40 protein-coding genes and 1 pseudogene are annotated in these 44,392 nt (G+C 63.3%); 32 read left to right on the top strand and 9 right to left on the bottom strand.

What is annotated here, in order from left to right; genetic code table 11:
• Window positions 1-177: 177 nt before the first annotated feature.
• Complete coding sequence (locus J2S96_RS19300; RefSeq protein ID WP_370873169.1) at window positions 178-1,176, bottom strand: polyprenyl synthetase family protein; 999 nt, start codon at window positions 1,174-1,176, stop codon at window positions 178-180.
• Window positions 1,177-1,265: 89 nt separating this feature from the next.
• Window positions 1,266-1,799: a hypothetical protein gene (locus tag J2S96_RS19295; RefSeq protein ID WP_306867200.1), complete on the bottom strand. Its 534-nt coding sequence runs from the start codon at window positions 1,797-1,799 to the stop codon at window positions 1,266-1,268.
• 162 nt (window positions 1,800-1,961) lie between these two features.
• Between J2S96_RS19295 and dinB the strand changes: the two genes are divergently transcribed.
• From dinB to dnaE, 23 genes are all read left to right on the top strand, one after another.
• The gene (dinB, locus tag J2S96_RS19290) at window positions 1,962-3,164 is read left to right on the top strand and encodes a DNA polymerase IV (protein WP_306867214.1); all 1,203 of its coding nucleotides are present in this window, start codon (window positions 1,962-1,964) and stop codon (window positions 3,162-3,164) included.
• A gap of 244 nt (window positions 3,165-3,408) precedes the next feature.
• Window positions 3,409-3,771, top strand: coding sequence for a DUF3040 domain-containing protein (locus tag J2S96_RS19285; RefSeq protein WP_306867196.1), 363 nt, complete (start codon window positions 3,409-3,411; stop codon window positions 3,769-3,771).
• A gap of 379 nt (window positions 3,772-4,150) precedes the next feature.
• Window positions 4,151-4,582 (top strand): division/cell wall cluster transcriptional repressor MraZ, encoded by a 432-nt coding sequence (gene mraZ, locus J2S96_RS19280; RefSeq protein ID WP_059389147.1) that lies wholly within the window; start codon window positions 4,151-4,153, stop codon window positions 4,580-4,582.
• Window positions 4,583-4,775: 193 nt separating this feature from the next.
• Complete coding sequence (gene rsmH, locus J2S96_RS19275) at window positions 4,776-5,774, top strand: 16S rRNA (cytosine(1402)-N(4))-methyltransferase RsmH (protein WP_306867192.1); 999 nt, start codon at window positions 4,776-4,778, stop codon at window positions 5,772-5,774.
• Window positions 5,771-6,436 carry a hypothetical protein gene (locus J2S96_RS19270; RefSeq protein ID WP_306867189.1) on the top strand — a complete coding sequence of 222 codons (666 nt, stop codon included), beginning with the start codon at window positions 5,771-5,773 and terminating at the stop codon, window positions 6,434-6,436. The genes rsmH and J2S96_RS19270 overlap by 4 nt, the downstream gene beginning before the upstream one ends.
• 54 nt (window positions 6,437-6,490) lie before the next feature.
• Entirely contained in the window at window positions 6,491-8,287 is a 1,797-nt protein-coding gene (locus J2S96_RS19265; RefSeq protein WP_306867187.1) for a peptidoglycan D,D-transpeptidase FtsI family protein, read from the top strand.
• A gap of 140 nt (window positions 8,288-8,427) precedes the next feature.
• Window positions 8,428-10,065, top strand: coding sequence for a UDP-N-acetylmuramoyl-L-alanyl-D-glutamate--2,6-diaminopimelate ligase (locus J2S96_RS19260; protein ID WP_370873168.1), 1,638 nt, complete (start codon window positions 8,428-8,430; stop codon window positions 10,063-10,065).
• A 6-nt stretch (window positions 10,066-10,071) separates the two neighbouring features.
• Entirely contained in the window at window positions 10,072-11,574 is a 1,503-nt protein-coding gene (locus tag J2S96_RS19255; protein ID WP_306867184.1) for a UDP-N-acetylmuramoyl-tripeptide--D-alanyl-D-alanine ligase, read from the top strand.
• Window positions 11,571-12,680: a phospho-N-acetylmuramoyl-pentapeptide-transferase gene (gene mraY / locus J2S96_RS19250; RefSeq protein ID WP_306867181.1), complete on the top strand. Its 1,110-nt coding sequence runs from the start codon at window positions 11,571-11,573 to the stop codon at window positions 12,678-12,680. The genes J2S96_RS19255 and mraY overlap by 4 nt, the downstream gene beginning before the upstream one ends.
• The gene (gene murD / locus J2S96_RS19245; RefSeq protein ID WP_306867178.1) at window positions 12,662-14,263 is read left to right on the top strand and encodes a UDP-N-acetylmuramoyl-L-alanine--D-glutamate ligase; all 1,602 of its coding nucleotides are present in this window, start codon (window positions 12,662-12,664) and stop codon (window positions 14,261-14,263) included. Before mraY ends, murD begins: the two co-directional genes overlap by 19 nt.
• 2 nt (window positions 14,264-14,265) lie before the next feature.
• Window positions 14,266-15,570, top strand: coding sequence for a putative lipid II flippase FtsW (ftsW, locus tag J2S96_RS19240; RefSeq protein WP_306867173.1), 1,305 nt, complete (start codon window positions 14,266-14,268; stop codon window positions 15,568-15,570).
• Between the two features lie 6 nt (window positions 15,571-15,576).
• On the top strand, window positions 15,577-16,683 hold the full coding sequence (gene murG / locus J2S96_RS19235; protein WP_306867170.1) for an undecaprenyldiphospho-muramoylpentapeptide beta-N-acetylglucosaminyltransferase: 1,107 nt from the start codon (window positions 15,577-15,579) through the stop codon (window positions 16,681-16,683).
• Complete coding sequence (gene murC, locus J2S96_RS19230; protein ID WP_306867167.1) at window positions 16,680-18,053, top strand: UDP-N-acetylmuramate--L-alanine ligase; 1,374 nt, start codon at window positions 16,680-16,682, stop codon at window positions 18,051-18,053. Before murG ends, murC begins: the two co-directional genes overlap by 4 nt.
• Entirely contained in the window at window positions 18,046-18,885 is an 840-nt protein-coding gene (locus J2S96_RS19225; protein ID WP_306867164.1) for a cell division protein FtsQ/DivIB, read from the top strand. The genes murC and J2S96_RS19225 overlap by 8 nt, the downstream gene beginning before the upstream one ends.
• Window positions 18,886-19,100: 215 nt before the next feature.
• Window positions 19,101-20,333: a cell division protein FtsZ gene (gene ftsZ / locus J2S96_RS19220; protein ID WP_306867162.1), complete on the top strand. Its 1,233-nt coding sequence runs from the start codon at window positions 19,101-19,103 to the stop codon at window positions 20,331-20,333.
• 38 nt (window positions 20,334-20,371) lie between these two features.
• Window positions 20,372-21,076, top strand: coding sequence for a polyphenol oxidase family protein (locus tag J2S96_RS19215; protein WP_306867159.1), 705 nt, complete (start codon window positions 20,372-20,374; stop codon window positions 21,074-21,076).
• Window positions 21,069-21,818 (top strand): YggS family pyridoxal phosphate-dependent enzyme, encoded by a 750-nt coding sequence (locus tag J2S96_RS19210; protein WP_306867156.1) that lies wholly within the window; start codon window positions 21,069-21,071, stop codon window positions 21,816-21,818. The genes J2S96_RS19215 and J2S96_RS19210 overlap by 8 nt, the downstream gene beginning before the upstream one ends.
• A gap of 88 nt (window positions 21,819-21,906) precedes the next feature.
• Window positions 21,907-22,437 carry a cell division protein SepF gene (locus J2S96_RS19205; protein ID WP_306867154.1) on the top strand — a complete coding sequence of 177 codons (531 nt, stop codon included), beginning with the start codon at window positions 21,907-21,909 and terminating at the stop codon, window positions 22,435-22,437.
• A gap of 103 nt (window positions 22,438-22,540) precedes the next feature.
• Window positions 22,541-22,828 carry a YggT family protein gene (locus J2S96_RS19200; RefSeq protein WP_306867152.1) on the top strand — a complete coding sequence of 96 codons (288 nt, stop codon included), beginning with the start codon at window positions 22,541-22,543 and terminating at the stop codon, window positions 22,826-22,828.
• Between the two features lie 163 nt (window positions 22,829-22,991).
• Window positions 22,992-23,666: a DivIVA domain-containing protein gene (locus J2S96_RS19195; protein ID WP_306867149.1), complete on the top strand. Its 675-nt coding sequence runs from the start codon at window positions 22,992-22,994 to the stop codon at window positions 23,664-23,666.
• 93 nt (window positions 23,667-23,759) lie between these two features.
• Window positions 23,760-24,380 carry a signal peptidase II gene (lspA, locus tag J2S96_RS19190; RefSeq protein ID WP_306867147.1) on the top strand — a complete coding sequence of 207 codons (621 nt, stop codon included), beginning with the start codon at window positions 23,760-23,762 and terminating at the stop codon, window positions 24,378-24,380.
• Window positions 24,373-25,299, top strand: coding sequence for an RluA family pseudouridine synthase (locus J2S96_RS19185; protein WP_306867144.1), 927 nt, complete (start codon window positions 24,373-24,375; stop codon window positions 25,297-25,299). Before lspA ends, J2S96_RS19185 begins: the two co-directional genes overlap by 8 nt.
• 61 nt (window positions 25,300-25,360) lie before the next feature.
• On the top strand, window positions 25,361-28,918 hold the full coding sequence (gene dnaE, locus J2S96_RS19180; protein ID WP_306867142.1) for a DNA polymerase III subunit alpha: 3,558 nt from the start codon (window positions 25,361-25,363) through the stop codon (window positions 28,916-28,918).
• Between the two features lie 5 nt (window positions 28,919-28,923).
• On the opposite strand, the gene J2S96_RS19175 is transcribed toward dnaE, so the two are convergent.
• The gene (locus J2S96_RS19175; protein ID WP_370873167.1) at window positions 28,924-29,382 is read right to left on the bottom strand and encodes a flavin reductase family protein; all 459 of its coding nucleotides are present in this window, start codon (window positions 29,380-29,382) and stop codon (window positions 28,924-28,926) included.
• Window positions 29,383-29,539: 157 nt separating this feature from the next.
• On the opposite strand from J2S96_RS19175, the gene J2S96_RS19170 reads away from it, so the two are divergent.
• The 3 genes from J2S96_RS19170 to nrdR all read left to right on the top strand — a co-directional run bounded on the left by J2S96_RS19170 (window position 29,540) and on the right by nrdR (window position 32,163).
• A complete protein-coding gene (locus J2S96_RS19170; protein ID WP_306867136.1) occupies window positions 29,540-30,103 on the top strand; it encodes a hypothetical protein in 564 nt (187 codons plus the stop codon).
• Window positions 30,104-30,112: 9 nt separating this feature from the next.
• Complete coding sequence (hisD, locus tag J2S96_RS19165) at window positions 30,113-31,486, top strand: histidinol dehydrogenase (protein WP_306867134.1); 1,374 nt, start codon at window positions 30,113-30,115, stop codon at window positions 31,484-31,486.
• Between the two features lie 164 nt (window positions 31,487-31,650).
• Entirely contained in the window at window positions 31,651-32,163 is a 513-nt protein-coding gene (gene nrdR / locus J2S96_RS19160; protein WP_306867132.1) for a transcriptional regulator NrdR, read from the top strand.
• A gap of 51 nt (window positions 32,164-32,214) precedes the next feature.
• Here the strand turns inward: nrdR and ppgK are convergent, their stop codons facing one another.
• Together ppgK and map are read right to left on the bottom strand one after the other, a co-directional pair.
• Window positions 32,215-33,018: a polyphosphate--glucose phosphotransferase gene (gene ppgK / locus J2S96_RS19155; RefSeq protein ID WP_306867209.1), complete on the bottom strand. Its 804-nt coding sequence runs from the start codon at window positions 33,016-33,018 to the stop codon at window positions 32,215-32,217.
• 72 nt (window positions 33,019-33,090) lie between these two features.
• Window positions 33,091-33,969 carry a type I methionyl aminopeptidase gene (gene map, locus J2S96_RS19150; RefSeq protein ID WP_306867129.1) on the bottom strand — a complete coding sequence of 293 codons (879 nt, stop codon included), beginning with the start codon at window positions 33,967-33,969 and terminating at the stop codon, window positions 33,091-33,093.
• Window positions 33,970-34,119: 150 nt separating this feature from the next.
• Here map and J2S96_RS19145 point away from each other — a divergent pair, with 150 nt between their 5' ends.
• Window positions 34,120-34,284 carry an SPOR domain-containing protein gene (locus J2S96_RS19145; protein WP_234753867.1) on the top strand — a complete coding sequence of 55 codons (165 nt, stop codon included), beginning with the start codon at window positions 34,120-34,122 and terminating at the stop codon, window positions 34,282-34,284.
• 24 nt (window positions 34,285-34,308) lie between these two features.
• Here J2S96_RS19145 and panB read toward each other — a convergent pair whose 3' ends face one another.
• Window positions 34,309-35,220 (bottom strand): 3-methyl-2-oxobutanoate hydroxymethyltransferase, encoded by a 912-nt coding sequence (gene panB / locus J2S96_RS19140; RefSeq protein WP_306867125.1) that lies wholly within the window; start codon window positions 35,218-35,220, stop codon window positions 34,309-34,311.
• Between the two features lie 188 nt (window positions 35,221-35,408).
• On the opposite strand from panB, the gene J2S96_RS19135 reads away from it, so the two are divergent.
• The 4 genes from J2S96_RS19135 (at window position 35,409) to J2S96_RS19120 (ending at window position 40,698) form a co-directional block, all read left to right on the top strand.
• Window positions 35,409-36,749, top strand: a complete 1,341-nt coding sequence (locus J2S96_RS19135) for a glutamine synthetase family protein (RefSeq protein ID WP_306867123.1) — start codon at window positions 35,409-35,411, stop codon at window positions 36,747-36,749.
• A gap of 9 nt (window positions 36,750-36,758) precedes the next feature.
• Window positions 36,759-39,770, top strand: coding sequence for a bifunctional [glutamine synthetase] adenylyltransferase/[glutamine synthetase]-adenylyl-L-tyrosine phosphorylase (locus J2S96_RS19130; protein WP_306867206.1), 3,012 nt, complete (start codon window positions 36,759-36,761; stop codon window positions 39,768-39,770).
• A gap of 41 nt (window positions 39,771-39,811) precedes the next feature.
• Window positions 39,812-40,333: a GNAT family N-acetyltransferase gene (locus tag J2S96_RS19125; RefSeq protein ID WP_306867121.1), complete on the top strand. Its 522-nt coding sequence runs from the start codon at window positions 39,812-39,814 to the stop codon at window positions 40,331-40,333.
• A gap of 200 nt (window positions 40,334-40,533) precedes the next feature.
• Entirely contained in the window at window positions 40,534-40,698 is a 165-nt protein-coding gene (locus J2S96_RS19120; protein ID WP_306867119.1) for a hypothetical protein, read from the top strand.
• Window positions 40,699-40,881: 183 nt separating this feature from the next.
• Here the strand turns inward: J2S96_RS19120 and glnA are convergent, their stop codons facing one another.
• The gene (glnA, locus tag J2S96_RS19115; RefSeq protein ID WP_306867114.1) at window positions 40,882-42,306 is read right to left on the bottom strand and encodes a type I glutamate--ammonia ligase; all 1,425 of its coding nucleotides are present in this window, start codon (window positions 42,304-42,306) and stop codon (window positions 40,882-40,884) included.
• A gap of 318 nt (window positions 42,307-42,624) precedes the next feature.
• Here glnA and J2S96_RS19110 point away from each other — a divergent pair, with 318 nt between their 5' ends.
• Window positions 42,625-43,062, top strand: a complete 438-nt coding sequence (locus J2S96_RS19110; RefSeq protein WP_306867112.1) for an RDD family protein — start codon at window positions 42,625-42,627, stop codon at window positions 43,060-43,062.
• Between the two features lie 95 nt (window positions 43,063-43,157).
• Here the strand turns inward: J2S96_RS19110 and J2S96_RS19105 are convergent, their stop codons facing one another.
• Both J2S96_RS19105 and J2S96_RS19100 read right to left on the bottom strand, forming a co-directional pair.
• Complete coding sequence (locus J2S96_RS19105; RefSeq protein ID WP_306867108.1) at window positions 43,158-43,922, bottom strand: DUF4191 domain-containing protein; 765 nt, start codon at window positions 43,920-43,922, stop codon at window positions 43,158-43,160.
• A gap of 89 nt (window positions 43,923-44,011) precedes the next feature.
• A pseudogene (locus J2S96_RS19100) lies at window positions 44,012-44,392 on the bottom strand (lipoyl synthase); the annotation flags it as partial.

Raw genomic sequence — 44,392 nt, 5'->3', positions numbered from 1 at the left:
CCCCGGGCCGCCCCCCCCCGCCACCCCCCCACAACCCCCCCCCGCCGCCGGCACAACCTCCGCCTGGTTTCCTCCCCTCACCAACAACCCCCCCCCCCCCCCCCCCCCCCCCCCCCCCCCACCACTGTATTTAAGGCAGGTATTTAGCCTGAATTTAACCTGGATTTAGGCAAGAGTTCACGCGGCCCGGCTGACAGCGGCTTCAGCCAACTGCCTGAGTGCGGTAAGCGGGAGTTCCGCCAAGGGGAGTCGTTCCAATGCCTCGAAAGCCTCGTTGCTCAGTTCCTCGATCATCGATTCAGTGGCTTCGAGCGCTCCGCAATCCACGATGATCCGCCTGATCTCGGCAACTTCGGCTTCGCCAAGGTCCTGCCTTCCGAGCATGGTATCGATGTAGCTCGAATCGGCAGCTCCGGCCTGGTTGATGGCGAAGCCCACCAGCACGGTCCGTTTGCCTTCGCGGAGGTCATCTCCAGCGGGCTTTCCGGTAGTCCCGGGGTCTCCGAACACTCCCAGGACGTCGTCGCGCAGCTGGAATGCTTCACCAAGCGGCAATGCGAAGTCGGAATAGCCTTGCAGGAGCTCATCACTGGCACCGGCCAAGGCGCCCCCAAGAGCCAAGGGGTGTTCCGTTGAGTACTTGGCTGACTTGTAACGGATGATGGACTGGGCGCGGTGGACTGCACCCGCACGGTCCCGCGCGGGGCCTGCGACTTCCTCCAGGATGTCCAGGTATTGGCCGGCCATGACCTCGGCGCGCATGAGGTTGAAGATCCGCCGTGCAGACGTGCCGGCGGCGGCCCTGGTGCCGATCTCCGTGAACGCCTCCTCGCTGAAGGAGAGGCAGAGGTCCCCGGTGAGAATCGCGGCGGCGTGGCCGAACCGTTCGCTGTCGAGGGCCCAGCCTTCGCCCTCATGGAGCTGGCTGAACCGCTTATGGACGCTTGGACCGCCGCGCCGCGTATCAGAGCGGTCGATGATGTCGTCGTGGATCAGGGCTGCAGCCTGAAAGAGTTCCAAAGCGCAGCCCGCAGTGATGATGTCGGGATGTCCGGACGCACCCCCGGCGCCTCGCCACCCCCAGTAGCACATCAAGGCCCGGAGCCTCTTGCCACCGGTGACAAGGCTGGAGATTGAACCCATGAGGGGAGCGACATCCGGGGAGATGGTGGCCATGGTTTCTTGTTGCACGCCAAGGAAGCCGTGAAGCTTGGCGGCGACATCTGCCACAAAACGGCTCTGTTCCGAACCGAGGCTCTCCGTAGTCACTTGATTGACCCGGCGGCCACATTGGCGCCGATGGTGAATGTGGAGTTGCCAGCGGTTTCGACCACCGAGATATTCACCGTTTCATTGTCGCCGCGGAGGAAATCCTTTGACTTGATGCTCCCCACGGTGCTGCCGGGGACTTCCTTGAAACCCTGCGCCGTGAACGCAGAAGTATAAAAGGCAACTACTGCGTCCGCCGGCGACGCAATGTTGCCGACCAGTGCCACCGACGCCGGGGAGGAGTTCTTGTCGAAACTGCTGGACTCCACTGCTGCCTTGGGCATCAATGGAATAAGCTGCTGCGGAAATCCCGGCACCAGGGCGCCGACGGCCGCCGAAGCTCCCGCGGCCGCCGTTGACGTGTTACCCGGCGCCGGACTAACCGGGGCGGTGACCGCCCCGGACGATGTTGGCGCCGCACCTTGGGATGCCGTGCTTGCAGGGGACGCACCGCAAGCTGAGATGGCCAACGCGACGCCCGTGGCCAACAGGGCCAGACTGACGGGTTGGGGCTTTCCAAAGAGCTTCACAGGGATTTCCTCCTGGGGACGACGCCGGGTGCTGCCTCCAGTTTAGGGCGCCGGGTGCTGCCTCCAGTAACCAGCGCCGCGGCATAGGATTTCCATGTGAGACCACAAGCAGAGAACAACGGGCGGGGCCCCGGACAAGAATTCGCCCCGGATCCCGATGCCCTGCGGGAATTGAGGCGCACCAGCATCCTTCACGTGGACATGGACGCCTTCTTTGTCTCGGTGGAATTGCGCACCCGGCCCGAACTCAGGGGCAAGCCCGTCATTGTGGGTTTCCCGGTGGATCGCTCCGTTGTTCTGTCCGCCTCCTACGAGGCGCGCGCGATGGGCGTGAAGTCTGCCATGCCCATGGCCAACGCGATGCGGATGTGCCCCAACGCGGTCATCATCGAACCCCGCCACAGCCTTTACTACGAGGTGTCCCGGGAACTGATGGGAATATTTGAATCAATAACGGACCTCGTGGAGCCCTTGAGCGTCGACGAAGCTTTCCTGGACGTCGGCGGCGCGATCAGGCGGCTTGGTCCACCCCTCCGGATTGGCCAATTGATCCGGCGCCGTGTTGCCTCCGAGCTGGGAATAACTGCGTCGGTGGGTATTGCCGCCAATAAATTCGTGGCCAAAATAGCCTCCACGCGCTGCAAACCCGACGGGCTGCTACTTATTGAGGCGGGCCAGACCGTGGCCTATTTACATGGCCTGCCCGTGAACGCCTTGTGGGGAGTGGGGGCCAAGACCGCCGATGTCCTCGCCAGGCTGGGGATCCGTACCGTGGCCGATGTCGCGGCGACGCCGCTTTCTTCCTTGAAAAAGATCCTCGGAGCTTCGGGCGAACACGTCCACCGATTGTCCATGGGTTTGGATCCGCGTCCGGTCACGCCCACGCGCCTCGAAAAGAGCATTGGCTCCGAGGAAACGTTCGCTGTTGACACCCCGGATGACGCGCTGCTGCACCGTGAGTTGCTAAGGCTCTCCCATCGAACCGCGGCGCGGCTGCGGGCAGCCGGAATGCTGGCCCGGACCATAGCGCTGAAGCTGCGCTATGCCGATTTTTCGACAATAAGCCGAAGCAAGACGATGCATACCCCGGTGGACAGTGCCCAGTTGATCTATGAGGTGGTGAGCCAGTTGCTCGCGTCCTTGGGGAACCGGCCAATGAGCGTGCGCCTTGTGGGCGTCCGGGCCGAGCAGCTCGAACCGGCGGAACATGCCTCGCTGCAGCTAAGCCTCGACCGAAGGGACGACAACTGGCGGGCGGCCGAGCAGGCGCTTGACCGGGTCGCCCAGCGATTCGGCAGCAAGACAGTCCTTCCAGCAAGGCTTCTGGAACCCCATGCGGAGCCCGAGCGCCCGGGCTCTCCCTAGGCGGCGAAGGCCTCGCGCGCCCTCCTGTGTGCCTACGGCGTGTCTTTCAGAACTGCGGCCAACAAACTATCCTAGAGATACACAGATTTAGACCGTCTGGATAAATTGCTCTGTTGCGTCCGTTCCGTGAGGCCGTGTTCACAAGACCCGGCCCGCGGGAACCCTTTTTTGGGCTCGTCCGTTCAAAAGAGAAGACGCAACGGCCGCGGCGTATCCAGGCGCTGGCCGACTAAAGGAGGTCGCGATGCCCCTCTCGGAGCACGAACAGAAGCTCCTCGAGCAACTCGAGAAGCAACTGCATGAGGACGATCCAAAGTTTGCCAATTCAATGGGCTCTGACCCCATTCGCTCATGGTCGACCAGGCACATCGTTATTGGCGTTCTAGGCACTATCGCCGGGATTCTCCTGTTGCTGGTAGGTGTGTCCTTGCAGAACATCTTCCTTGGGGTGCTGGGCTTTATTGTCATGGGCGCCGGCGTTTACTTCGCCACCCTGAGACGGGCAGCCGGCGGCAAGTCGAAGAGTGCCAAGCCGGGCAAGGCGAGGAACTCGTTCATGAGCAATCTCGAGGAACGCTGGGACGAGCGCCGCCGCGGCGAGGACTAGCTGAGCGCTCCGTTCAGGGGCTTGTCTTCCCCCGACGTCGAGCCCTCCACATTGATCCACCAGGCTGCGGCCTGATTGCGAAAAGACCCGAATTTCGGGTCTTTTCGCATTTAACGCCGCATTAGACGCGCACCGCGAGCCAGCAGACGCGGTCTCAGCGCCGCCGTCGTCCTCCTCCCGGGAGGCCGCCGCGAAGTCCCCTCCACCGGGGACCGCCCCTGAAATCCCCATGTTTTCGGGCCCCCGGACGTGAACGTGGGGCAGAAACACGCCCAATTGCGTTGACTGTGGTGGCTTGTGGAGTAAAGTGGAGCAAGTAAGAGGGTAGTGGCGGCGTGGGGCAGGTACGGGCACCTTTGACAGATGGGGCGGTGGGCCAGTGTTTCTGGGCACTCATTCTCCGCGTCTGGACGAAAAGGGCCGGATCATCCTTCCCGCCAAGTTCCGCGAGGAGCTTGCGGACGGCCTGGTGCTCACGAGGGGCCAGGAACGTTGCATCTACGTCTTCAGCCAGCGGGAATTCGAACGTATTCACGAGTCCATGCGGGAGGCCCCCATCTCCTCCAAGCAGTCACGTGACTACATCCGGGTTTTCCTGTCCGGAGCCTCTGACGAGGTACCTGACAAGCAGGGGCGCGTGACGATTCCGCCGGCGCTCCGGAGCTACGCAGGGCTCGAACGGGAATTGGCGGTGATCGGCGCCGGAACCCGTGCGGAGATCTGGGATGCACAGGCTTGGGACGAGTACCTGGCCGAGAAGGAAGCCGCCTTCTCGGAGACCGACGACGACAACCTTCCCGGATTCATTTAGAAGCCGGACAGGAAGCCACAGGGCTTCTTGGACGGGATCTCCAGCCGCCCATCACATTGTTTTCCTGGCTCAACTTCCCCGGAGCCAGGCAGACGCTGCGATAGGCGCGGATGGGGATCCGGCTCAAGAAGCGACCACTCAGCACGAAACTGACAGCCAGACGCACCGAACAATTCATCTCTGAGGAGGCCGCATGGAGGAGCAAGACGCGCCAAAGCCAACCTCGGAGCGACATGTACCGGTCCTGAAGGACCGGTGCATCAATTTGCTGGCCCCAGGTTTCGAGGCAGCCCGCAGCCGTGGTGAAACGCCCGTGGCCATCGACGCCACGTTGGGAATGGGCGGCCATTCCGAAGCGATGCTGCAACGCTTCCCCGATCTGCACCTTGTCGGGATCGACCGGGACGAAGAGGCCCTCGCCCTCGCCGGAGAGCGATTGCGCCCATTCTCGGCCCGCACTGACCTTGTGCATGCCGTGTATGACGAAATCGAAGCCGTCCTGGCGGACCTTGGAATTTCCGAGGTGCACGGGATCCTGATGGATCTTGGCGTGTCTTCCCTGCAACTGGACGAGCGGGAGCGCGGCTTTGCCTACTCCTACGACGCGCCGCTGGATATGCGGATGGACACCAGCCGCGGCCAGACTGCCGCCGACGTAGTCAACACCTATTCCGAAGAAGACCTGGTGCGGATTATCCGCAAGTGGGGCGAAGAGAAGTTTGCCGGCAGGATCGCCAACCGCATCGTCACGGCGAGGACCACCAAGCCCTTCGCCACCACCGGCGAACTCGTCGAGCAGATCCGGGCCGTTGTTCCTGCGGCCGCTGCAAAGTCGGGTGGCCATCCGGCCAAGCGGACTTTCCAGGCCTTGCGGATCGAAGTGAACGAGGAACTCGACGTCCTGGAGAGGGCAGTGCCTGCCGCCCTCGCAGCCTCAGCGATGGGTGGCCGAGTAGTGGTGATGTCGTACCACTCGCTCGAGGACAAGATCGTCAAGTCCGTCTTCCAGTCCCGGTCCAAGTCATCGGCGCCGCTCGGCTTCCCGGTGGAGCTGGAAGAACATAAGCCGGAATTCAAGACGTTGACCAAGGGCACGGAAGTGCCCACACCAGAAGAAATCGCCGAAAACCCGCGTGCGGCATCTGCCCGCCTCCGGGCCGTGGAGCGCATCAAAGCGAGGAGAACAGCATGAGCACCGCTGCCGCGAAGATCCCGCCGACCACTGTGGGCAACACCGCACGTGCCCTGCCCGCGCGGGGACCGGAGCGGGACACGAGCCGCAAGGCACGGACTCCGCTCTCCCTCGTGCAGAGTGTTCCCGGACGACGGCGAACTCCGTTCGTCGTCTTTTGCTTCGGTGTGTTGGCGGCCGCCTTGTTGACGGTCCTGGTGCTCAACATCTCCGTTTCCACGGCCCAGTACGACCTGGTGAAGCTCAGGAACGACGATGCATCCCTGAACAAACAGAACCAGGATCTGACACAGCAGGTCCAGAACTACCAAGCTCCCCAGAATCTGGCGGCCAAAGCCGCAGAATTGGGAATGGTAGCTTCCACTGCCACGGGTCAGATCGATCTGGACAACCTGACGGTCACAGGAAAAGCCACGCCGGCGGCCAAGGGACAAAATCCCGGTGCCGTCATTGCTGCTCCTTTGGTTGCGGGCCAGTCCAGTGTGCTACCTCCTGCACCCGCCAAGAATGATTCGCTGGACAGCCGTAAACCCAGCGGGACCGCCGACTCGACACCGGCTAAACCGCAGGCCCCCGCGGTGCCTGCGGCGCCCAAGCCGCCGGTTGTGGATCTTCACGGCGGTTCGGTTCCTGCCCCGCAGCAGAAGGTCCCAGGGCAGTAGCGTCCAGCCGGCCTGATCCCAGGTAAACAGCAAGGCAAGCAGCAAGGAATCGACGTGGTGCAGAAAACCGGCAATTCGAAGATCAAGAGAACGCCGGCGGCGAAGAAGCGCCTGCGCATCGGCCTCGGGATCATGCTGACGCTGCTGCTGGTGGTCGGGGGCAAGCTGTTCCTGGTCCAGGGATTGGACGTCGGGGGATTGGCCGAGGCCGCTTACAACAACCGGCTGACAACCACCGTCCTGCCGGCCGAACGCGGCAAGATCCTTGACGCCAACGGCACCGTGCTCGCCAGCAGCGTGATCCGCTACAACATTGTGGTGGACCAAACGGTCAACACCAACACCGATCAGTTTCCTCGATACAACTCCCGGACCCAGGCCATTGACACGATATCCAGGTCCCAGGGCATAGCCGAGCTTGCCACCGCCCTGGGGATGGACGTCAACCAGGTGACCCAAGCGGTGACCGGCACGAAAAAGTACAACATCGTGGCCAAGGAAGTGAAGCCGGACGTCGAAGACCGGATTTCCCAACTTCATATCCCCGGTGTCGTGTCCGAAGGCATCAGCCAACGGGTCTATCCGAACGGGAGCGTCGCCGGGGGAATCATCGGGTTCCTCAAGGACGGCACCACGGGCCAGGCAGGGCTCGAACAGACCCAGGACGAGACCCTCCGCGGCAAAGACGGCAAGCGTGTTTTCGAAATCGGCGCCGACGGTCTTCGTATACCCGTGGCAACGGACCTGCTGACCCCCGCTGTCAACGGCAAAGACGTCAAGCTGACGCTGAACACGGACATCCAGTACTTTGCGCAGCAGGCCATCCAAACGCAGGTCAACCAACTCAATGCCGAGTGGGGATCGATCGTGGTCGAAGACGTCAAGACCGGAAACCTCATCGCGATGGCAGACACGAACGCGCCCGATCCCAATGACCCCGGCAAGGTGGCCGCTGCCGACCGCGGCGTGCGGTCCGTGACGGCGGCCTACGAGCCCGGCTCAGTGGAGAAGATGATCACCGCGTCGGCCGCGATCAATGAAGGTAAGTCCAACCCGCTGGACACCGTCACGATTCCGCCGGCCGTAACCATTGACGGCCAGACTTTCACCGACGCCTTCGTGCACGGCACCGAACAGAGGACCCTCGCAGGCATCCTCGGCTATTCGATGAATACGGGCACTGTCATGATCGGCAGCCGACTGAGCAAGCAACAGCGCTACGACTACCTCACACGCTTCGGCATCGGCGAAGCTCCGGACCTTGGCCTACCCGCTGAATCCACCGGCATCCTGGCGAAGCCGGACCAATGGGACGACCGGCAGCAATACACCGTACTGTTCGGCCAAGGGGTCTCCCAGTCCACTGTCCAAACTGTCAGGGCCTACCAAAGCGTGGCCAACGACGGCGTGATGCTTCAACCACGGCTGATCGACGGCTACGTGGGAGCCGACGGAGTTGAGCAAAAGGTGCCCGCCAAGGACACCCGTCAGGTTGTTACCAAGGAAACGGCCCAGCAGGTCCGCGACATCCTGGAGAGCAACGTCACCATGGGCGAAGTGAAGGATGCAGGCATCGATGGCTACCGGGTAGGTGCCAAGACCGGAACCTCCGAGGCGCCTCGCGAGGACGGCTTGCCCGGCTTCGACGGCTACACTGCTTCCATTATTGGAATGGCTCCCATGGAGAATCCGCGGTTCATCGTCGAGGTAGTTGTCCAGCGCCCCAAAGGGAACATCTACGGCATCACCCAAGGACCGATTTTCCGTTCGGTCATGGGCCAGGTCCTGCGCACCTACAACGTCCCGCCGTCCACCGGCACTCCTGTGCGGTTCCCCCAATACGGCAAATAGGGGCCGGCACGGCAGGCAGCCCGGTTTTGCCAAGTAAGCTTAGTTGGCATCTGTCCGGCCACATTTCGATCCACCCATGCCATTCCGGGAGTCCCAAGATTCCCCGGCGGCCAGTTTCATGAGTACCAACGGAGACCACCTTGTCAGAGCAGAATGACGCCGTATCGATCCCTACCGGGAACCCGCCGGCTCCGGACAAACCCGGCTTCCGTCCAGCCGCCGTCGCGCCTGTTCCGCTCGAGGCCATTGCGGCCTCGCTTGGAATCGCGCTGCCCCCGGACTCCGGCGCCACGTCGGTAACTGGTGTGACCCTCAACTCGCGCACTGTGGAGCCGGGAGATTTGTACCTGGCCTTGCCGGGAGCGACCCGCCACGGTGCAGACTTTGTCACCCAGGCGGTGGAAGCCGGTGCGGTGGCCGTCTTGAGCGATGAAGACGGTGCCCGCCGATTGGCACTTGAGGAAATTGCCGTTCCGGTGCTGATCGTCGGCGATCCCAGGGCCGCCGTCGGGACCCTCGCTGCGCTCATTTACCGGAGCCAGCCCCTTGACGGGGTTTCGCCCACGCTTTTCGGTGTGACCGGTACGAATGGCAAGACCACCACGACCTATTTCATCAATTCCCTCCTCCGCGCCCTCGGCAAGAATCCCGGCCTCATCGGGACGATCGAAATTCTTGCGGGGGGCGAGCCCATCCCGAGCCTGCTGACCACGCCGGAGTCAACCGATGTCCATGCCTTGCTCGCTCTCATGCGTGAACGCGGGCTGGACGCGGCTTCCATGGAGGTCTCCTCCCACGCCCTGTCATTCCACAGGGTCGACTCGGTGATGTTCGATGTTGCCGGCTTCACCAACCTGACCCAGGACCACCTCGATCTGCACGGAAGCATGGACGAGTACTTCCGGACGAAGGCGGAGCTCTTCACCAGCGCGCGCGCACGGCGGGCCGTCGTGACCGTGGACGACCCCTGGGGGCGCTTGCTGGCGGACGAGGCGGGAATCCCCGTGACCACGCTGTCGGCCACGCCGACGGGAACCGCTGACTGGACAGTGGCATCAACGAAGCAACGCGGGCTTGGAACGGACTTCGAATTGCGCCACCGCGATGGAACGGTGATACGAGTCCACACGGGACTGCCGGGGGACTTCAACGTCGCCAACGCGGCCCTGGCCACTCTCATGGTGCTCGAATCCGGCATCGACCCGCAGGCCCTGCAAGCGGCGCTGGACAGGCACGATCCCTTCACCGTCTCGGTACCGGGCAGGATGCAGCTGATCTCGGATGCTCCGGCCTCCGTGGTGGATTTCGCGCACAACCCGGACGCCCTGGCGAGGGCCCTGAAGGCCGTACGATCGCAAGCACCCGGATCCCGGGTGATCGTCGTTTTCGGCGCCACGGGACAGCGCGACCAAAGCAAACGGCCGACGATGGGGGCCATAGCCGCCCGACTCGCCGACGTCGTGATTGTCAGCGACGACGATCCCCATGACGAAGACGCTGCGGCGATCCGTTCGGAGGTCATCGCCGGGGCCCGTGCCGCCCGCGAGTCAGAGGACCTCCGCTGCGAGATCGTGGAGGCGTACCCCCGGGATGTCGCGATCCGCCAAGCGGTGGAACTGGCCACCGAGAAGGACACCATCCTGGTCGCCGGCCGTGGCCATGAGGTGTGGCAGGAAGTGAAGGGGGTCAACCTTGCCCTCGATGACCGGGTCGAACTCCGTGCGGCCTTGACAGCCAGGGGATTCAAGGTTTCCACGGACGAGCGGATAGAGTCCTAGACCGAGATGATTGCACTTACTGCGGCGGAGATCGCCGATATTACCAATGGCCGTTTGGCAGCCGACCCGGGCATTGTCCCGACGTCCGTCTTTACCGATTCCCGCGAGGCGGTTGCCGGATCGCTGTACGTGGCCAAGCCAGGGGAGAACGCTGACGGCCACGCCTATGTAGGCGCCGCCTTTGAGCGCGGCGCCGTCCTGGCGCTGACCGAGCGCGACGTTTCCGACGACGACGGCAGGCCTTACCCCGCCGTCGTCGTCGATGACGCCGTGATCGCAATGGGTGCGCTGGCTGCGGAGTCCGTCCGCCGCATCCGTGCCGCACGTGCAGCACAAGGGGAAGACTTCACTGTCATCGGCATCACAGGCTCGGCGGGCAAGACCACCACCAAAGATTTGCTCGCGGGCGTTCTTTCCCGCGCCGGGGCCACCGTGGCGCCGCAGGGTTCGTACAACGGTGAAGTCGGAGTGCCGCTCACCGTGTTCGGAGCCGATGAGAAGACCCGCTACCTTGTGATTGAAATGGGCGCCACCGGCGTTGGCCACATCAAGTACCTCGCCGAAATGGTGCGGCCGGACATCGGCGTCGTTCTTTGCGTCGGCAGCGCCCACGCAGGCGAGTTCGGTGGCGTGGAGAACATAGCCAAGGCCAAGGGCGAACTCGTCGAGGCGCTGGGGCAGGACGGAACCGCCGTCATCAACCTCGACGACGCGCGGGTGGCGGCGATGTCCTCGCGTACCCGGGCCAAGGTTCTCGGAACCACCGCTACCGGCAACTCCGCCTCCGGCAACACCGCCTCCGCGGTCGAAGCCAGGAACTTCGACGTCGACCACGACGGCCACCCGGAGTTCGAACTTCTCTTGCCCGACGGCGGGGTCCCGCATCCGGTCCACAGCAAGCTCATCGGTGCGCACCACATCATCAACCTGCTTGCCGCGGCGGGCGCCGCATTTGCGGCAGGCCTCCCCGCGGCCGACATCGCCGATTCGCTGAGCGCGCAGTCGCCGGCCAGCCGCTGGCGAATGGAACGCACCGAGCGGGCAGACGGCGTCACCATCATCAACGACGCGTACAACGCGAATCCGGAATCCATGCGCGCTGCCTTGCGCACCCTCGCCGACCTCGGTCACGGACGCCGCACCTGGGCGGTGCTGGGCGCGATGCTGGAGCTCGGCGAGGATTCCATCCGTGAACACACGGCAGTCGGAACGCAAGTGGTCCGCTTGAACATTTCCAGGCTCGTAGTGGTTGGCCGCGAAGCCCGGGCACTGTACGTTTCCGCGATCCAGGAAGGCTCCTGGGGCGACGAGTGCAGTTTCACCGAGACGGCCGATGAGGCCTACGAACTGCTGCAGGCTGAGCTTGAACCGGGCGACCTGGTGCTTTTCAAGTCCTCAAACGGGGTCGGGCTAAGGTATCTGGGGGATCGGATAGCATTACCCCCAACCGGGACGAGTGCGAACACCGCGGCTGCACCTGCCGCCGATGAAGGGAACGAGCTGCTGTGATTGCACTGTTGATCGGCGCTGGCGTCGCCCTCCTGGTGGCTTTGGTCGGGACGCCACTCTTCATCAGGTTCCTCGTCACCAAGGGATACGGCCAGTTCATCCGCGACGACGGACCCACTTCCCACCACACCAAGCGCGGTACTCCCACCATGGGCGGGACGGTCGTGGTGGCCGCTGTGCTCATCAGCTATGGGCTGACCCACCTGATCATGTGGATGATGAACCCGCGATCACCGGGACCGTCGGCCTCGGGCTTGCTCTTGTTGTTCCTGATGGTCGGCATGGGATTCGTTGGTTTCCTGGACGATTTCATTAAGATTTCCAAGCAACGCAGCCTCGGGCTCAATGCCAAAGCCAAGTTGATCCTCCAAGCGTTCGTCGGGATCGTCTTCGCAGTGCTGGTGCTGAACTTCCCTGACGCGAAGGGGATCACCCCGGCCTCGACGCACATTTCCCTGGTGCGGGACATTCCCTGGCTGAACCTGGCCTTTGGGGGCACCATCCTTGGAGCCATACTGTTCGTCATCTGGTCGAACCTGATCGTCACCGCGGCAACCAACGGCGTGAACCTTACGGACGGGCTGGACGGCCTTGCCGCCGGCGCTTCCATTATGGTCTTCGGGGCTTACACCCTCATGGGGATCTGGCAGAGCAACCAGGCCTGTGGTTCACCCCGCGAGGCGGGCAGCGGCTGCTACTCGGTCCGCGACCCGCTCGATCTGGCGCTCTTGGCAGCTATCTGCAGTGCCGCGCTGGTGGGCTTCCTCTGGTGGAATACGTCTCCGGCGAAGATCTTCATGGGCGACACCGGTTCCTTGGCGATCGGCGGCGCCGTGGCCGGCTTTGCGATCCTTTCCCGCACGGAGCTGCTTTTGGGCATCATCGGCGGACTCTTCGTCCTCATCACCCTGTCTGTCATCATCCAGGTGGGCTACTTCAAGGTCACCAAGGGCAAGCGGGTCTTCAAGATGGCCCCCCTTCAGCATCATTTCGAACTCAAGGGCTGGGCCGAGATCACGGTGGTGGTCCGCTTCTGGATTCTTTGTGGCTTGTTCGTGGCCGCAGGGCTTGGGATTTTCTATGCTGAATGGGTGGTGCTGCTGTGAGCGCGAGTCCTCAAACGAAGCCATCGGCCAACGACCGGCTCAAGAACCTCGTCAGTTGGGATTCCGATTGGAAGGGCCTGCGCGTCGTCGTGACAGGCATCGGCGTCTCCGGTTTCGCGGCGGCCGACACATTGATCGAACTCGGTGCGCGGGTGGTGGTTGTTGACGCCGCCACCAGCGCCAAGGCCCTCGCCCAAGCGGACACCTTGAAGATCGTGGGCGCAGCCGACGTCCTCCTCGGGCAGGACGCCGTCAAAACCCTGCCCCTCGTGGACGGTGGGAAGGCCGAACTCGTCGTGACGTCGCCGGGCTGGCGGCCTGACCAGTCCCTGCTCGCAGCCGCCAAACGGTCCCATGTGCCGGTGTGGGGCGACGTCGAACTCGCTTGGCGGCTGCGTGAGCGCAAAGGCCGCAAGACGGCGGACTGGCTCACCATCACGGGAACCAACGGCAAGACCACGACAGTGGGCATGACCGAAGCCATGCTGCAGGCAGCCGGGCTCAAGGCAATCGCCGTGGGAAACGTGGGCACACCCATCCTGGACGCACTCCGTGACCCGGTCGAGTACGACGCCTTCGCGGTTGAGCTGTCCAGCTTCCAGCTGCACTGGGCCGATTCCCTTTCCCCGCTGGCCAGCGTTTGCCTCAACGTCGCCGAGGACCACGTCGACTGGCACGGCTCTTACGAGGGCTACCTCGCGGACAAAGCAAAGGTTTTCGAGAACACCCAGAAGGCGTGCATCTACAACGCCGAGCAGATCGAGACCGAACGCATGGTGGAAAACGCCGATGTGGTCGAGGGTTGCCGGGCGATCGGTTTCACCACCTTGACCCCGGCCGTCAGCATGCTCGGCGTCGTCGAGGGATTGCTCGTGGACCGGGCGTTCATCGAAGAACGCAAGAGTTCAGCAGTGGAACTTGCCTCCTTGGCGGACCTGGGACCGTCCGCCCCGCGCCACATGGTTGCCAACGCACTGGCCGCTGCGGCGCTGGTGCGCGCCTACGGCGTCGAAGCGGCGGCAGTCCGTGAGGGGCTCAGGAACTATCTCCCGGGAGACCACCGCATCCAGCCAGTGGCCAAGTTGAATGGCGTGCTTTGGGTCAACGACTCCAAGGCAACCAATCCGCACGCTGCTTCGGCAGCCCTGTCGGCATTCGAAAAGGTCGTCTGGATCGCGGGCGGCTTGTCCAAGGGCGTCAACTATGACGAGCTGGTCAAGAGCAACGCGCACAGGCTCAAGGCGGTGGTGCTGATCGGAACCGACACAGCCGACCTTGAAGCGTCCCTCAAGCGACACGCGGCGGATGTTCCCGTAATCGGGCAGCCCAAGGGCGACACTGAAAAGGTGCAGTCCGCCGATTCAGCTGGTGCCATCGCGGAATCGTCTCCGATCTTCGGCGACACCGTCATGGCCCATGCTGTCGAGTCGGCAGCAAGTGTCGCTGAATCCGGCGATACCGTGCTGATGGCCCCGGCGGCTGCCTCCATGGACCAGTTCTCTTCCTACGCTCACCGTGGCGATGCTTTCATCCGGGCAGTACGCGAGCTTGTGGAAGGCCAGGCACAGACCACCGAGGAGTAACAATGGTCAGCACGCCCACGCGCAGCGGGCCCGGACGGACCCGGGCCGGCGAGGCAAAACCCGCCGGACGCGCGGCAGGCGTTGCGCGAGCGTCGCTGCCGTCCCGCATACGCTCGGGAATTGCCGGCTTCTGGTCGACCCTCGAGGGAGGCGGCAAATCGAGCGGCGGGTCAAGCTACTACTTGATTCTCGGTGCCTCCCTGGCGCTCACAGCCATCGGGATCATCATGGTCTTGTCCGCGTCCAGCGTCGAAGCGATTGCGGCAGGCGACTCCCCGTACTCCATCGCCACCAAGCAAGCTATGTTCGCAGCCATCGGCGTCGTTGCGATGCTGGTGCTATCACGGGTCAACGTCCTGTGGCTGAAGAGATTCGCGTGGCCCTCGATCATCCTTGCCGGCGCCCTGTTGGTGTTGGTCCTGGTGATCGGCAAGCGTGTGCTGGGCAACCAGAACTGGATCGAGATCGGTGGCTTCACCTTCCAGCCATCGGAGTACGCAAAGTTCGCCCTGGTGCTCTGGATGGCCACGGTCCTCTCCATGAAGGCAAAGCTTCTCGACAAGTGGTTGCACGCACTCGTACCGATCGTGCCGGTCTCCGGTGTCATCATTACGCTCATCGTCCTGGGGCATGACCTTGGAACGTCGCTCGTGGTCATGCTGATCATGGCGGCCGGCTTGTTTTTCGGCGGCGTCAACCTCAAGCTTTTCGCTGCTGCTGGTGGTGTCGCTGCCGCCGCCGCGTTGATCCTGGCCTTCACGAGCGGAAACCGGATGTGCCGGATCACGTCGTGGATGGGGCAGAGCTGCGCAGGGGCAAGCGACATCGGTTTCCAGAGCGAACAGGGACTCAGCGCCCTTGCGTCGGGAAGCTGGTTGGGTGTCGGCCTTGGCCAGAGCCGGCAAAAGTACCAATGGATTCCCGAGGCCCACAACGACTTCATCTTCGCCGTCATCGGGGAGGAGCTCGGACTTGTCGGGACCGTTGTGGTCCTTGTGCTTTTCGCCCTGCTCGCCGTTGCCATCTACCGGGTAGTCAGCCACCAGGAAGACCTCTTCGCCCGCGTGCTCGGCGGCTCGATCATGGCGTGGATACTTGGACAAGCCGCGATCAACATGGCCATGGTTGCGGGCCTGCTGCCAGTTATCGGCGTTCCGCTGCCCTTCATTTCCTACGGCGGTTCAGCGTTGGTGATGTCGCTGTGCGGCGTGGGCGTAGTGTTGTCTTTGGCCCGCGCCCAAATGGCCCCCGCAAGCCGCTCCAAGCCGCGTTGGCGACTTGCGAAAACTGCACGAAAGCGTACATAGCACTTCATGAATTCCCAGCCCAAGCCCCTTTCCGTGGTCCTCGCCGGCGGCGGGACCGCCGGACACATCAGTCCGCTGCTCGCAATTGCCGATGCCATCAAATCGCTGCGCCCGGACGCCAGGATCCTTGCCGTCGGCACACCCAATGGCATGGAAACGCGCCTGGTTCCGGCTGCCGGCTATGAGTTGGCAACCATCGACCGGGTTCCATTTCCCCGGAAGCCCTCAGCGGACCTGCTCAGGCTGCCCGGCAGGCTCGCAGCGGCAGTCAAGCAAGCCGGGCGCATCCTGGACGACGCACAGGCGGATGTCCTCCTCGGCGTCGGCGGCTATGTATGCACGCCGATGTACCTCGCGGCTTGGCGTCGAAGGATCCCCATCGTCATCCACGAGGCCAATACCCGTGCCGGGCTTGCCAACAGGGTAGGCGCGATGTTCACCAAGCACGTCGGCGTGGCCTTCCCCGAGACGCGGCTGCGGCATGCCCGTCACGTCGGGATGCCCATGCGCAAGGCCATCGCCGGTTTGGACCGTTCGGCTTGGCGCGCGAATGCCAGGCAGTCACTGGGCCTGGACGCCGGACAACCAGCACTCATCGTCACGGGCGGTTCTTCAGGCGCCCAGAGCATCAACCGCACTATTGCCGGTGCGGTCGCCGCTTTGGCCGAAGCCGGTATCCAGACTCTGCACATCACCGGCCGTGGCAAGGCAGTGACGAACGACGACGGCGCCCTCCTGGCTGCCGACGGCTACCACCAGGTGGAATACGTGGACGGCATGGAGGATGTCTATGCCGCGGCTGACGTCCTCCTCGCCCGGTCCGGCGCGGCAACGGTGAGTGAGGTGGCCGCCGTCGGGCTCCCTGCCGTCTTCGTTCCGCTGCCCGTCGGAAACGGCGAGCAGGCGATGAACGCCTCCGCTTTGGTCAAGGCCGGGGCAGCCCTTCTGGTCGACGACCGGTCATTGACGGCCGAATGGCTCAAAGCCGAGTTGATTCCCTTGCTCACGGACCAGGCCCGCCTGGACGACATGGCCAGCAAGGCAAAGGGACTTGGCATCAGAAATGCTGATCAGCGGATGGCTGATCTTGTCTTGGAAGCGGTAACCGAATGACCCAGCCCCTCGCAGACCTCGATTCCCTCGGCCGCGTCCACTTCATTGGCATTGGCGGCGTGGGCATGTCGGCCGTCGCACGCATCATGGTGGCCCGCGGCGTTCCGGTGAGCGGCTCGGACGCGAAGGACCTGCCCGTCATGCAGGACCTCAAGGCCGCCGGGGCGCGGATCGCGGTTGGCTACGCCGCGGAAAACCTTCGTGACGCGCAGACGATCATCGCCGGTTCGGCCATCCGGCCCGACAATCCGGAAATGGAAGCGGCACGGGCGGCCGGCCTTCCGGTCCTCCACCGATCGGAGGCTCTGGCAGCAACCATGGGCACAGACCGCGTAGTGACAGTGGCCGGTACGCATGGCAAGTCCACCACCACCTCAATGGTGGCCGTGCTGCTCAAGGAAGCGGGCCTGGACCCCTCGTTCGCGATCGGTGCCAACGTGCCCGCACTCGGTGTCAATGCCGCGCACGGCACGTCGGACATCTTCGTTGCCGAAGCCGACGAATCGGACGGTTCCTTCCTGAACTACCGGCCCCTCGTGGCCGTCGTCACCAACGTCGAGGCCGACCACCTGGACTACTACGGCACACCGGAGGCCGTCGATGCCTCCTTCGACAGCTTCGCGGCGCTCCTGCCCGCCAACGGCGTGCTTCTTGCGTGCGCGGACGACGGCGGCGCCCGGGCCCTCGCGGAACGGGCCCGGGCGGCGGGCAAAACCCGGGTACTGGGCTATGGCACGGCAGAGGATGCCGACATCCGCCTCCACGACGGGGGACCCGGCGACGTCTGGGTGTCCATCGACGGACAGAAGTACCGGCTCGACCTCCAAGTACCCGGGCGGCACAACGCCTTGAACGCGACTGCCGCGTTCGCCGTCGCGGTCGAACTCGGCGTGGCCCCCCAGGCCGCGGCCGCCGCCCTCGGCCATTTCACCGGAGCATCGCGGCGATTCGAGTTCAAAGGGCAGGGGAGGGGCGTGCGGGTCTACGACGACTACGCACACCACCCCACTGAGGTCCGCGCCGCCTTGTCCGCTGCCCGCTCCGTGGCAGGCGGCAACAAAGTGCATGTGCTCTTCCAGCCGCACCTCTTTTCGCGCACCCACGAATTCGCGGAGCAGTTCGCCGAGGCGCTCGGCGAAGCGGATACTGCCTTCGTGCTGGACATCTATCCCGCCCGCGAGGATCCCATTCCGGGGGTCACGAGCACCTTGATCACGGGGCGGCTCACAAACGGCAGGCTCGTGGGCGGCGGGCAGGAGGCACTGGACGCGGTTCTCTCCGCGGCCGGCGAGGGGGACATTGTCCTCACCGTCGGAGCCGGCGACGTGACGGCCTATGGGCCCCGGATCGTGGAGCTGTTGGGTGGCTGATACCCGGAAGCCCACTTTCAAGCCGCACGCCGGCACCCGGCAGGGCGTCGTCAGTGCTGAACGCGGACTCGGCGATCCCGTCGGGGGCCCGTCGGCAGCGACTGGCGGGAAGGACAGCAATGTGCTGGCGTTCCCGGAGCCCAAGGGGCGCAAGCAGCGGCGGACGGTGCTCACGGTGTTGGCTATCGTCGTCGCCTTGGTCGCCGGAATCATCGTCGCGGCGGTTTACTCGCCGGTGTTTGCTGTGCGCAAAGTGACGGTTGACGGCACCAAGCTACTCCAAGCCGGGAGCGTACAGAAGGCCCTCGAACCGGTGAAGGGAAAGCCCCTCCCACAAATCGACGACGCCGAAATCGCCGCGCTGCTCAAGCCCCTCGTGCAGGTGCGTTCCGTCAGTACCGAGGCGCGGCCGCCGTCGGAACTTTTGGTTCACATCGTTGAGCGTGTACCGGTGGCCCTCGTCAAGAGCGGTGACAACTATTCACTGGTTGACGTCGATGGAGTCCAGCTCGGATCAACGGCCGATCCCGCATCCGCTGCGTTGCCCGTCATCGACGGGCAGGGCGCCAACCAGAATCTTTTCAAGGCGATCACGGCCGTCCTTGCGACGCTGCCCGCAGACGTTCTCGCGAAGATGGCCAGCGCCTCGGCCACCTCTCCGGACGCCGTCGAGCTCAAGCTCACGGACGGCAAGACCGTCGTGTGGGGAAATGCGGACGAGAAGGAGCTGAAGGCGCGCGTCCTGGAGGCGTTGCTCAAGGCTCCGGCCAATCCGAAAGTTCCGGTGAATGTCTACGACGTCAGCGCACCGAGGCATCCGTTCACCAAATAGGCCATTCCAGGAAGTAACGTCGCTGACGCACGGGGCTATTTTTCGGACTTTCACACGACACGCTGAGGCGGTCATTGAATGTCGGATTCATAGCCCATACCGTCACATAAGAGTTACTTGACATAACTATAACCTTCAACTAGAGGGTTAAGGTCCAAGGATTCAAGTTGGACTCGATCTGTTTCGCTATAGGACACAAGCAAGGGGCACGAAACGTGGCAGCACCGCAGAATTACTTGGCCGTCATCAAGGTCGTCGGCATCGGCGGCGGTGGCGTGAATGCAGTCAACCGAATGATCGAAGTCGGCCTTCGCGGCGTCGAGTTCATCGCCATCAACACCGATGCCCAGGCGCTCCTCATGAGCGACGCGGACGTCAAGCTCGACGTCGGACGCGAACTCACGCGAGGACTGGGAGCGGGCGCCAACCCGGACGTTGGACGCCAGGCCGCCGAGGACCACGCCGACGAGATCGAAGAGGTCCTCCGTGGCGCCGACATGGTCTTCGTCACCGCAGGTGAAGGCGGCGGTACCGGTACCGGCGGCGCTCCGGTCGTGGCCCGGATTGCCCGCTCGCTCGGCGCCCTGACCATCGGCGTCGTCACCAGGCCCTTCACCTTCGAAGGCCGCCGCCGCGCGGGTTCCGCCGAGGCGGGCATCGACGCCTTGCGCGACGAAGTCGACACCCTGATCGTGATCCCCAACGACCGCCTCCTGTCCATCAGCGACCGCAACGTCTCCGTCCTGGACGCTTTCCGGTCCGCTGACCAAGTGCTCCTTTCGGGTGTCCAGGGCATCACTGACCTCATCACTACTCCTGGCCTGATCAACCTTGACTTCGCCGACGTCAAGTCGGTCATGCAGGGCGCCGGCTCCGCGCTGATGGGCATCGGCTCGGCGCGCGGCGAGGACCGTGCTGTCAAGGCCGCCGAGCTCGCCATCGCTTCGCCGCTCCTGGAGGCTTCGATCGACGGCGCCCACGGCGTCCTGCTCTCCATCCAGGGCGGTTCGGACCTGGGCCTGTTCGAAATCAACGAAGCTGCACGGCTTGTGCAGGAAGTGGCCCACCCCGAAGCCAACATCATCTTCGGTGCTGTCATTGACGATGCCCTGGGTGACGAAGCACGCGTCACCGTCATCGCCGCCGGCTTTGACGACCTGAAGGCCACGTCACCGTCAATGAACCAGCCTGCAGCCCAGCAGCCGGGCCAGCACCAGGCCCCGCCGGCGCCGGACCGTCCTGCAGCACCGTCAGCCGCCCCGGCCTATGCCGCGCCCCAGCACGTTTCCGCCGGCGTCGGTGCTTCCGGCTTGAGCAGCTGGGGCCAGCAGCGCCCCTCGGCCTTGCCGGCTGACTCGGGCTTCGACGTCGACCTTCCGGCCGTGGTTGAACCTGACCTTTCGGGAAGCCGGACCGACGACCTCGATGTTCCGGACTTCCTGAAGTAGCCCGTCCGTCCAAAACCACCCAGGAGAGTCAACCAGTAGTGTTTTGGTGGCGAAAAGAAGTGCGGCCGGGGATATCGGTCGCTTTCTCCGATGACGATGCGGGCAACCTTGCACTGCACGTGGCGGACAATCCTGACGATGTCATGGCACGCCGGGCCCGGCTGGAAGCATCAGCCGGGCTCGGCGAACGCCATTTCCAATTCATGAACCAGGTCCACGGAAAAACCGTCGCGTTTATTTCCGCGCACGGGGAGGGACCGACGGCCGACGCCATGGTGTCCACGGGGCAGCCGCTCGCTGTCATGGTGGCCGACTGTGTCCCTATCGTGCTGTTGGGCGAAGTGCCCCACGAACCCAACGGAACGACCCCTGTCCTTGCTGTGGTCCACGCCGGCCGGCCCGGAGTTGCTGCGGACATCGTTTCGGCCACCATCACTGAAATGCGAGGCCACGGCGCGGCGAGCATCAGCGCCTGGGTGGGTCCTTCCATCTGCGGCGAATGCTACGAAGTTCCGGAACAATTGCGGGCAGACGTAGCTGCGGTCGTCCCCGAAACCTGGTCCACCACGTCGTGGGGCACGCCCGCGCTGGATCTGCCCGCCGGCGTGCGCGCACAGCTGGAAGCACTCGACGTCACGGTCGAGTACGCGGGGGAGTGCACGCTGGAAACCCCGCAGCTTTACTCGTACCGGCGCAGTCAGCAAACAGGCCGTTTTGCGGGGTTGGTGTGGACGCATGAGTGAGACTTTCCCAACAGCGGAAAGTGCAGCCGGCGATCCGCGGACCGCAGAATTGCGCGAACGGCTCGCAGCGGTCCGCCAACGGATTTCGGCGGCCACCCATGCTGCCGGGCGCAGCGAAGAGCCGCAACTTATCGTTGTCAGCAAGTTCCATCCCGCAGCGGATGTCGCCCGGCTGGCGGCACTCGGCGTGACGGACGTCGGTGAGAACCGGGACCAGGAAGCGGCAGCGAAGTCTGCCGAACTTGCAGGGCTTCCGATGCGTTGGCACTTTATCGGCCAGCTCCAAGGCAACAAGGCCAAGTCCGTGGTCAAGTACGCGTACTCTGTGCAATCAGTCGACCGTCCGCAACTTGTCGAGGCCCTGGCCAAGGCTATGGCGCGGCAACAATCCGAGTCCGGCCGGGCGGACCTTGACTGCTACATCCAGGTCAGTCTTGAGGACGACGGCGGTGCCCACCGCGGGGGCGCCGCCCCGTCCGACGTCGAGCGCCTCGCCGAATCCATCACTGCCGCCTCCGGGCTGCGCCTGGCAGGGGTGATGGCGGTCGCGCCGCTCGGGGCGCCTCCGGAAGGGGCGTTCGAGAAACTGGCCGTCGTTTCACAAGAGCTGAGCGGACTGCATCCGGACGCTGTGGCGATATCCGCCGGAATGAGCCAGGACCTCGAAGCCGCGATTCAATTTGGTGCGACACACCTGCGAATTGGTTCCGATATTCTCGGTTCGCGTCCGCGGGTGGGGTAGCGTCGGAGTATTGGAAGCGACGGGCCGGGATTTCAGCTATGTCAAGTCATGGGCGGCCCGCCTACTGCAGACACGATAGGAGTCCAGCATGGCTGGCGCACTGCGCAAGACAATGGTTTATCTTGGGCTCGCCGATGGCGATGAACACTACGAGTCTGAGCAGCACGAGCAGCACACCGATGATGACCGGTCCGTCGACCGCGATCGTGAAGAACGCCGCGCCCCTGCACCTGTACGTGAAGTAGTCCGTGAAGTCCCCCCTGTCGCCGAAGAGGAATACCGCGCACCCGTGACACCTATCAAGCGTGCGGCATCCAGCCGCGAAGACGCCTCCGGGCTGAGGCAAATCACCACCGTCCATCCCCGCTCCTACAACGACGCCAAGATCATCGGCGAAAGTTTCAGGGACGGCATCCCGGTGATCATGAACGTCACCGATATGGGTGAGGGCGATGCGAAGCGCCTTGTCGATTTTTCCGCCGGGCTGGTCTTCGGACTCCACGGCAGCATTGAGCGCGTCACCAGTAAGGTTTTCCTGTTGTCGCCGTCGTACGTCGAAGTCCTTGGCGACGACAAGAAGGTCAGCGAAGCCCAAGCGACCTTCTTCAACCAGAGCTAGCGCAGTCGTCCCAGATGCCAGGCAGAGCGATCTGCCTGGCATCTGTGTTGCAATAGAGGGACTGACCGAGAAAAGTGGCGAACTAGGAGATCTGAGCTAACACGTGGGCATAGTTTTCGGCCTTTTGTACATTGCATTGCTGCTGTTCCTGGTCTCCCTCATCATCAGGCTGGTATTTGATCTGGTGCAGATGTTTGCGCGCCAGTGGCGGCCCCGTGGCGCTGCGCTGGTGGCCGCGCACGTGGTCTATTCTGTGACTGATCCGCCCTTGAAACGGATCCGCCGGCTGATCCCACCGCTGCAGCTTGGCGGGGTGTCCCTTGACCTGGCATTTCTTATCGTGTTTATTGTCGTCAGCATCGCGATGGGATTTGTCTACTCGCTGGCGTAGCTTTTCCGCAGGCCAATGCCGTCGATCTGTTTCTTCGGCTGGGGGCTGCAATCCTCCGACCCAACACGATGGTGTTGAATTGGGGGAATCAGATGATATTTAGGTACCGTAGTTTTGAACGGCCGGAAGGCCTACTGACTAACTAGACCAACGAGGTGACCAGATGGCTTTGACGCCAGAAGACGTTGTCAACAAGCGCTTTCAGCCGACCAAGTTCCGCGAAGGCTACGACCAGGACGAGGTCGATGACTTCCTCGACGAAATCGTCGTCGAGCTGAGGCGCTTGAACCAAGAGAACGACGAGCTGCGCAAGAAGCTCGCCGAAAGCGGAAACGCGGTCCCTGCCAGCGCAGCATCGGCACCCGTGGTCGAAAAGGTGCCCGCACCGGTGAAGGCCGACAAGGACGCACAGGCCAAGGCGGAAGCCGAAGCAAAGGCGGCCGAAGCCGACAAGAAGAAGCCGGCCGCTCCGGCTGCCCAGGCCGCACCCTCTGCCAGCTCTGTGTCTGCCGAGTCCGCAGCAGGCTTGCTGGCCATGGCGCAGCAGATGCACGACAAGCACGTCGCTGATGGTCAGCAGCAGAAGGAAAAGATCATCGCCGAGGCACAGATCGAAGCCTCCAGCCTTGTGAACGACGCGCAGGACAAGTCCCGCAAGATCCTCGGTGCCCTCGAGCAGCAGCGCAGCGTCCTCGAACGCAAGGTGGAGCAGCTCCGCGGCTTCGAGCGCGACTACCGCTCACGGCTGAAGGCCTACATCGAAGGCCAGCTGCGTGACCTGGATGCCCGCGGTTCAGTTGCCGCCCCTGAGGTCGGCGAAGCCGCCGCAGAGGTCTAGCAAGTATTCTGAAAGCCGGTGGCTGGGGATTCCTCGGCCGCCGGCTTTCGCCTGTTAAGGCGCCAGAAGCCACGGTTACCGAATGAAAGTACTATGAGCGACGAACAAATCGACGGCACCGAGCCAACCAACAGCAGCGTGGAGCCGGTCCGCCTCAAAGCCCGCACACGGCGTCCAGCACTTCTTTGGGTCTTTGCGGGCTTCGCCGTGTTCGCGTACGCCTTCGACCAACTGACCAAACTCTGGGTCACCAGCACCATGGTCGAGGGCGAACGGACCTCGGTGCTCCCTCCGCTCCTGCACTGGTACTACATCCGAAACTCCGGCGCTGCGTTCTCCATCGGTGAAAACGTCACGTGGGTCTTCACGATCGTCATGGCGGCCGTTTCGGTGGCGATTCTTGTCCAAGTGCGTCGATTGGGCTCGGCCTGGTGGTCGCTGGCACTCGGCCTGCTGCTCGGCGGGGCGCTCGGAAACCTCACCGATCGGCTTTTCCGGGAGCCTTCCTTTGCAATGGGCCACGTGGTGGACTTCATCCAGTTGCCCAACTTCGCCATCTTCAATATCGCCGACTCGGCAGTGGTTTCCGGCGTCGTGATCATCTGCCTGTTGACCTTGCGGGGGATTGGCCTGGACGGCTCCCGCCACCACTCGTCCGGTTCACCGCGGGCCAAGACCGGCACTCCTGAGGATGGGGGCTCCGGCGATGTCTGAGCAGTTCGTGGTGCCCGAAGAGCTCGGCGGCGCCAGGGCCGATGCCGGCCTGGCGAGACTGATGGATATTTCCCGCTCCGCGGCCGCCCTCCTGATCGCCGAAGGCAACGTCACTGTCGCCGCCGGCACGGTGGGCAAATCGGCGAAACTCGTTGCCGGGTCTGTCCTGCAAGTCACCATTCCCGAACGCAGGGATCCCTTGGAAGTCGTGGAGGAAGTCGTGGAAGGCCTGAATATCCTGTTGGACGATGACGACTTTGTTGTCATCGACAAGCCTGTTGGCGTGGCTGCGCACCCGTCGCCGGGTTGGGTGGGCCCTACCGTGGTCGGCGGTCTTGCCGGCGCCGGATACCGGATTTCAACGTCCGGCGCGCCTGAACGGGCCGGCATCGTCCACCGCCTCGACGTCGGGACGTCGGGCGTCATGGTAGTGGCGAAGACCGAACACGCATACGCGGTGCTCAAACGGGCCTTCAAGGAACGCACAGTGGACAAGGTGTACCACGCCGTCGTCCAAGGCCTGCCGGATCCGCTGGAAGGCACCATAGACGCGCCCATCGGGCGCCACCCGGGGCATGATTGGCGCTTTGCGGTGATCGAGGATGGCCGGCCCTCGGTGACGCACTACGAAGTCCTCGAGGCGTATGGCAAAGCGAGCCTCGTGGAAGTCCACCTTGAGACAGGCCGGACACACCAGATCAGGGTCCATTTCTCGGCCCTCAGGCACCCCTGCGCGGGGGACCTGACTTATGGCGCGGACCCGCGTCTGGCTGCCAACCTGGGACTCACCCGGCAGTGGTTGCATGCGCGCCGGCTTGGCTTCAACCATCCCCGGACCGGCGAATGGGTGGAGGTCACCAGCCAGTATCCAGCGGACCTCCGGTATGCCCTGGAACTTCTTGAAAGCGGCAACGCGTAGCGGGATCCACGCTTCCAGCGCGCCACTCCAACCGCGCGGGCCCTGCCGGTAGACTGTCGTGGTGACTCCCAGCAATGACTCGTTCGTCCATCTGCATACCCACACCGAATACTCCATGCTGGATGGTGCGGCGCGCCTTACTGAATTGTTCGATGAGACCGAGCGGCTGGGGATGCCTGCCTTGGCCACGACGGATCACGGTTACCTGTTCGGTGCGTTCGATTTCTGGAAGAAGGCAACGGACAAGGGCATCAAGCCGATTATCGGCGTCGAAGCCTATGTCACGCCGGGCACGGCGCGCGGGGACAAGGAGCGCGTCCGCTGGGGGGAAGAGAGCCAGCGCAAGGATGACGTCTCCGGTGGCGGTTCCTACACCCATATGACGCTGCTGAGCTACAACAACGTCGGCATGCGCAATCTGTTCCGGGCATCCTCGATTGCTTCCCTCGACTCGGTGTTCGGAAAATGGCCCCGCTTGGACCGGGAGTTGCTCAATACCTATTCCGAAGGCCTGATCGCCACCACCGGTTGCCCTTCCGGTGAAGTCCAGACCCGCCTTCGCCTCGGTCAATACCGGGAGGCACTGGCTGCGGCTTCTGAATTCCGCGACATCTTCGGTGCCGAAAACTACTTCTGCGAACTGATGGACCACGGGCTGGACATCGAGCGGCGGGTGACGGGAGATCTGCTGCGGCTGGCCAAGGAACTGAAGCTTCCCCTGGTGGCCACCAACGACCTTCACTACACCCATGAACACGACGCGAAGGCCCATGAGGCCTTGTTGGCGATCCAGTCGGGCTCTACCCTCCTGGAACCCACCTATGACAACGGCGGCTCACGATTCGCCTTCTCCGGGAGCGGCTACTACTTGAAGTCGCCGCAGGAGATGCGGGAGCTGTTCCGCGACCACCCGGAGGCCTGCGACAACACCCTGCTCATCGCAGAGCGCTGTGAAGTGTCATTCAACACAGGCGCGAACTACATGCCCCGGTTCCCTTGCCCGCCCGGCGAGGACGAGACGTCCTGGCTCGTCAAGGAAGTAGCCAAGGGACTGGATTACCGCTATCCCCAGGGCGTCCCGGACAAGGTGCGCAAGCAAGCGGACTATGAGCTCGACGTGATCACGTCCATGGGGTTCCCGGGCTACTTCCTGGTGGTGGCCGACTTCATCAACTGGGCCAAGAACAACGGGATCCGGGTAGGCCCGGGCCGTGGTTCCGGTGCGGGCTCCATGGTGGCCTATGCCATGCGCATCACTGACCTCGACCCGCTGGAACATGGCCTGATTTTCGAGCGCTTCCTCAACCCGGACCGCGTGTCCATGCCCGACTTCGACGTCGACTTCGATGATCGTCGCCGCTCCGAGGTCATCGACTACGTCACCCGGAAGTACGGCGACGAGCGCGTGGCCATGATTGTCACCTACGGCACCATCAAGACCAAGCAGGCGCTCAAGGACTCCTCCCGCGTGCTCGGCTACCCGTTCAGCATGGGTGAACAGCTCACCAAGGCCCTGCCGCCGGCAGTGATGGCCAAGGACATCCCGTTGGCGGACATCCAGAACCCGGAGGCCAAGCGCTATGGCGAGGCGGGAGACTTCCGCCAACTGATCAGCACCGACCCGGAGGCCGCCAAGGTCTTCGAGACCGCGCTGGGCATTGAGGGGCTGAAGCGGCAGTGGGGCGTGCATGCCGCTGGTGTCATCATGTCCTCGGACCCCATCATCGACGTGATTCCGATCATGCGCCGTATCCAGGACGGCCAGGTCATCACGCAGTTCGACTACCCGACGTCCGAAGGCCTTGGCCTGATCAAGATGGACTTCCTCGGCCTGAGGAACCTGACGATCATTTCCGACGCCCTGGAAAACATCAAAATGAACCGCGGCGTGGACCTCGATCTTGAGCATCTGGCCCTGGACGACCAGGCGTCGTACGAGCTGCTGGCGCGCGGGGACACCTTGGGCGTCTTCCAGCTCGACGGCGGGCCCATGCGGTCCCTGCTCAAGCTCATGAAGCCCGACAACTTCGAAGACATTTCCGCAGTGCTGGCGCTGTACCGGCCGGGCCCCATGGGCGCCAACGCGCACACGGACTACGCGCTCCGCAAGAACAAAATCCAAGAGGTCATCCCGATCCACCCGGAGCTCGAGGAGCCGCTCGCCGAAATCCTGGGCGGAACGTACGGGTTGATCGTGTACCAGGAGCAGGTCATGGCCGTGGCCCAGAAGCTGGCCGGCTACTCACTGGGCCAAGCCGATATCCTGCGCCGCGCCATGGGCAAGAAGAAGAAATCCGAACTGGACAAGCAGTTTGCCGGGTTCTCGCAGGGCATGCAGGACAACGGCTACTCCATGGATGCCGTGAAAACCTTGTGGGACATCCTGCTCCCGTTCTCCGACTACGCCTTCAACAAGGCGCACTCGGCCGCGTACGGGGTCATCTCCTACTGGACCGCGTACCTGAAGGCCCACTACGCCCCCGAATACATGGCGGCGCTGCTCACATCGGTGGGGGACGACAAGGACAAATCGGCCATCTACCTCAATGAGTGCCGGCGCATGGGCATTACGGTACTGCCGCCGGACGTCAACGAATCGAGCCTCAACTTCACGCCTGTAGGAACTGACATCCGCTTCGGGATGGGGGCCATCCGCAACGTTGGCGTCAACGTGGTCGAGGCCATGGTGGCTGCCCGGGCGAGCGAGGGCGCCTACACCTCCTTCAAGGACTTCCTCATGAAGGTTCCGGCGGTCGTGTGCAACAAGCGCACCATCGAATCCCTCATCAAGGCCGGCGCGTTCGATTCCCTCGGCCATCACCGCCGGGCATTGGCCATGATCCACGAAGAAGCGATCGACTCTGTCATCACGCTCAAACGCAATGAGGCGATCGGGCAGTTCGATCTCTTCGCCGGATTCGAGGACCAGGAGCCGCAGGCCTCCCTGAGCACCGAGATCCCGGACCTGCCTGAGTGGGAGAAGAAGGACAAGCTCGCCTTCGAGCGGGACATGCTTGGCCTCTATGTCTCGGACCACCCCCTGCAAGGGCTCGAAGGTGTATTGAGCCAGCATGCGGAGCAGTCGATCACCTCGATCCTGGGAGAAGACGGACCGCACGACGGCGCCATCGTCACCGTTGCGGGCATGATCACCTCGCTCAGCCGCAGGATTGCGAAAGCAAGCGGCAACGCCTACGCGCGGGCGGAGATCGAAGACCTCGGGGCGTCCATCGAGGTCATGTTCTTCGGCCAGGTCTACGGCCCCATCGCTTCGGTCCTCGCGGAGGACCTGATCGTGGTGGTCAAGGGCCGCCTCCAGCGGCGCGACGACGGTGCGGTCACCTTGAACTGCATGGAGCTCTCGGTCCCGGACCTGAGCGAGGGCACCAACGGTCCCTTGGTCATCACAATGCCCACCTACAAGGCGACCGAGGCCGTGGTCACCGATCTTCGCGATGTTTTGACCACCCACCGGGGAAACTCCGAGGTCAGGCTCCACTTGCAGGGTGACTCCAAGGTCGAGGTCATGGGCCTGCCGGTGCACTTGCGCGTGAACCCCACCCCATCGCTTTTCGGTGACCTCAAGGTCCTTCTCGGCCCGACCTGCCTGGATAGTTGATTGGGCTAGATTTCATAGTCGAGCGGAACCGGCTGGCCATAGGTGCCCGAGTGGTACAGCAGTGGCGTGTCATCCTCGCCGACCAGTCCGTCGACCACCTCCACCACCACGATCGCGTTGTTTTCGAAGGACAGGCGCATCTGGATCTTGCCGATCAACCAGCCGGCGACGTTCTTCAGGATGGGGACACCGAACGGGCCCGGCTCCCAGTGGTCGCCTTCAAAGCGTTCCTGGGTGCGGGCGAAGCGGTCAGCGAGGGCCTGGTTCTCGAGCCCCAGCATGTGCAGGCCGATGTACGTCGAATTAGCTACCGCCGGCCAGGAACTGGAACTCCGGGACATGTTGAACGTGAAGCGCGGGGGCTCGGCGGACAGCGAAGCCACCGATGTCGCGGTGAAACCGAACGGCTTGCCGTTGAGCTCGGCGGTGATGATGGCCACCCCTGCGGCATGCCGGCGGAACATTTGTTTGAAAGTTCCTTCAAAAGCCGAATTGTCCGAAGCCACTTTGCCGATCTCCTGCGTGAGCTATTGGTGATAACGCTGGTGGATCCAGCGTATTCCCTGCTCGCCGGGGCGCCTGCTCATTGGGCATACAGAAACGTTTGTTAATGTTTGTGTCATGACCAAGCCAACACGGAACCTTCTTGACGCCGGTCCCACCCGGGACACTGACTTGGACACCGGCACCGGCACGGGCACGGGCAGTCGGGACCGCAAGTTGTGGCTATGGATTGCGGTGCCCGCAGCCTCGGGCATTGGGTTGGGCCTGGCCTGGTGGCTGTTGGCTCCGGGCGGCCTCAACGTGATCTCCGGAAATCCCGCCCTCGCCGATCCGACAGCCTCGGCAGGCCGGCTTCCGAGGGACTTGGTCCTCGCGGGGCTTCTGCTGCTTTCCGGCTGCTTCACGGCAGTCCTGCTCGACAGCAAGGTCATGAAACCGGGGAGCGGCATACGCACGGTCCTGGCGATCCTGGGTGGTGCCGTGGGGGCCTTGGTGGCCTGGCAGGTGGGCCTGCTGGCAGCCCAGTGGTGGGGTCCTGGCTCAAACGGAAATGAAGGCTTCTCCTTGCGGGCGGTGGCGGCACTTTTGCTGTGGCCGGGAGCGACAGCCCTCGTGACCTTCCTCCTGACTCTTTTCGGCTTGATGGGAAAGCAGCCCGATGCACCGCCGCGCGCCCCGTAAAATGATCTGGTGACCACTTCTCCGGAGAACACTGCCGACACCGCCGCCCAGTCCCTGGACCTCCGCCGCATTGACTTGCGCGGACGGACCCTGACCTTGGCGGAGCTGCGCGCCGTGGTGCCCCGGGCGAAGCATCAGACTGCTGCGGACGCCGAGCAAAAAGTCCTGGACATCATCGCCGCCGTCCGCTCCCGCGGCTTCGAAGCGCTTGGTGAGTTCGCGTTGGCGTTCGACGGCGTCGAACAGTCCCACCCCCGCGTGCCGGCTGCCGCACTTGCCGAAGCCCTCGAGAATTTGGACCCGTCCGTCCGGGCGGCCTTGGAAGAGTCCATCAGCCGTGCCCGGCGTTTTGCGGACGGCCAGCGGCCCGCGAACGTGCAGGTGGAACTGGGGGACGGTGCCGTCGTCAGCCAGAACTGGGTGCCGGTGGGCCGCGTCGGGCTGTATGTTCCCGGAGGACTGGCCGTCTACCCGTCCTCGGTGATCATGAACGTTGTTCCGGCGCTTGCGGCCGGCGTCGCCTCGATTGCTCTGGCTTCCCCGCCCCAGAAGGACTTCGGTGGCTTGCCCCACCCCACTATCCTGGCCGCAGCCGCTTTGCTGGGAATTGACGAGGTCTATGCCATCGGAGGTGCCCAGGCGATTGTTTCCTTTGCCTACGGCATTCCCGGAACCGGTGATGATCAGCCCATCGAGCCCGTGGACGTTGTGACCGGACCCGGAAACATCTTCGTGGCCACCGCCAAGCGGCTTGTGAAAGGCGTGGTGGGGATCGACTCGGAGGCCGGAACCACCGAGATCGCCATCCTCGCTGATGCTACGGCCCGCCCCGAGCTCGTGGCCGCGGACCTCATCAGCCAGGCTGAGCACGACCCCAAGGCGGCGTCTGTCCTGATCACCGATTCCGAGCAGCTCGCCTCGGCCGTGCAGCGGGAGCTCGCGGTGCAGGCGGGAACCACGAAGCATGGCGAACGGGTCTCCACGGCATTGTCCGGCCCGCAGTCAGGCGTGGTGCTTGTCGACGATCTCGAACAGGGCATCGCGGTGTGCGATGCGTACGCTGCGGAGCACTTGGAAATCATGACGGCGGACGCAGGCGCTGTCGCCACGAGGATCCGCAACGCGGGCGCGATTTTCGTGGGGGACTACAGCCCGGTGAGCCTCGGGGACTATTGCGCGGGCTCCAACCACGTTTTGCCCACGAGCGGTACCGCGGCCTTCTCCTCCGGCCTGAACGTGACGACATTCCTGCGCGCCGTCCAGGTGATCGACTACAACAAGGCTGCCTTGGAACAAGTCAGCAAGCACATCGTGAGCCTCGCCGACGCCGAAGACCTTCCCGGCCACGGCGATGCCGTGAAGATTCGTTTCGCAGGCGCCTGACCACTACATGTATGGGTAACAACCACTACATATAGTAATTACAGTCTTGTTATTAGGCCTCACATAGTCGTAAACTGGTGCCGGAAGTCAAACTTCCGGCACCTTTTGCGTTCCCGGCGACGCCGCGTGGACAGGCTGCCGGAGCCGAGCAGGGGAGGCCCAGCGTGTATTGTCCGTTCTGCCGAAACCCCGACTCACGCGTTGTGGACAGTCGGATGGCCGACGACGGCTCAGCCATCCGCCGTCGCCGCCAATGCCCCGAATGCGGACGCCGTTTCACAACCGTGGAGACCACCAGTCTTTCCGTCATCAAGCGTTCAGGCGTGGGAGAACCCTTCAGCCGGATCAAGATCATCAACGGCGTTCGCAAGGCCTGCCAGGGCCGTCCCGTGACCGAAGACGACCTCGCGATGCTGGCCCAGGAAGTCGAGGAAAATATCCGTTCCTCCGGTGCGGCTGAAATCGACGCACACGAGGTCGGTTTGGCCATCCTTGGCCCACTCCAGAAACTGGACGAGGTCGCCTACCTGCGTTTCGCCAGTGTCTATCAGGCCTTCGAATCGCTTGAGGACTTCGAATCTGCCATCTCGCTGCTCCGTCACGAGGCCCAAAACGCAGCGGCGGAGAATGCGGCGAAGATCGCCAAGGGCAAGAGCTCCGAGAAGAGCCCCATCTAGCTCCGGTGGTGGCAGCGGAGGGGAAGCCGCTGCCACCACCGGCACCACCCGCTACTTGGCGAGCTTGTGGTGGAGGGCAACGTCAAGCGCGGCGCCCACGATCCCGGCGTCGTTCTTCAGTTCAGCCGTGACGATGCGGGTCCGCAATTTCAAGTGGGGGAAGTATTCGTCCGAACGCTTCGAAATACCGCCGCCAATGATGAAGAGTTCGGGGGAGAACAGGAACTCCACGTGGGAGAGATAGCGCTGCAGCAGTACGCTGTATTCTTCCCAGCTCAACCCGTCGCGTTCACGCGCGACGGCGGAGGCCTTCGTTTCGGCGTCGTGGCCGTCCACTTCGAGGTGGCCTAGCTCGGCGTTGGGCACGAGGTGTCCGTTGAAGATGAAGGCCGATCCGATGCCTGTGCCGAGTGTGATGACCAGGACCGTACCGTTTACCCCTTCGCCCGCGCCGTAGCGGGCTTCGGCGAGTCCGGCGGCGTCGGCGTCGTTGATGACCTCGACCGGACGGTCAAGGCGCTTGGTGAGCAGCGAATCAATGTCGGTATCGAGCCAGGACTTGTCTACGTTGGCGGCCGAGCGAACCACGCCGTGCTGGATGATTCCGGGGAACGTGACGCCCACCGGCGAGCCCTTGGCCGGAGCATCCTCACGGGCCGACAATTCGTGGACGATCTGCGCGATCACTTCGGCGACGGCCTCGGGAGTGGCGGGCTGCGGGGTGGGAATGCGGAGACGGTCGCCGATCAGCTTGCCCTTCTTGAGATCGACGATGCCGCCCTTGATACCCGTGCCACCGACGTCGATGCCGATCAGGGGGCCGTTCTTGTGGATCTTCTCATCCTTCTTGGTCAATGCGTTTCCGTTCATGGCAGGAGGGGTGGGCATGTCGCAGCACGAACGGCTGCAGGCGACCTTCCGGAGAGCTTAGGGAAGAGTCAGGATTTCGGCGCCGGTCTCGGTGACCAACAGGGTGTGTTCAAATTGTGCCGTCCGCTTGTGGTCGCGGGTGACAACGGTCCAATCATCGGGCCACATGTCCCACTCGATCGTTCCGAGAGTGAGCATGGGTTCGATCGTGAAGACCATGCCGGCCTCAATCACGGTGTTGTAGGCCGGCGCGGCGTCGTAGTGGGGGATGATCAGGCCCGTGTGGAAGGCCTCGCCGACGCCATGGCCGGTGAAGTCCCGGACCACGCCGTAGCCGAATCGTTTCGCGTAGGACTGGATCGCCCGGCCGATGACATTGATTTCCCGGCCCGGGGCTACGGCCTTGATGGCCCGGTTGAGCGACTCCTGGGTACGTTCAACCAGAAGCCGGGACTCTTCGTCTACGTCTCCCACCAGGAAGGTGTAGTTGGTGTCTCCATGGACGCCGTTGATAAAGGCCGTGATGTCGATGTTCAGGATGTCGCCGTCCTGCACCACCGTGCTGTCCGGAATGCCGTGGCAGATCACTTCGTTGAGCGAGGAGCACAAGGACTTGGGGAAGCCACGGTAGCCAAGCGTTGACGGGTAGGCATGGTGGTCCAGGATGAACTCGTGGCCGATCCGGTCCAACTGGTCCGTGGTGACGCCCGGTTCGATGTGCTTGCCTACCTCAACGATTGCCTGGGCCGCAATTTTGCTGGCGATGCGGATCTTCTCGATGGTTTCCGCTGACTTGACCTCTGAGCCGGTGAACTTGGCCGGTCCTGGCTTGCCGACATACTCCGGGCGGGGGATGGATGCCGGCACAGGCAGCTGTGGGCTGACGGTTCCACGGGTGAGCGTGCCAATGGGTGCGGTCAGAGCGGGAGAAGGCATAGATTGATCATATAAGGGACGCACGAGACGCAAGTAACTGTGCAGTTAAAAGTATCGAGCGATTAAGAGTATCGAGCAGTTAGAGTATTGGCCCGCGCGAAGGGCAACCGGCCCCGCCGAGGTTACGGCGGGAATTGCAAAGGAGAGACCGTGGCAGAGTTCTGGTACAACGTTCAGACGCACCAAATCGAAGAGGACGCGTTGTCCGACTGGAGCCAGCTCATCGGTCCGTACAAGACCCGCGAGGAAGCGGAGCACGCCCTGGAAAAGGTCAAAGCCCGTAACGAAGCGTGGGACAAAGACGACGAGGACTAGCGGCGACGAGGGCCGGTTCCGGTCCTAGAAAGAGTGTTCCGGGCCGGGGAACTGGCCGGACCTGACATCGTCGGCGTATGCCTTCGCCGCGTCGCTCAGCGTGGTTCGCAGATCCGCGTATTGCTTGACGAACTTGGCCATCTTGCCGCCGCGCAGTCCGGCCATGTCCTGCCACACCAGAACCTGTCCCGTGGTCGCGTTGCCTGCGCCGATTCCGATGGTGGGCACCTCGATAGCGGCGTCGACGGCGGCCGCGGTGTCCGCGGGAACCATCTCCATGAGCACGCAGAACGCTCCGGCATTTGCGAGGGCGACGGCGTCTTCGACCAGGCGCGCGGCGTCATCGCCGCGCCCCTGGACCCGGTAGCCGCCCAGCGAGTGTTCGCTCTGGGGCGTGAACCCGATGTGCGCCATCACGGGAATGCCCGCCTGCACCATGGCCCTTACGGTTCCCGCATAAAACGCGCCGCCTTCGATCTTGACGGCGTGGGCCAAGCCTTCCTTCAGGAAGCGAACACCCGTGGCCACCGCTTGCTCCGTCGAAACTTCATAGCTGCCGAAGGGAAGATCGGCCACTATCAGGGCGCGCTTGGCGGACCGGGCCACCGCGCGGCACAGGGGGAGGAGTTCGTCGACGGTCACAGGGAGGCTGGTTTCATTCCCAAAGACATTGTTGGACGCCGAATCGCCGATCAGCAGGACCTCGATGCCGGCCTGGTCGAAAATTTCAGCCGTGTATTGCTCGTAGGCCGTCAGCATTGCGAAGCGCTCACCCTTGGCCTTGGCCTGTTGAAGGTGATGGGTGCGGATCCGGCCTGCGGGCTTCGGCGTTGAAGCGTCCGGCGACCCTCCGGAACCTGCAGCGGCAGGTCCGGTTCCGTAAGGCGCAGGAATTTCGGCGGGCATGCTGGAATCGGAACTGTTGCTTGGGGCCATGAATAGAGCGTATGCGGTACCGGCCGTCCTAGCCACCGGCCCATGACGAGCCTCACATTTGTAAACCCTGTGTTACGCGAACCGCGGTGCAGCCATTCCGTGCCAATGCTTAGTAGAGTGAATGCTGAGTTGTCGTCGGCTTCAACCTCGAATCGGCGGCATGGACGTTGACCCGGAAATGAGGCCCCATGGACCGCCAGCAAGAGTTCGTTCTGCGAACTATCGAAGAGCGTGATGTGCGCTTCGTACGCTTGTGGTTTACCGACGTCGTCGGTTCGCTGAAATCGGTGGCACTTGCACCGGCAGAAGTGGAAGGCGCCTTCGAAGAAGGCCTGGGCTTCGATGGCTCGGCGATCGAGGGCCTCGCCAGGGTTTTCGAGTCCGACATGCTGGCCCAGCCCGATCCCTCCACTTTCCAGATCCTTCCGTGGCGCGGTGAAACCGAGCAGACCTCGAGGATGTTCTGCGACATTCTGACCCCGGACGGCGAGCCATCGGCCGCCGATCCCCGGAACGTGCTCAAGCGCACCCTCGCCAAGGCCGCCGACATGGGATTTACCTGCTACACGCATCCCGAAATCGAGTTCTACCTCCTCAAGTCCCAGGACCTCGACGCCAACGGAGTTCCTGTTCCCGTTGACGAGGGCGGCTACTTCGACCACGTTCCCGGTGGCGTAGCGCAGGACTTCCGCCGCACGGCCGTCACCATGCTTGAATCCGTGGGCATCTCCGTGGAGTTCAGCCACCACGAGGGCGGCCCCGGCCAGAACGAGATCGACCTGCGCTACGCGGACGCCCTCCAGACCGCGGACAACATCATGACTTTCCGCACGGTCATCAAGGAAGTGGCCCTGCAGCAGGGCACCTACGCCACGTTCATGCCCAAGCCATTCACCGATCACCCGGGTTCAGGCATGCACACGCACTTCTCGCTGTTCGAGGGCGACACCAATGCCTTCTACGAGGCCGGCGCTGAATTCCAGTTGTCCAAGACCGCACGCCAGTTCATTGCGGGTATCCTCCACCATGCGCCGGAATTCACCGCCGTCACCAACCAATTCGTCAACTCGTACAAGCGTCTTTGGGGCGGCGGCGAAGCGCCCAGCTACCTGAGCTGGGGCCACAATAACCGATCGGCGCTGGTCCGCGTGCCGCTCTACAAGCCGGGCAAGGGCCAGTCCGCGCGGATCGAATACCGCGGGATCGACTCGGCCACCAACCCGTACCTCGCCTACGCCGTGTTGCTCGGGGCCGGGCTCAAGGGGATCGAGGAAGGCTACGACCTTCCGGCTGCCGCGGAAGACGATGTCTGGTCGCTGACCTCCGCCGAGCGCAAGGCGATGGGTCACACGCCGCTGCCGGCCAGCCTTCACGACGCCATCCGCGCCATGGAGGATTCGGAACTCGTGGCGGACATCCTGGGCGAGCAGGTCTTCGACCATTTCCTGCGCAACAAGCGTGCGGAATGGCAGGACTACCGGCTCCAGGTCACCCCCTACGAGCTCAAGCGCAATCTCGGCATTCTCTAGGCCGTGAGTGTGAGCCTGGCCCGCCGGCTCATCTCGGCCGGCTTCAGCGACCTTGAAAAGGGCGAACGGTTCCTTGCTGCGCGTGAACTCGACGGCATCGACCAGGACACGATTTTTGCCGGCCTGCATCTGAGCGCAAACCCGGACACCGCGCTCCAGTCGCTGGTCCGTTTGATTGAGAAGCATCCCTCACTCAGGCAGCTTGCGGGGGAACACCCGGATCGCAGTGAGCCGCTTTACCGCTTGCTGGGAGCGTCCGAGGCCTTGGGGGAGTTCCTGATCAGGCATCCGGAGCATCTGGACGTCTTCGACGTCCGCGTCAGTCCGGAGCCCTTGTCCGCCGACGCCGGTGAGCTGCGGACGAAGCTGCTCCGGTCGGTGAAGGCCGACCCCAGCTCTCCCCGTCCCGTTGCCGCCATGACGGGAGCTGCGGCTTACACCGCCCTCCGGACCGCTTACCGGCGCGGGCTCACCGAACTGGCCATCAAGGATCTCTGCGCCGCCAGCCCCCAGGACTTCATGCCCGCCGTCGGCGCCGAACTGGCCGATCTCGCCGGTGCGGCCATAGAAGCCGCACTGGCGGTCGCCAGGGCGGAAGCCGCGGCGACTTTCGATCCCGCCGATGTTGCCGGCGTCGGCCTGGCCGTCATCGGCATGGGCAAATGCGGTGCCCGCGAGCTCAACTACATTTCCGACGTCGACGTCATTTACGTGATCGAGGCCCCGGACCTGGAAGATGCCGAGGCTGCGACCATCGGCACAGCCCTGGCCGCCGGGATCTCGCGGGCCATTTCATCCACGGGGTCCGAACCCGGTTTGTGGGAGGTCGATGCGAACCTGCGGCCCGAGGGGAAATCCGGGCCCCTCGTCAGGACGTTGCCCTCGCACTTGAGCTACTACGCGAAGTGGGCCGAAAGCTGGGAGTTCCAGGCGCTCCTCAAGGCCCGGACCATTGCAGGGGACAGGGACCTGGGCTCGCGCTACGAGCAAGCCGTCCAGCCGCTCGTCTGGGCTTCGGCCGGCCGGGAAGGTTTCGTGGAATCGGTCCAGGCGATGCGCCGCAGGGTGACGAACAACATCGCTCCGGCCGAAGAACAGCGCCAAATCAAACTGGGTCCCGGCGGCCTGCGCGATGTCGAGTTCACGGTCCAGCTGCTGCAACTCGTCCACGGAAGGTCCGATGAAACGCTCCGTTGCAGGGATACGACGTCGGCAATAGCCGCCCTCTCCGCGGGTGGCTACATCGGCCGGGTGGATGCGGCTGCCTTCGACGCCGCCTATCGCTACCTGAGGGTTCTTGAACACCGCATCCAGTTGTTCCAGATGCGTCGTACCCACCTCATGCCTACGAGCCAGGAGTCGTTGCGTTTCCTTGCGAAGGCCGTCTTGGGCCCCTTCTCCACCGGTCGCCCGCATCCGGATGCACTGATCGAAACCTGGCAGAAGACCAAACGGTCCGTTCGCGAACTGCACGATCGGATCTTCTACCGGCCACTGCTCAACACGGCCGCGAAATTGAGTACCGAAGACGCCCGGCTCACTCCCGAAGCGGCCCAAGGCCGCCTGGCAGCACTCGGTTACCGCGACCCGCAAGGCGCCATGCGCCACATCGAAGCCCTTACGGCAGGGGTCAGCCGCCGCGCCGCCTTGCAGCGGCAACTGCTTCCCATCCTGCTCGGTTGGCTCGCCGAAGGAGTAGACCCCGACGCCGGACTGCTCGCCTTCCGCCGCGTCAGCGAAGCCCTCGGAACCACCCATTGGTATCTCGGAATGCTCCGGGACTCCCAAGCGGCGGCCGAGCGGCTTTGCCACGTGCTCTCCAACTCACGGCTGATTGCGGACCTCTTGGAAGTATCTCCGGAATCCGTTGCCTGGCTTGGTTCCGACAAAGACCTCATGCCGCTTAGCTTCGAAGCCCAGTGGCAGGAAATCCAGTCCAAGATGTCGCGCCATGCGGAGCCCGCAAGTGCGATGCGTCTCATCCGGCTCATCAGGCGCCGGGAAATCCTGCGGATAGCCATCGCGGACAGTTCCGGCCTCCTCGAACAGGACGCAGTGGGCGCGGCGTTGGCCGACGCCGACCGCGCTGCGGTTCTGGGCGCCCTGCACGTCGCCGAGTCCATCGTTGCCTCGGACGGGCCCCTCAAGACGCAGGTGCTGGTGGTTGCCATGGGCAGGCAAGGCGGACGCGAGATCGGCTACGGTTCGGATGCCGATGTCATGTACGTCCATCGCGCCCTTCCGGGCGCGAGTGAATCCGAAGCCCAGCAGCAAGCCCTTGCCATCGTGGGGCACCTTTCCGCGTTGCTGACCCAACCCCTCAAACCGGCGATCCTGGCGGAGCGGGTCCTGGCCGTCGACGCTGATCTTCGCCCCGAGGGGAAAAACGGGGCCATGGTCAGATCCCTCGAGTCCTATGCGGAGTATTACCGGCGATGGTCCCTCGTCTGGGAGGCCCAGGCGCTGTTGCGGGCCCAGCCGATGGCCGGCAGCGACGACTTGGCCGCGGAGTTCCTCCGCCTGATCAACCCGATCCGCTACCCGCAATCGCTCGATGAGAGCGACGTACGGGAGATTCGACGCGTCAAGGCGCGGGTTGAGTCGGAACGGCTCCCGAGAGGCGCCGATCCGGCCAGGCATGTAAAGCTCGGCAGGGGCGGCCTCAGCGACGTCGAGTGGCTTGTGCAGCTGCTGCAGCTCCAACATGCCGGGAAGCACCCCCGACTCCGGACAACTTCCACCCTGCAGGCCCTCGACGCGATTGAATCGCTGGGCCTGATCGCCAAGGGTGATGTCGTGTTGCTTCGCAAAGCCTGGTGGCTCGCAAGCCGAATCCGCTCGGCGAATGTGATCTGCACCGGGCGGGCCTCCGACGTCCTTCCTGCCTCCCGAAGGGACCTGGAGGCCGTTGCGAGGTGGTGCGGCTATGCTCCGGGGCAAGCCGCGGTGTTCGAAGAAGACTATCTACGCTTGAGCCGGCGGACCCGCGCCGTGTTTGAGAAGGACTTCTACGGCCAGTGAGCCCCAACCCCGCGCCCTGTGGAGGCAGCTAAGCTCGGAGGATGCTTGAAACCGTGTGGCTTGTTCCCCTGAAGGATCTCGACGAAGACGCCCGCGCCATCACGTTGGGGGACGTCGCAACAATGGGGCTGGCCGCCGGGCAGGAAGACTTCGTCGGAGACCCGTTCAAGATGATGCTCATGGGCCTTGAAGACGAAAGCCGCCTGCCATATGTGATCGAAGCCGCCGGTGCGGCCGTTGGAGTCTTCACCTTGCAGGCGGGGGCCGCGACCTTGGCAGGATGGCCCGACGACCATTCCGCTTGGCTCTTGCGTGGATTCCTGATCGACCAGGCGAGCCAGGGGAGGGGCCTGGGCTCATTGTCGGCTGCCGCCGCTGCCCGGGAAGCGCGGAACCTGACCGCGAGGCTGGGCGGCGGTCAGGCCGGCGTCGTGCTTTCCGTCAACGAACGCAATCCAGCAGCCAAGGCCGCGTACGCAAGGGCGGGTTTTCTCCAGACCGGCAGGTACCTGGGTGGTTCCTCCGGCCCGCAATGGACGATGTACCGGGGTTTCGGCGAGTAGGCCGGGGGTCCTGCCGGAGCCCCGCTGAGCACCCTCGGGAGATACAATTTGGGGACATTGTGCATCTTCGATTCGACACAAGCCGTGGGCGTGTCGGCGGCTTCCGATTAGATTAGTAAGGATACTTACAGTAAGGTTACTCAGGTTTGCACACGATAAAAGGCAATCAGAATGTTTTCGACTGAAACGGAAGGTACATCATGAATGTCATCCTCGGAATCGTCGCGGTCATCGCGATTATCTTCTTTATTGTTGGCGGCATGGTAAAGGCGATGGGGTTCCTCCTCTGGGTTGCTCCGATACTGCTCGTCCTGGCGATCATCGTCTTCCTCTTCCGGATGATGAGCGGACGCCGCGGGGTGTAGCGAAATCGGGCTCCGGCCTCGGCAATCCGCCGGGGTGGCCTTTACAAAAAGGGCGGCTGTGTCTTGAGGGACACAGCCGTTCTTTTTTGCCCGTTGAACTTATTAGCGTGCGGAACGTTTAAAGCGAAAGGGCCACAGTTCACGAAATGAACTGTGGCCCCTCATTTGCCTCTTGCCGTAGTACTAGACGCCGTAGTAAAGCTCGAATTCGAACGGGTTCGGGCGCAGGGACAGCGGACGAATCTCGTTCTCGTACTTGTACTCGATCCAGGTGTCGATCAGGTCCTGGGTGAAGACGCCACCAGCCTGCAGGAACTCGTTGTCCTCGCGCAGAGCCTCAAGTGCTTCCTCAAGGGAACCCGGAGCCTTGGGGATGTCCTTGGCTTCCTCGGCGGGCAGTTCGTACAGGTCCTTGTCGATCGGAGCCGGGGGCTCGATGCGGTTGCGGATGCCGTCGATACCAGCCATGAGCTGGGCGGAGAACGCCAGGTACGGGTTGGACGCGGCGTCCGGGGCGCGGAACTCGATGCGCTTGGCCTTCGGGTTCGAGCCCGTGATCGGGATGCGGATACCGGCAGAGCGGTTGCCCTGCGAGTAGACCATGTTGACCGGAGCTTCGAAGCCCTTGACCAGTCGGCGGTAGGAGTTGACCGTCGGGTTGGTGAAGGCCAGCACGGCAGAGGAGTGCTTCAGCAGGCCGCCGATGTACCAGCGGGCAGTGTCGGACAGGCCGGCGTAGCCCTTCTCGTCGTAGAACAACGGCTCGCCGTTGCTCCAGAGGGACTGGTGGCAGTGCATACCCGAGCCGTTGTCACCGAAAATCGGCTTCGGCATGAAGGTCACGGACTTGCCGTACTCCCAAGCGGTGTTCTTGATGACGTACTTGAACTTCTGCAGGTCATCGGCAGCGTGCACCAGAGTGGTGAACTTGTAGTTGATCTCAGCTTGGCCTGCGGCGCCGACTTCGTGGTGCGAGCGCTCGACTTCGAGGCCGGCTTCGTCGAGGGCGATGCACATGGCGTCGCGGAGGTCAGCCTGGTGGTCTACAGGGGATACCGGGAAGTAGCCGCCCTTGAAGGGGGTCTTGTAACCGAGGTTTCCGCCTTCTTCTTCGCGGCTCGTGTTCCAAGGGGCTTCAATGGAGTCGACCTTGTAGAAGGAACCCTGCGGGGAGGATTCGAACTGGACGTTGTCGAAGACGTAGAACTCAGCTTCGGGAGCAAAGAATGCCGTGTCCGCAATGCCCGTGGAGGCCAGGTAGGCTTCAGCCTTTTCGGCAACGCCACGCGGGTCGCGGTGGTACGGGTCTCCCGTGCGGGGGTTCACGATGGAGAAGTTCAGTGCGAGGGTCTTCTCGATGCGGAAGGTATCGACGAAGGCCGTGGTCACGTCCGGAATAAGTTGCATATCGGACTCGGCGATGCCCTGGAAACCGCGGATGGAAGATCCGTCAAAGAGCTGGCCGTTGACAAAAAAGTCAGCGTCAACGCTCTTGGCCGGCACATTGAAGTGCTGCTGGACGCCCGGAAGATCGGTGAAGCGGATATCGACGAACTTAATGTCTTCGTCTTTGATGAACTTGAGGACTTCGTCCGCAGTCTTGAACATCTATGCTCCTAACGCATAACAGATAACAGGCCCTCGGGCCGTTTGGTCCAGCCCAAACCGAAAGCAGGGAAACAAAAAAGTATCCCTGATGCGGTGGCTAGCAACTTCTCCAACCATAGGGAAACGGGATTTCCCCGGAGTGTCGGTATTGTTTCGAGCAGGTTACGGAACTGCCTTCCGTGTAAACGCTACTGGTCTACTGCAGTGCCAGTCTATGTCTTACGTCCGTGTGTCAGTTTCCTTGTGAACACTGTGAACGATAAACCACCCGTACCCGGCGCCGTCGGGCATCCGACGGTGAAGCCGTAAGCTTGAAGTGTGGTTGATCGTAAAGATATTGGTTCATGGCTTACAGGGCCGGACACGTCCGGAATCTCCAAGTACCCGGGAGCACGGCTTGGCTTGCCCGAGTCCGGCCCCGGCTCCATCGCCCGGGCAGGCCGTCGTATCCTGGCAATCTGCATCGACTGGGTCATTGCATTGGCGATCAGCAACTTTGCCTTCGGTGGCAACCAGTGGGCAACCCTTGCGGTCTTTGCGGTGGAGCAGATCCTTCTCATCGGCACGCTGGGCTACAGCATCGGACACCGGGTCGCGGGCATCCACGTGGTACGGCTCGGAGGATCACAGGCCGGACCTTTGGCTGCCTTGGTCAGGACGATCCTCCTGTGCCTGGTGATTCCCGCGGTGGTTTTCGATCCTGACCAGCGCGGCATCCACGACAGGGCCATGAACACCGTTCTCATTCGTATGTGACTTTTACCCGGCAAATTTTACCGGGCAAAGAATTTTAGCGGACAAAAAAGCCGCCCGCCCCTGGAGATTCCAGGAGCGGGCGGCTTGCGTTTTCGTTAGCGTCCGCGTGCTGCCTTGCGGTCAGGGCGTGCCTTGTAGGGGTCGATGCCCTTGGGGATGGGGAGACGGTTACCTAGCGAAGAGATTCGCTTGCTGACAGCGCCGACCTCAACCTTGGTGAGCTCGTTCTTGTATTGGTTCATGGTCTTCGCGATCTTGCTGATGGGCACCTGGCCTTCGCCGCGGCCGCTTTCGATCACGTGAATAGTGACGTTTGGCAGGATACGCGAGAGCTTCTTGCGCTCCGCATCAATCAGGGGCTTGACGCGGTGCGAAGGTCCTTCGCTGACCAGCACGACGCCGGGACGGCCGATGGCGCGGAACACCGCGTCCTGGGTACGCGGGTTGACGGCGACCGGCTGGTCCTCCGTGATCCAGCCGCGGCGCAGGGTCCCCAAGGCCGCACCGGAAGCTCCGGGCTGGTTCTCGATTTGCGCGAAGGCCGCGCGCTCCGCGCGGCGCGAAAGGATGAAGACTGCTGCCAGCAGGCCCAAGGGGATGCCGATGATCAGGCCCGTGATCCAGTTGTTCAGGAGGAGCCCGACGATGAGGCTGACAGCAATGACGCCGAGGAACGCCAGCAGCATGAGCCACACGACGATCGGGTCATTGCGGCGGGTCATCTTGAAGACCTCGCCGATCTGCTTCAGCTGGCTCGGCTTCTTGGCCTTGGCTTCCTTGGGCTTGCGGGAAAACAAGCCGCGCTTGGGAGCGTCGGCAGCCGATGTTGTCGAGTTGCTGGAATCAGGGGATTTCGCCATAGTGCCTTAATTCTACGTGATTTATGCCAAAGGACCGGACGCCGGATTTGTCCGGGGTCCGGTCCTTTGACCGTGCTTTTACTGACGTGCTATGCGTGGTGTGCGAGGAGGGTGCGGGCTTCCTGGCGGGTGGTGCCGGAGTCCTGGATGCCCTCGGCGATGTGGGCCAGATGCTCCGGGATTTCGCGGCCTTTCTTGCGCATCGCGGTGGCCCAGAGGCGTCCGGCGCGGTAGGAGGAGCGGACCAGGGGGCCGGACATGACGCCGAGGAAGCCGATTTCCTCGGCTTCGGTGGCGAGGTCCACGAATTCCTGGGGTTTGACCCAGCGGTCCACGGGCAGGTGCCGTTCGGAGGGGCGCAGGTACTGGGTGATGGTGATCAGGTCGCAGCCGGCGGCGTGCAGATCGGCGAGGGCTTCGGAGATCTCTTCGCGGGTTTCGCCCATGCCCAGGATCAGGTTGGACTTGGT

It is taken from the genome of Arthrobacter bambusae (genome assembly GCF_030812595.1).
Classification (GTDB): domain Bacteria; phylum Actinomycetota; class Actinomycetes; order Actinomycetales; family Micrococcaceae; genus Arthrobacter; species Arthrobacter bambusae_B.
Note: the sequence above shows the minus strand (reverse complement) of the source record. Positions and strands in the feature narration are given on the sequence as shown.

Coding starts and splice junctions, on each gene's coding strand:
- J2S96_RS19300 (WP_370873169.1), bottom strand. CDS start 1,176: ATGGCCACCATCTCCCCGGATGTCGCTCCCCTCATGGGTTCAATCTCC.
- map (WP_306867129.1), bottom strand. CDS start 33,969: ATGCCTTCTCCCGCTCTGACCGCACCCATTGGCACGCTCACCCGTGGA.
- J2S96_RS19205 (WP_306867154.1), top strand. CDS start 21,907: ATGGCTGGCGCACTGCGCAAGACAATGGTTTATCTTGGGCTCGCCGAT.
- J2S96_RS19120 (WP_306867119.1), top strand. CDS start 40,534: ATGAATGTCATCCTCGGAATCGTCGCGGTCATCGCGATTATCTTCTTT.
- panB (WP_306867125.1), bottom strand. CDS start 35,220: ATGGCCCCAAGCAACAGTTCCGATTCCAGCATGCCCGCCGAAATTCCT.
- J2S96_RS19195 (WP_306867149.1), top strand. CDS start 22,992: ATGGCTTTGACGCCAGAAGACGTTGTCAACAAGCGCTTTCAGCCGACC.
- J2S96_RS19105 (WP_306867108.1), bottom strand. CDS start 43,922: ATGGCGAAATCCCCTGATTCCAGCAACTCGACAACATCGGCTGCCGAC.
- rsmH (WP_306867192.1), top strand. CDS start 4,776: ATGGAGGAGCAAGACGCGCCAAAGCCAACCTCGGAGCGACATGTACCG.
- J2S96_RS19270 (WP_306867189.1), top strand. CDS start 5,771: ATGAGCACCGCTGCCGCGAAGATCCCGCCGACCACTGTGGGCAACACC.
- J2S96_RS19185 (WP_306867144.1), top strand. CDS start 24,373: ATGTCTGAGCAGTTCGTGGTGCCCGAAGAGCTCGGCGGCGCCAGGGCC.
- murC (WP_306867167.1), top strand. CDS start 16,680: ATGACCCAGCCCCTCGCAGACCTCGATTCCCTCGGCCGCGTCCACTTC.
- J2S96_RS19210 (WP_306867156.1), top strand. CDS start 21,069: ATGAGTGAGACTTTCCCAACAGCGGAAAGTGCAGCCGGCGATCCGCGG.
- J2S96_RS19255 (WP_306867184.1), top strand. CDS start 10,072: ATGATTGCACTTACTGCGGCGGAGATCGCCGATATTACCAATGGCCGT.
- J2S96_RS19125 (WP_306867121.1), top strand. CDS start 39,812: ATGCTTGAAACCGTGTGGCTTGTTCCCCTGAAGGATCTCGACGAAGAC.
- murG (WP_306867170.1), top strand. CDS start 15,577: ATGAATTCCCAGCCCAAGCCCCTTTCCGTGGTCCTCGCCGGCGGCGGG.
- glnA (WP_306867114.1), bottom strand. CDS start 42,306: ATGTTCAAGACTGCGGACGAAGTCCTCAAGTTCATCAAAGACGAAGAC.
- J2S96_RS19170 (WP_306867136.1), top strand. CDS start 29,540: ATGACCAAGCCAACACGGAACCTTCTTGACGCCGGTCCCACCCGGGAC.
- murD (WP_306867178.1), top strand. CDS start 12,662: ATGGGTGGTGCTGCTGTGAGCGCGAGTCCTCAAACGAAGCCATCGGCC.
- lspA (WP_306867147.1), top strand. CDS start 23,760: ATGAGCGACGAACAAATCGACGGCACCGAGCCAACCAACAGCAGCGTG.
- J2S96_RS19175 (WP_370873167.1), bottom strand. CDS start 29,382: ATGTTCCGCCGGCATGCCGCAGGGGTGGCCATCATCACCGCCGAGCTC.
- J2S96_RS19135 (WP_306867123.1), top strand. CDS start 35,409: ATGGACCGCCAGCAAGAGTTCGTTCTGCGAACTATCGAAGAGCGTGAT.
- ftsW (WP_306867173.1), top strand. CDS start 14,266: ATGGTCAGCACGCCCACGCGCAGCGGGCCCGGACGGACCCGGGCCGGC.
- J2S96_RS19285 (WP_306867196.1), top strand. CDS start 3,409: ATGCCCCTCTCGGAGCACGAACAGAAGCTCCTCGAGCAACTCGAGAAG.